Source organism: Paenibacillus maysiensis (assembly GCF_000520815.1).
GTDB lineage: Bacteria > Bacillota > Bacilli > Paenibacillales > Paenibacillaceae > Paenibacillus > Paenibacillus maysiensis.
Genome location: NZ_ASRY01000208.1, coordinates 1 through 56,486, shown reverse-complemented (window position 1 = coordinate 56,486; position 56,486 = coordinate 1). Strand labels below are relative to the sequence as shown.

At 45.6% G+C, this 56,486-nt stretch carries 56 protein-coding genes and 1 pseudogene; 26 read left to right on the top strand and 31 right to left on the bottom strand.

Going from position 1 to position 56,486, the window contains the following annotated elements; all coding sequences use genetic code 11:
* Window positions 1-126 precede the first annotated feature (126 nt).
* Window positions 127-306 carry an aspartyl-phosphate phosphatase Spo0E family protein gene (locus L696_RS0115060; protein WP_025684382.1) on the top strand — a complete coding sequence of 60 codons (180 nt, stop codon included), beginning with the start codon at window positions 127-129 and terminating at the stop codon, window positions 304-306.
* A 64-nt stretch (window positions 307-370) separates the two neighbouring features.
* Here the strand turns inward: L696_RS0115060 and L696_RS0115055 are convergent, their stop codons facing one another.
* The gene (locus L696_RS0115055) at window positions 371-814 is read right to left on the bottom strand and encodes an AbrB/MazE/SpoVT family DNA-binding domain-containing protein (RefSeq protein ID WP_025684381.1); all 444 of its coding nucleotides are present in this window, start codon (window positions 812-814) and stop codon (window positions 371-373) included.
* A 211-nt stretch (window positions 815-1,025) separates the two neighbouring features.
* Here L696_RS0115055 and L696_RS0115050 point away from each other — a divergent pair, with 211 nt between their 5' ends.
* From L696_RS0115050 to L696_RS32750, 7 genes are all read left to right on the top strand, one after another.
* Entirely contained in the window at window positions 1,026-1,295 is a 270-nt protein-coding gene (locus L696_RS0115050) for a hypothetical protein (protein WP_025684380.1), read from the top strand.
* A gap of 13 nt (window positions 1,296-1,308) precedes the next feature.
* Window positions 1,309-1,572: a hypothetical protein gene (locus L696_RS0115045; RefSeq protein ID WP_025684379.1), complete on the top strand. Its 264-nt coding sequence runs from the start codon at window positions 1,309-1,311 to the stop codon at window positions 1,570-1,572.
* A 96-nt stretch (window positions 1,573-1,668) separates the two neighbouring features.
* On the top strand, window positions 1,669-1,953 hold the full coding sequence (locus tag L696_RS0115040; protein ID WP_155985401.1) for a hypothetical protein: 285 nt from the start codon (window positions 1,669-1,671) through the stop codon (window positions 1,951-1,953).
* Between the two features lie 121 nt (window positions 1,954-2,074).
* Window positions 2,075-2,647 carry a hypothetical protein gene (locus L696_RS0115035; protein ID WP_155985400.1) on the top strand — a complete coding sequence of 191 codons (573 nt, stop codon included), beginning with the start codon at window positions 2,075-2,077 and terminating at the stop codon, window positions 2,645-2,647.
* 17 nt (window positions 2,648-2,664) lie between these two features.
* Window positions 2,665-2,943, top strand: a complete 279-nt coding sequence (locus L696_RS0115030; protein WP_025684376.1) for a hypothetical protein — start codon at window positions 2,665-2,667, stop codon at window positions 2,941-2,943.
* Window positions 2,944-3,195: 252 nt separating this feature from the next.
* Window positions 3,196-3,582 (top strand): hypothetical protein, encoded by a 387-nt coding sequence (locus L696_RS0115025; RefSeq protein WP_025684375.1) that lies wholly within the window; start codon window positions 3,196-3,198, stop codon window positions 3,580-3,582.
* 64 nt (window positions 3,583-3,646) lie between these two features.
* Window positions 3,647-3,721, top strand: a complete 75-nt coding sequence (locus L696_RS32750; protein WP_155985402.1) for a sortase B protein-sorting domain-containing protein — start codon at window positions 3,647-3,649, stop codon at window positions 3,719-3,721.
* 44 nt (window positions 3,722-3,765) lie between these two features.
* On the opposite strand, the gene L696_RS0115020 is transcribed toward L696_RS32750, so the two are convergent.
* The 6 genes from L696_RS0115020 to L696_RS0114995 all read right to left on the bottom strand — a co-directional run bounded on the left by L696_RS0115020 (window position 3,766) and on the right by L696_RS0114995 (window position 12,031).
* Window positions 3,766-4,593 carry a carbohydrate ABC transporter permease gene (locus L696_RS0115020; protein ID WP_025684374.1) on the bottom strand — a complete coding sequence of 276 codons (828 nt, stop codon included), beginning with the start codon at window positions 4,591-4,593 and terminating at the stop codon, window positions 3,766-3,768.
* Window positions 4,590-5,474, bottom strand: a complete 885-nt coding sequence (locus L696_RS0115015; RefSeq protein WP_025684373.1) for a carbohydrate ABC transporter permease — start codon at window positions 5,472-5,474, stop codon at window positions 4,590-4,592. The genes L696_RS0115020 and L696_RS0115015 overlap by 4 nt, the downstream gene beginning before the upstream one ends.
* Before the next feature lie 38 nt (window positions 5,475-5,512).
* On the bottom strand, window positions 5,513-6,793 hold the full coding sequence (locus L696_RS0115010) for an ABC transporter substrate-binding protein (RefSeq protein WP_025684372.1): 1,281 nt from the start codon (window positions 6,791-6,793) through the stop codon (window positions 5,513-5,515).
* Between the two features lie 239 nt (window positions 6,794-7,032).
* The gene (locus L696_RS0115005) at window positions 7,033-8,100 is read right to left on the bottom strand and encodes a response regulator (RefSeq protein WP_025684371.1); all 1,068 of its coding nucleotides are present in this window, start codon (window positions 8,098-8,100) and stop codon (window positions 7,033-7,035) included.
* Window positions 8,097-9,893: a sensor histidine kinase gene (locus L696_RS0115000; RefSeq protein ID WP_025684370.1), complete on the bottom strand. Its 1,797-nt coding sequence runs from the start codon at window positions 9,891-9,893 to the stop codon at window positions 8,097-8,099. Before L696_RS0115000 ends, L696_RS0115005 begins: the two co-directional genes overlap by 4 nt.
* Before the next feature lie 131 nt (window positions 9,894-10,024).
* Window positions 10,025-12,031 carry a beta-galactosidase gene (locus L696_RS0114995; RefSeq protein ID WP_025684369.1) on the bottom strand — a complete coding sequence of 669 codons (2,007 nt, stop codon included), beginning with the start codon at window positions 12,029-12,031 and terminating at the stop codon, window positions 10,025-10,027.
* 446 nt (window positions 12,032-12,477) lie between these two features.
* Between L696_RS0114995 and L696_RS0114990 the strand changes: the two genes are divergently transcribed.
* Complete coding sequence (locus tag L696_RS0114990; protein ID WP_025684368.1) at window positions 12,478-13,386, top strand: AraC family transcriptional regulator; 909 nt, start codon at window positions 12,478-12,480, stop codon at window positions 13,384-13,386.
* A 170-nt stretch (window positions 13,387-13,556) separates the two neighbouring features.
* Here the strand turns inward: L696_RS0114990 and L696_RS0114985 are convergent, their stop codons facing one another.
* From L696_RS0114985 to L696_RS0114955, 7 genes are all read right to left on the bottom strand, one after another.
* Complete coding sequence (locus L696_RS0114985; protein WP_025684367.1) at window positions 13,557-14,645, bottom strand: site-2 protease family protein; 1,089 nt, start codon at window positions 14,643-14,645, stop codon at window positions 13,557-13,559.
* Window positions 14,646-14,719: 74 nt separating this feature from the next.
* Window positions 14,720-14,992: a hypothetical protein gene (locus L696_RS0114980; RefSeq protein ID WP_025684366.1), complete on the bottom strand. Its 273-nt coding sequence runs from the start codon at window positions 14,990-14,992 to the stop codon at window positions 14,720-14,722.
* A 63-nt stretch (window positions 14,993-15,055) separates the two neighbouring features.
* Entirely contained in the window at window positions 15,056-16,336 is a 1,281-nt protein-coding gene (locus L696_RS0114975; RefSeq protein WP_025684365.1) for a Tle-like phospholipase domain-containing protein, read from the bottom strand.
* 30 nt (window positions 16,337-16,366) lie between these two features.
* Complete coding sequence (locus L696_RS0114970; protein WP_049827396.1) at window positions 16,367-16,651, bottom strand: hypothetical protein; 285 nt, start codon at window positions 16,649-16,651, stop codon at window positions 16,367-16,369.
* 321 nt (window positions 16,652-16,972) lie between these two features.
* Window positions 16,973-17,269, bottom strand: a complete 297-nt coding sequence (locus L696_RS0114965; RefSeq protein WP_025684363.1) for a hypothetical protein — start codon at window positions 17,267-17,269, stop codon at window positions 16,973-16,975.
* A gap of 152 nt (window positions 17,270-17,421) precedes the next feature.
* On the bottom strand, window positions 17,422-17,700 hold the full coding sequence (locus L696_RS0114960; RefSeq protein WP_025684362.1) for a hypothetical protein: 279 nt from the start codon (window positions 17,698-17,700) through the stop codon (window positions 17,422-17,424).
* 226 nt (window positions 17,701-17,926) lie between these two features.
* Window positions 17,927-18,331 carry a hypothetical protein gene (locus L696_RS0114955; protein WP_025684361.1) on the bottom strand — a complete coding sequence of 135 codons (405 nt, stop codon included), beginning with the start codon at window positions 18,329-18,331 and terminating at the stop codon, window positions 17,927-17,929.
* 248 nt (window positions 18,332-18,579) lie between these two features.
* Here L696_RS0114955 and L696_RS0114950 point away from each other — a divergent pair, with 248 nt between their 5' ends.
* On the top strand, window positions 18,580-21,942 hold the full coding sequence (locus tag L696_RS0114950; protein ID WP_025684360.1) for a DEAD/DEAH box helicase: 3,363 nt from the start codon (window positions 18,580-18,582) through the stop codon (window positions 21,940-21,942).
* A gap of 528 nt (window positions 21,943-22,470) precedes the next feature.
* Window positions 22,471-22,926, top strand: a complete 456-nt coding sequence (locus L696_RS0114945; protein ID WP_025684359.1) for a MarR family winged helix-turn-helix transcriptional regulator — start codon at window positions 22,471-22,473, stop codon at window positions 22,924-22,926.
* Window positions 22,927-23,020: 94 nt separating this feature from the next.
* On the opposite strand, the gene L696_RS0114940 is transcribed toward L696_RS0114945, so the two are convergent.
* From L696_RS0114940 to L696_RS0114930, 3 genes are all read right to left on the bottom strand, one after another.
* The gene (locus L696_RS0114940; protein WP_025684358.1) at window positions 23,021-23,965 is read right to left on the bottom strand and encodes a ring-cleaving dioxygenase; all 945 of its coding nucleotides are present in this window, start codon (window positions 23,963-23,965) and stop codon (window positions 23,021-23,023) included.
* Between the two features lie 39 nt (window positions 23,966-24,004).
* Entirely contained in the window at window positions 24,005-24,631 is a 627-nt protein-coding gene (locus tag L696_RS0114935; protein ID WP_025684357.1) for a nitroreductase family protein, read from the bottom strand.
* Window positions 24,632-24,837: 206 nt separating this feature from the next.
* On the bottom strand, window positions 24,838-25,209 hold the full coding sequence (locus L696_RS0114930; protein WP_025684356.1) for an MmcQ/YjbR family DNA-binding protein: 372 nt from the start codon (window positions 25,207-25,209) through the stop codon (window positions 24,838-24,840).
* 460 nt (window positions 25,210-25,669) lie between these two features.
* On the opposite strand from L696_RS0114930, the gene panB reads away from it, so the two are divergent.
* Both panB and L696_RS0114920 read left to right on the top strand, forming a co-directional pair.
* Window positions 25,670-26,542, top strand: a complete 873-nt coding sequence (gene panB, locus L696_RS0114925; RefSeq protein ID WP_025684355.1) for a 3-methyl-2-oxobutanoate hydroxymethyltransferase — start codon at window positions 25,670-25,672, stop codon at window positions 26,540-26,542.
* The gene (locus L696_RS0114920) at window positions 26,542-27,465 is read left to right on the top strand and encodes a 2-dehydropantoate 2-reductase (RefSeq protein ID WP_025684354.1); all 924 of its coding nucleotides are present in this window, start codon (window positions 26,542-26,544) and stop codon (window positions 27,463-27,465) included. Before panB ends, L696_RS0114920 begins: the two co-directional genes overlap by 1 nt.
* A 92-nt stretch (window positions 27,466-27,557) precedes the next feature.
* Here L696_RS0114920 and L696_RS0114915 read toward each other — a convergent pair whose 3' ends face one another.
* Complete coding sequence (locus tag L696_RS0114915; protein ID WP_025684353.1) at window positions 27,558-28,118, bottom strand: NADPH-dependent FMN reductase; 561 nt, start codon at window positions 28,116-28,118, stop codon at window positions 27,558-27,560.
* A 72-nt stretch (window positions 28,119-28,190) separates the two neighbouring features.
* On the opposite strand from L696_RS0114915, the gene L696_RS29600 reads away from it, so the two are divergent.
* Window positions 28,191-28,337 carry a hypothetical protein gene (locus L696_RS29600; RefSeq protein WP_209440968.1) on the top strand — a complete coding sequence of 49 codons (147 nt, stop codon included), beginning with the start codon at window positions 28,191-28,193 and terminating at the stop codon, window positions 28,335-28,337.
* Window positions 28,338-28,451: 114 nt separating this feature from the next.
* On the opposite strand, the gene L696_RS0114910 is transcribed toward L696_RS29600, so the two are convergent.
* The 6 genes from L696_RS0114910 to L696_RS0114885 form a co-directional block, all read right to left on the bottom strand.
* On the bottom strand, window positions 28,452-29,459 hold the full coding sequence (locus L696_RS0114910) for an AI-2E family transporter (RefSeq protein ID WP_025684352.1): 1,008 nt from the start codon (window positions 29,457-29,459) through the stop codon (window positions 28,452-28,454).
* A gap of 55 nt (window positions 29,460-29,514) precedes the next feature.
* Complete coding sequence (psiE, locus tag L696_RS0114905) at window positions 29,515-29,931, bottom strand: phosphate-starvation-inducible protein PsiE (RefSeq protein ID WP_025684351.1); 417 nt, start codon at window positions 29,929-29,931, stop codon at window positions 29,515-29,517.
* A gap of 86 nt (window positions 29,932-30,017) precedes the next feature.
* A complete protein-coding gene (locus tag L696_RS0114900) occupies window positions 30,018-30,512 on the bottom strand; it encodes a DedA family protein (RefSeq protein ID WP_025684350.1) in 495 nt (164 codons plus the stop codon).
* 21 nt (window positions 30,513-30,533) lie between these two features.
* Complete coding sequence (pssA, locus tag L696_RS0114895; protein WP_025684349.1) at window positions 30,534-31,043, bottom strand: CDP-diacylglycerol--serine O-phosphatidyltransferase; 510 nt, start codon at window positions 31,041-31,043, stop codon at window positions 30,534-30,536.
* A gap of 24 nt (window positions 31,044-31,067) precedes the next feature.
* Complete coding sequence (locus L696_RS0114890; protein ID WP_025684348.1) at window positions 31,068-32,837, bottom strand: sensor histidine kinase; 1,770 nt, start codon at window positions 32,835-32,837, stop codon at window positions 31,068-31,070.
* Entirely contained in the window at window positions 32,834-33,514 is a 681-nt protein-coding gene (locus L696_RS0114885; RefSeq protein ID WP_025684347.1) for a response regulator transcription factor, read from the bottom strand. Before L696_RS0114885 ends, L696_RS0114890 begins: the two co-directional genes overlap by 4 nt.
* Window positions 33,515-33,709: 195 nt before the next feature.
* On the opposite strand from L696_RS0114885, the gene L696_RS0114880 reads away from it, so the two are divergent.
* Both L696_RS0114880 and L696_RS0114875 read left to right on the top strand, forming a co-directional pair.
* On the top strand, window positions 33,710-35,053 hold the full coding sequence (locus L696_RS0114880; RefSeq protein WP_025684346.1) for a glycoside hydrolase family 30 protein: 1,344 nt from the start codon (window positions 33,710-33,712) through the stop codon (window positions 35,051-35,053).
* A gap of 150 nt (window positions 35,054-35,203) precedes the next feature.
* Window positions 35,204-35,590 (top strand): winged helix-turn-helix transcriptional regulator, encoded by a 387-nt coding sequence (locus L696_RS0114875; RefSeq protein WP_025684345.1) that lies wholly within the window; start codon window positions 35,204-35,206, stop codon window positions 35,588-35,590.
* 70 nt (window positions 35,591-35,660) lie between these two features.
* Here L696_RS0114875 and L696_RS0114870 read toward each other — a convergent pair whose 3' ends face one another.
* On the bottom strand, window positions 35,661-36,128 hold the full coding sequence (locus L696_RS0114870; RefSeq protein ID WP_025684344.1) for an Lrp/AsnC family transcriptional regulator: 468 nt from the start codon (window positions 36,126-36,128) through the stop codon (window positions 35,661-35,663).
* A gap of 172 nt (window positions 36,129-36,300) precedes the next feature.
* On the opposite strand from L696_RS0114870, the gene L696_RS0114865 reads away from it, so the two are divergent.
* The 3 genes from L696_RS0114865 to L696_RS0114855 all read left to right on the top strand — a co-directional run bounded on the left by L696_RS0114865 (window position 36,301) and on the right by L696_RS0114855 (window position 38,673).
* Window positions 36,301-36,498, top strand: a complete 198-nt coding sequence (locus L696_RS0114865) for a hypothetical protein (RefSeq protein ID WP_025684343.1) — start codon at window positions 36,301-36,303, stop codon at window positions 36,496-36,498.
* The gene (locus L696_RS0114860) at window positions 36,495-38,003 is read left to right on the top strand and encodes an MFS transporter (protein ID WP_025684342.1); all 1,509 of its coding nucleotides are present in this window, start codon (window positions 36,495-36,497) and stop codon (window positions 38,001-38,003) included. The genes L696_RS0114865 and L696_RS0114860 overlap by 4 nt, the downstream gene beginning before the upstream one ends.
* Before the next feature lie 223 nt (window positions 38,004-38,226).
* The gene (locus tag L696_RS0114855; protein ID WP_025684341.1) at window positions 38,227-38,673 is read left to right on the top strand and encodes a hypothetical protein; all 447 of its coding nucleotides are present in this window, start codon (window positions 38,227-38,229) and stop codon (window positions 38,671-38,673) included.
* Between the two features lie 103 nt (window positions 38,674-38,776).
* On the opposite strand, the gene L696_RS0114850 is transcribed toward L696_RS0114855, so the two are convergent.
* Complete coding sequence (locus L696_RS0114850) at window positions 38,777-39,268, bottom strand: phenolic acid decarboxylase (protein WP_014279672.1); 492 nt, start codon at window positions 39,266-39,268, stop codon at window positions 38,777-38,779.
* A gap of 167 nt (window positions 39,269-39,435) precedes the next feature.
* Between L696_RS0114850 and L696_RS0114845 the strand changes: the two genes are divergently transcribed.
* The 4 genes from L696_RS0114845 (at window position 39,436) to L696_RS0114825 (ending at window position 46,348) form a co-directional block, all read left to right on the top strand.
* Entirely contained in the window at window positions 39,436-39,984 is a 549-nt protein-coding gene (locus tag L696_RS0114845) for a PadR family transcriptional regulator (RefSeq protein ID WP_025684340.1), read from the top strand.
* Window positions 39,985-40,424: 440 nt separating this feature from the next.
* Window positions 40,425-40,766, top strand: a complete 342-nt coding sequence (locus L696_RS0114835; protein WP_025684338.1) for a phage tail protein — start codon at window positions 40,425-40,427, stop codon at window positions 40,764-40,766.
* Window positions 40,767-40,813: 47 nt separating this feature from the next.
* The gene (locus tag L696_RS0114830) at window positions 40,814-44,713 is read left to right on the top strand and encodes an immunoglobulin-like domain-containing protein (protein ID WP_025684337.1); all 3,900 of its coding nucleotides are present in this window, start codon (window positions 40,814-40,816) and stop codon (window positions 44,711-44,713) included.
* 393 nt (window positions 44,714-45,106) lie between these two features.
* A complete protein-coding gene (locus L696_RS0114825; RefSeq protein ID WP_025684336.1) occupies window positions 45,107-46,348 on the top strand; it encodes an exosporium glycoprotein BclB-related protein in 1,242 nt (413 codons plus the stop codon).
* 55 nt (window positions 46,349-46,403) lie between these two features.
* On the opposite strand, the gene nirD is transcribed toward L696_RS0114825, so the two are convergent.
* Window positions 46,404-46,724: a nitrite reductase small subunit NirD gene (gene nirD / locus L696_RS0114820; RefSeq protein ID WP_025684335.1), complete on the bottom strand. Its 321-nt coding sequence runs from the start codon at window positions 46,722-46,724 to the stop codon at window positions 46,404-46,406.
* 41 nt (window positions 46,725-46,765) lie between these two features.
* The gene (gene nirB, locus L696_RS0114815; RefSeq protein ID WP_025684334.1) at window positions 46,766-49,195 is read right to left on the bottom strand and encodes a nitrite reductase large subunit NirB; all 2,430 of its coding nucleotides are present in this window, start codon (window positions 49,193-49,195) and stop codon (window positions 46,766-46,768) included.
* 335 nt (window positions 49,196-49,530) lie between these two features.
* On the opposite strand from nirB, the gene L696_RS0114810 reads away from it, so the two are divergent.
* The 3 genes from L696_RS0114810 to L696_RS0114800 are packed head-to-tail and all read left to right on the top strand — an operon-like array spanning window position 49,531 to window position 53,515.
* On the top strand, window positions 49,531-51,198 hold the full coding sequence (locus L696_RS0114810) for a spore germination protein (protein ID WP_025684333.1): 1,668 nt from the start codon (window positions 49,531-49,533) through the stop codon (window positions 51,196-51,198).
* A 24-nt stretch (window positions 51,199-51,222) separates the two neighbouring features.
* Window positions 51,223-52,326, top strand: a complete 1,104-nt coding sequence (locus tag L696_RS0114805) for a GerAB/ArcD/ProY family transporter (protein WP_025684332.1) — start codon at window positions 51,223-51,225, stop codon at window positions 52,324-52,326.
* Window positions 52,319-53,515 carry a Ger(x)C family spore germination protein gene (locus L696_RS0114800; protein WP_025684331.1) on the top strand — a complete coding sequence of 399 codons (1,197 nt, stop codon included), beginning with the start codon at window positions 52,319-52,321 and terminating at the stop codon, window positions 53,513-53,515. Before L696_RS0114805 ends, L696_RS0114800 begins: the two co-directional genes overlap by 8 nt.
* A gap of 74 nt (window positions 53,516-53,589) precedes the next feature.
* On the opposite strand, the pseudogene L696_RS29595 reads toward L696_RS0114800, so the two are convergent.
* The 3 genes and pseudogenes from L696_RS29595 to L696_RS0114785 form a co-directional block, all read right to left on the bottom strand.
* Window positions 53,590-53,974, bottom strand: a pseudogene (locus L696_RS29595) (serine hydrolase); the annotation flags it as partial.
* Window positions 53,975-54,256: 282 nt separating this feature from the next.
* Window positions 54,257-55,009 carry a trehalose operon repressor gene (gene treR, locus L696_RS0114790; protein ID WP_025684329.1) on the bottom strand — a complete coding sequence of 251 codons (753 nt, stop codon included), beginning with the start codon at window positions 55,007-55,009 and terminating at the stop codon, window positions 54,257-54,259.
* A 75-nt stretch (window positions 55,010-55,084) separates the two neighbouring features.
* Window positions 55,085-56,486: PTS sugar transporter subunit IIABC family protein (locus tag L696_RS0114785; protein WP_025684328.1), on the bottom strand; the 1,402-nt coding region annotated here is incomplete at its 5' end.

Here is a 56,486-nt window from a genome sequence, read left to right as displayed (position 1 = left end):
CAGCAGGTGTCGCACTTCATATTACAATCCGTCATGGTCAATACAAAAAAATATCACAAACTATTATTTTTTGTAATTTTATACATACTTCTCTAAACTGAAAAACATGAAAAGGAGGGATATATTATGATAAGAGACGACATTTTTCCTCAACAATTGGAGGAAGCTCGACAAAAACTCTATGATTTGCAAGCAAAATACGGATTCGATCACGCCAGTGTACTAAGACAATCTATGATCCTGGACGAACTCATCAATCAATATAACCGCCATTTTTATGTAAGAGAAAAAAATCCGATTCCTTAAATATAACCGATTGGGCGAGAAACTTGTGATGAGGTCTCTCGCCCATTTATTGTAACACTTAGTCTTACTTAGGGGGATCTATTTCAGATGCCTTACTTTTAAGGCGTGAGACATAAGTTGGTGAAATCTTCAATAGCTGCGCATAGGTTTTCATGGAAGCACCAGGATATTGTTTCATGAGGCTTAGCAGAAGCTTAACCATTTGTGCATCAGATACATTTTGAATATCTTCTGATGTAGAGGGTAGCTGATTTTCTGGGATTGGGTTACCTTTGAGGCCATTTGCACAGTAGATACATACATAAGATTTTTTGAAGCGAATGAGTTGTTTGTTTTCCCCGCATAGGAGACATGATTCACTTTCTAATCTACGCATAACAATAGCGCTCTCAGTTATGAAAAACTCCATTTCTGTGTTCTTGTTGAGACCCAATCGATTTCTTATTTCCACTGGAATGACAACTCTCCCTAGGCTATCTAAATCTCTTTTCATTATCGCATCATTCAACGTATACACCCCTCCAAGACATATGATCCTTATTTTCATAAAGATAGAAATATATGCCTTTAGTGAGAGAAATTTTATAAACGAAAGGATAAATGTGGTAATATAATGCTTTAGTATCAATTTACATTTTATTCAAAAAAATTATACAAATGATTCCTTATATATGTTACGGTTGTCTAGTAATACAAATAATAGAAAAGAACGTGCTAGGATGAAGAAAATTTTTTCCGTTTTCGCTGTGTTGGTCTTATTGCTTACAATTGCGCCATTCGGTTTAGTGTCAGCGCAAGAAACAACAACACAATCCAGCAGTAGTAGTATTTTACAGTCAAATAACCCTGCCACTGTTACCAGTGAGACTTATGGTAATGGAGAAATAAGTCTGCAAAAAGCAGACACTTATGTTGATCTGACTGTGCAGAAGTACGGAGGACTACTTGCTGAATGGGACTATAAAAAATCCGGGCAAGGTAATTACTAAGGTGGACTTAATAATGACCTTAGAATACAGGGAAGATTTTTTACATTCTTGGAAAACAGTAGACACCGTACGCTATAATTATAGAGGCGGTCTCGGTGCTGGTGAACATAATGAGCGTACATTCTACCCTGACCAAAAAGGAACGTATAGAGTTTACTTGTCTGGAAACATATACCACGCTCAAGGGGGAACTAATATCCAAAAGTGGTCTACCGCCAGAGCGTATGATCCGAAAATTATTATTTCCAATGATCCAGATAAAATTGAATTGAAATAAGTATAAACTTTATAAATCACAATGGTCAGAACATTAGAGATAATGTAATCATCTATGTTCCTGACTATTGTCATTTTATTGAAAGGGGATTTTAAGGTGATAGATATCGAACAAGTGAGAGAGCGCAAAAAATTAAGATTAGATATACTAGCAGAGTTATACCAGCTTTGGTTTGGCGGTGAGAGTTCGTCTTTAGTTGGTACAAAACGAGATATATATCAAGAACGAAATACCGAACGCCACTTAGCTTATCATTATTTAGTATGTTCGGGGTTAATTGATATTACACCAATGGACGGAAAAGGAATGGATGAAGTATTGTCGATAAGTATTACTGCGAAAGGTATAGAGTTTTTAGAGTCTAACTTAAAAAATGAATAAGAAAACTATTTTAATCATTGTCGTAGCCATTTTAGCGATCTTTATTCTCTGTTTCTTTTTAAACCTATGGGTGGTCAATAACCTTCATGTTGTACCTTCCCAATAGCTATAAACAAAAAAATTGGAAAATCGTAGGGTTCTCTCTTCTAACCATTATTTTAGTTATTATTTTCTTAGGTATTGTGGGCTATTATCAATTTGTTTCCAACGTAATGCTATCACGGATATTGAAAAGTTCATAAAACTGGATGGAGATCATTATGTCCTTGATCCTGCCGCAAAATCTGTGGTGAGTGAGAAGGTTTTCACTAACTACTCTAAAGCTGTTGAATCTGTAAATGAGCAACTTAAAAATGGGATTCTGCAAACAAAAAATGGGGAACTTGTCACAAACCCTAACTACAAAGAGATTGGTACGAATATGTATGGTAATTGGTACTGGTGGGGGTATGCATTAACTCTCTCGGATGCTGAGACAAAGCAACAAATAACAGCCATCGAAAACACAAGGGACACCTCTGTATTTGTATTTGCAATTCTTGCGGCAATCCCCGGCTTGCAAGGAACAATCGTACCATCGGTGATACTTAGTAGTGGAGTTTCGTTGGTGCTAAATCGTTTGAAGGCTAACGATTACGGAAGAGGTGTAACTATTAATTTTCACCCCGGATACTTCGAAGTAACAAGTAACTGAGAGCTGAGGCATACTAAATGAATATATATTTACTTGTCCTTTTTATTGCAATCATTGCTGGCAACATACTATTTAATATCTTTAAGAAAAGACAAGGAGAAGGTAGTAAAGCGCCTGATGTAGTAACAATTATAGGATTAGTGATCGGATTGGCGTTAGGCATCACTCCTGTCTTTCTCAGTGGCATACAAGAGTGGACTTGGCACACTACAGTCCTTATGCTTGGTTCTGCTCTTGTTATTGGACGCATCCTGTATGGCTGGAGAAAAGGCAGAGATAATAAAACAAAAAAATAGCTGATACAGTAAACGTCTGATTCTGCCGCAGGTATAACATGGAATCAAAGCTCTGGAACATATAGTTTAGTTATTTTCCTTGAAGGTATTGGGATAGTATACAGCGAAAGTGTGTAGCTGGCTCTCATTATGTAACAATATCGTAAATTAGTTTTTACTGGTGGCTCCTACACATCTTTAAGGGTCACCAGTATTGTTTGTCGACTTTACTTCATATAATAATACATAGCGAATACTTCAAGGAGGTACTTCATGTTTTTATCAATATTGACGTACAGCATACAAACAATTGCAATTTTACTAATTATCTTTAAGTTGTTGAGAAAAAACGAAAAAAAAATAGGTTGGGGAACACTTTCACTACTTTTAGCTCTTCTTGGCATGGCTGTTTCTTTTGAATTTGGCAATTACATATTTGGAGACCAGTTGCTTTCCTTTTTAGGATTGCCCACATGGTCTAATAATGTTGATAATACTCGGTTTCACTACACCATTTTTCTATCCAGTATTTTCTTTATTCCCAGTTTAATCATTGGATATAAAAATCCTAAAGAATTTGGAGCTAAAATCGGAAAACTGATTTCTAGTATATATCTAACTTTGATAATAATTACGCTTTTATTTTTTATCATAAGCTAATTTCTCGAAGTGAGAATTGCAATAATAACAACAGTCCTACTGATCGGAGTCGTGTCAGTGGTGAATCATTGTAGCCTTTGCAATTTTGTTTGTAATTACTGCTATCTTTTTATTGAAACGTTGGCGAGAAAAAAGCTGAATCAGAAAAAAAAGCCTTCCTTGTTTATAGGAAGGCTTCCCACTTTATCCCTTAATCGCTCCCTCCGCGATGCCCTCCATGATAAATTTTTGGAAGAACGAATAGATCAGGATCACCGGGATGGAGGTCAGTACAAGTGCGGCCAGAATGAGCGACCAGTCCTTGTTATACTCCCCGAACAGCATGTTTGTCGAAAGAATCAGGGTGTAATGATTCACATCCGTCAGCATCAACAACGGAAGCAAAAAGTCGTTCCAAATCCACAGGAAATCCAAAATGGCAATGGTGACAGTGATCGGCAGAAGTAAAGGAAATATAATACGGAAGAACGTTTGGAACTCATTACAGCCGTCCATTTGCGCCGATTCCTCCAGCTCACGCGGGATGGATTTAACGAATCCGTGATATAAAAAGATCGCCATATTCACACCCAAACCGATATAGATCAGCGCCAAACCATACGTACTGCCTTGGACGGACAAATTTTTCGCCATCCGTGTAAGCGGTATCATAATGGAGTGAAACGGTACCAGCATGGATGCGACAAACAGGAAGAAGATCGCACTGCTCATTTTCCCTCGTGTACGAGAGAGCTTGTAGCCCGCCAGCGCCGAACAGATCACGATACCGCCAATGCCGATAAAAGAAATAATCGTGGAATTGAGGGCGCTATTCAGCAAATGGGTCTGGTGAAAAGCCTGACTGTAATTTTCAAAATGAAGCTTCGTCGGCAGCGACGTAAAGGATGCGAACATCTCACCCTGCGTTTTAAAGGAATTAATCACCGCCATGTAGATCGGGAAGAAGGACACTACAGCGCCCACGCAGAGGATCAGCGTAATCAGCAAGGAATTAGCTTTTTTCAGACTCATGCCTCCACCTCCCTCTTCTTCATCACACGTAACTGGATCAGCGTGAAGATCAGCACGATGGCGAACAAAATAACGGATTTGGCGCTTGCATAACCATAACGGAAGTTGTTGGAAAACGCCTCCTCATAAATGTTCATCGTAATTACCTGCGTACTGCGCCCCGGCCCTCCGCCAGTCAGTCCATAGACGACCTCGTAGACCTTGAAGGCACCGTTCAGCGTCAGGAAGAAACAGATGGTAATCGCATGAGTAATCATCGGCAGCGTCACACTTCTTAAAGTCTGGAACGCGTTCGCCCCGTCAATAATAGCGGCCTCCTTCAAGCTTTGCGGTACACCCTGAAGCGCAGCCAGATAAATGATCATCATATAGCCGACACCATTCCAGAGCGACACAATAATGATGGAAAGGAAAGATACCTTCGGATCGCCCAGCCACGATTGGCCCAAAAAGGCGATAGCTGTCTTTTCAGCAATCTGCGGCAGCACGGAGGAAAACACGAACGTCCACATAAATGCGCTAATAATGGTACTGATCATATTGGGCATAAAAAATATCGTCCGAAAAAATCCTTTGGTGCGCGTACGTGATTCAATCAGCACTGCCAGCACCAGTGCCAGCACATTTTGCAGTACAATCATGACCAGTACATATTTGAGTGTGAACCAGAGTGAATTTAGAAAATCCGGGTCCTCCTTCAGCGCCTCCACAAAGTTCCCCAAGCCGATAAAGCTGTAATTCGGATTCAAACCGTTCCAGTCTGTAAAGCTGTAGTACATGCCGCCGACCGTCGGAATGAGCAGGAAGATGGCGTAAAAGATCAGCGCCGGGGCGGTAAACGCCAGCAGCATCACGTATTTTTTATAGATTTTAAAGGGCATGGAGTCTCCCCCTCCTGATGTATTTCTATAGGTTTCCGTTACTTGTTTACTTTGTTATACGATTTCCATGCCTTATCCAGCGCCTTAATCACGTCATCCTGCGAGAGCTGGCCTGCATAATAGGATTGCAGCGATTTGCCTGCCTCATCCTTGACCGCTTGCGGGATGGACGGATCTTGATACGACTTGCCTGCCTTCACATACTCAGTAGCGTCATTGACCCAAGGATAGCTTTTGAACGTATGCACTTTAGAGATTGGATTGAATTTCAATGATTCATAGAACGCGCTGGAATCCTTGTCGTCCAACACATAGTTTACAAAATCGAGTGCAACCTCCTTGTTCTTGCTTGTAGAGGATACAGCCAGCGAAGTCGAAGTAGACAGATTGATCAATGTCGCATTCGGATCATCATTGATTGGCAGTGGGGCTACCCCAAAATCCATCTTCGGATCAGATTTTAAAATCGTTTCCGCAAACCACGGCCCTTGAATCCACATCGCTGCTTTCCCCGCAGCAAAGGCCGCCGATCCATCATCCCCGCCAATTTCCAGCGCCTTGTCTGTACCGTTGCTATTCACCAGATCAATAATATCGAACATACTCTTCATTTCGGAAAAAGAGCCCTTATCCTGATTCATCCGGTCGATAAAATCCTTATTCTGTGTGTTCATCATCGCACCTGCTGTCAGCGGCACGAACAGCTGTGGAATCCACGATTCCTTGTAGGAGAGCAGGAACGGCTTCACATTATTCGCTTTCAGCTTCTCAACCACAGTCTTCATTTCGGTTAACGTTCCCGGCGGCTTCAAGTCCAGGTCCTTAAATATCTTTTTATTGTACAAGTACCCCCATGAAATCGTTTCCAAAGGAACTGCCACGACTTTCCCGTCTTTCGTCGTCACCGAAGGCTTCACACTATCCAGCAATTTGCCGACAAACGGCTGACCAGACAAGTCCTCCAAATATCCCGCTTTATAAAACGGAGGAATTTCATTCACTGCATGCAGGGCGAACACATCCGGCGCATCGTTGGATGCAAGTCTTGTCTTCAAAATTTGTGCGGCATTGTCGGAAGGCGGCATCTCCAATTGGACCGTAACGTCGATATTTTTATCTTTCTTTTCCTTCGCTACGAACGCATTAATATATTTATCGTAATGCTCCTTCAAACGGGGCTGTGCGATAAACATTTTGAGATTAACCGTTTTACCGTCTCCACCGGAACCGCTGCTGTCACTACCTGAAGAATTCGCTCCACACCCGGCCAACAACGTGCCAACCAGCATCGTGCTCAATACACCTTTCCATAATTTCATGCAAAATGACCTCCCCTATTTTGAAAATAACTGTGACCCACTGGAAATCCGTTGTTACTCAAAGCAGCTACTGCCGTCTTTACCTCTGATGACGCTTAAAGCTCCATAGAGGCTAAATTCCTTTGTACTACTTGTTTTGTATACGCTTTCATTATAGGATGGGAGGCCACTTCTGCCATTGGACACCATTAGCCTGTTGGGTTGGATTTTTTTAAACTACGGCTGTTAACATCTCTACATCATTGCTCTTTTCTCATTTCACCGGGCGCCATGCCAAAATGCTTTTTAAACACCCGGTAGAAATACGATACATCCTCATATCCCGCCATCTCCGCCACCGCTTTAATCGAAATCTGTTTATCTGCCAGCCACTCCCGCGCCTTTTCCATTCTCCGCTGTACGATGTAGTCCGTTACATTTTGACCATACTCCTGCTTGAATACCTTGCTCATATACTCCTTGCTGACAAAAAAGTTTTTCGCCAGTTGCTCCAGTGTAGTCGGCTCGGCAAAGTGGCTGTCCATATAGCGACGAACTTCCTCCAGATTCAGCTTGTTCTTATACTTCCGCTGTCGAATGAGCTGCTCCAGCTCCTGCACATAACATGTCGACACGAACTCCAGCGCACGATCCGCAGAGGATAGCGTGTCCTGCGAAAGCGGAAATCCAGCCTTGGTGGTGGGCGCATCCAGCCCGTTGGTCACCGCCAGCTCTTTAAGCTGGGAAAGAAGCTCCTGCACCAGCCTGCCCAGCATATGCGGACCGGGTTCCCCGTAGCTCTCCAGCTCCTGCAAGATTTGCTTGCAGGTCATTTGTACGCCTTCCCGGTTCAGCTCATTAAAATAAAGTCGCAGCAGTTGCTTATACCGGGACAGCTTGTGGAAGAACTCATAGTCCAGCTCCGCCGCCTCTTGCTGCTGTTCCGCTGCCTTGGCCTCCAGATCGTCTTTGCATTTAAGCAGTACTGCATTTAGCTCGACGGGATTGACGGGCTTCAGCAAGTAATCGACGGCCTTGTACCGAATGGCATGTTTGGCATACGCGAAGTCGTCATAGCCGCTCACGACAATGATTTTCATATCGGGAAAATGGTTATTCAGCGCTTGCAGCAGCTCCACTCCATCCGCGCCCGGCATGCGCATGTCGGTAATCACAATCTGCGGGGATAATTCCCCGGCCAGCCTGAACGCCTCATCTCCGTCCTCAGCTTCGCCAACCACCGACATTCCAAGTCTTTCCCATGCGCCGAACGTCTTTAGAATATCCCGGTTCCACGGCTCATCGTCGACAATTAATACCCGGATCATCCTTTTTCCTCCCCTGCTGATGTAAATGGAATGCGGATAGTGACACGTGTACCGATTCCCGGCTCACTGTCTATCGTCACCCCGTAATTCACTCCAAAATTCATCCGTATCCGTGAAGCCACATTGCTTAAGCCGATATGGCTACCCTGCGCCCAGATCGGCTCCTCCGATGCATGTTCCAGCCGTGCTTGTACTTCTTCCAGTCTGTAGGGTGCCATGCCGCTACCATTATCGCAGACTGTAATGCATATGTCTTCTTCCATAATCTCCACCCGGATTCCCACCCGCCATGCTCCAGCCTTACGATCCAGACCGTGCTGAAACGCATTTTCCAGCAACGGCTGAAGCGACAGCTTGGGCAGACGAACATCCAGCGCCTGTTCATCCGTCTCCACCTGAAATACCAGTCGTTGCGGAAACCGCCGCTGCTGAATGCGCATATAGTGGCCTACATGGTCAATTTCCGCGCGTAAAGAGGCCATATCCTGCGGCTCCCGAACCACGTAGCGGAACATCTCACTCAGCGACCGAATCACCTCATACGTGTCCTCCGGCTTTTGGGAAAATACCATGCTCCCGATCATTTGCAGCGTATTTTGCAGAAAATGGGGGTGAATCTGCGCTTGGAGCGCTTTTAGCTCAGCCGTCTTTTTTTGCAAATTCATACTGTATTCCGTCTGGATATGCTCACGGATTCGTCCTGCCATGCCATGCAGACTTCTTTCCAGCAACCCAATCTCATCTGGGCGTGTACTGGGTTCTCCAGCAGGTCCCTTGATCATATCCAGCTCCTGCACCGAACGCGCCAAATGGACAATCGGACGTGCAGTACGCCAGGCAATAAAAACAGCAATGCAGATCGAAACCAATATGGAGATCCCGCCGATAATAATACCGTACAGCATGGTCGAAAAAGCGCTGTGGTTAATGGAGGAAGTCGGTACGATTTTGACCAGCCGCAGCCCCACCACATCCAAATCATTATAAAATACATAATTACCGGCAGTCTTGATCATTCCCGGTCCTGGCTGAGCATCCCGAAGTGCTGTCAGTACCTCCGCAGGAGGCGACTGGTGGACCTGCGACGGATACATCACCTTTCCATCTGAATCTGTAATAAAAACCTGATGCTGGTCTCCCCGCCCCAGCAAACCCAGCGTCTGATCGAATTGGGACCACAGCACATCCAGCGAAATAGCTCCCGTCTGCTTCTGATCTTCAAAACGCCGAATACTGCGCGTCAGTGTAAATCGTTCCGGGTCAGCATGGCTTGTGCGAATCGAATAATCCTTATTCGCTTTCCACATCTCGGCATACTGAGGGGGTATACCGTTCACCGTCGTAATGTCATTTTGCATACCATTGAAGGTAAACAGCGTTTGCGGCTGCTTCAAATAGAGCTGAATGCCGATCACATGGCTCCCGGCCGAATAATATACATTCGCCAACGTATTGAGCATTTTTCGCTGCGCATTAAATTGGCTGGAAAGGTTGTCAGGCTCACGCTCATTCAAATAATCGCTCAGATCAGGGCTGATCTGAATACTGTAAATCAGGTGGTTCAGACGATCTAACTGGTCGCTGACATAGATCCCCGTCCATTTCATGTTGGACATATTCGTCTCCACCACTTCGGTTTCCATCGACGCTCTGCTTTTTTCCGCAGCCAGCGCCGTGACGGCAATAACCGGCAGCACAGAAAGGACGATCATCGTCAAAATCAGCTTGAGCTGAATGCTGCGTCGATACGGGGCCGTCAGTGTCCGAAGCCAGCGGACTACTCGGGTTGGCATAGTGGTGCTCTCCTCTGTTCAGCCATATACGAAAACGCCCCGCTATACGCAGGGGCGCTCATTTTCCGGGTATTCCCGGCTGGACACATATATGATTTCATTCATAGTCAATTTCGCTCATTACTCATCATTTACGCTTCTTCGATAATTATAACACTCCAAGGCTCTAATAGAAGCGTTTGTCCTTGAGTAACTGTCTGCTCCCCAATCAGCTCCTTGCCGTCTCCATGCGGATACATAACTGAGCCTGCTTGTTCGGAATAGTTAAAATAATATCGAACCGTCCGTCCCAGCTCATTTGTACCGGATTTAACAATGATCGGATACGACGCTTCTTGGTCCACTCCCCACACTCCCGCCTGCTTCGCGACAGAACGGAATAGTTCACGAATGACCGCCGGGCTTACGACACAGCCGATATAGGTCGCCGTTCCCTGACCATAGCGGTTTTGCGTAATTGCGGCATATTTGCCCCAATGCGGATGGTCGTAATAAGCCAACACCTCGGCAGTTGTCGGTGTAATCAGCTCCATCCACGTATCTACCTGATTGTCCTCCGGTGTCACCTCAAAAGGATTATCTTTAAGCGTTACTTTCTTCGGCTCCACGAACAGGCTGTAATGAATGCCACAGGCTTCACTAATCACACCCGGCTGCCGGGAGGTTCTCACCTGCACATGCTCATCGGTAAACCCACTTCGGAACGTGTATACCACATGACCGCCGTTTTCCACATAACGGTTCAGCTTTTCCAGTAACGCATTCGGTGCAGAGTAGAGAACTGGTACGATCAAGAGATCATAGTCGTCAAACGATTCCGTACCCGGATGAACAATATCCGTACCGATATTCAGCTTATACAGCTCGTCATACAAGCGGCGTACAATGTCATTGTAATTCAGCGGACTGTTCATATTAAATTTGAACCAGTTAATTGATGTCAACGCTTCATTGCTGACCAGAATCGCTGTCTTATTTTTCTTTTTCAGGTTCACCAGATGGGGGGATAATCTTGCAAAATCCTTCCCAATCGTCTGTGCTTCCTCATAAACAGGATTGGGTTCAAAATCATGACTCAGCAGACCCTTCCAGTAGGTCTCTAAGGAATTATGGATGGAATGCCAATGCCAGTAGGCCACCATATTGGCCCCGGAAGCCAGATGACTGAACGCTTGCAGCCGCAATTGCCCCGGATAAGGAACCCAATGAGTAAAAGCCTGTGCTTCCGTTTCCAGCACCAGATAATTATTATTCTTCGTGGAGCGCGCCACATCACCGCCGAAGGAAATTTCAATCCCGGTCAAATCATCCTGTGTCGGATGGTAAATATCCACCCCCGTCACATCAAATGCTTGGGATGCCGCAAAATGATCCACATCCGGCTGAATACCGAAGGAATAGCCTCTCCACTCAAAATCAAAGTTTTGTGTAACAAACTGGTCTTCCCGCTTGTATTCATTCACGAGCGCAACCTGCCAGGCGAGGAAATCCGTGACCAGCTTGCGCTGGAATTGGGAAAATGCTGCGCCCAGGCTTCCATTAATCGTCCCGACCACCGAAGGAAAGTCCTCCCAGCTATTGATCCGATTGCTCCAGTAATCAAGGCCAAATTTGCGGTTCAGCTCTTCCAGCGATTCAAATTGCTCACGCAAATGCTTAACGAATTGCAATTGCACATTCGGCCCGCTTGTGTTGTAATGCTTCGTTTCATTGTCCGTCTGAAAACCGATCACTGCCGGATGCTGACTCACCCGCCCAATCAGCTTGCGTATAATCCGCTCGGCATGGAACAGGTACACCGGGTTCGTAATGTCCATAATCTGACGGGCCCCGTATTTCCCAGGTCCCTGTGGTGTTGTCGCCAATACATCAGGATGCTCCTTGACCAGCCATGTGGGTACGGCATAGGTGGGCGTGCCTACAATGACCTCAATGCCCGCCTTATGCATGGCGTCCAGCACCCGATCCACGGAGGTGAAATCAAATACTCCGTTTTGCGGTTCATGCGTACTCCAGGTGGATTCGGCAATTCGAACCACGTTGATGCCCGCATCCTTCATCATTTGAATATCTTGGTCCAGACGGTCATAAGGCATATATTCATCATAATAAGCAACGCCGTACATCAGCTTTTTCATCAGGTCGTCCTCCAATATGTTCGTAGTAGGGTGTCATGCTATATAAGCTGAAATGGAAATGTACATGATGCGCCACTACGCAGGCGGATGGTGCTTCCCATCGCTGTTGCCCCCAGATTTTCTGATGAATGCATAACAGCACCATACTCCGTTTTCCATGTGACTTTTTCGTGTTCAGCTTATATATCGTTATTTTTAAATGCCGTGGCTGTTGTGCTTCCACTAGCTGACGACAATCCCTTGCAGATTGGTCATGGACAGCATCATAAATGACATCAGTTAGAACAGAAGCTGTTTATTTTGTAATGTTATATTTATATAAGCGCTTTCTTTTATGTAAAAGCTTATATTAGAGCATTTGTAAACGCTCTTTTATTATAGTTGAATGTTAGGTAAAATGGGATTGTCTAAGCGGTGTAAAATTTGCCCTAATCGAAGGTGATCTCATGATATTAAATCCTGAAGTTGATCCAGCTCTATTCGAAAATTGCCATTGGCTTCCTATCATTGACTGGAATGTGAAATTTTTTGGCGCTCATATTCACCGGGTCAAAGCAGACTGGTGTATGCCCGAAGAGTCACATATCGGTTTTGAAATTGTACTGATTTTGGAGGGTCGTCAGGAGACGATCATGGAAAATAACGTGTATTCGGTTGGTGTCGGGGATATTCTGATCATTCCGCCGGGATTCAAGCATGTGAGCCAATGCGCTTCCCCAGACGGGATGTATTATTTCAGCACCCATTTTAATGTGGATGATCCGTTGTTCCGTCAGGAGATGATTAAGAGCAATCAGCTCTTTTTCCCGGCGGGTACTGAAACGAACATGAAGTTGCAAAAGGTCGTGCACAGCTGGATTGGCATGATGCAGGAGAACGGAGAATATACGACAGCGGATCGTTTTCGCATGCAAATTGCCTTGTTTGAGCTGTTCGGAATATTCTCGCAAATGATATCTACCCGGATGGAGCCTACGTTTTCGCCCTCATCCGTTCAGTATGCCAAGGCCATTATGGAGGCCATTCAATCCAGGTTCAAGCCTTATCGGGATGATGAATCTGCCGAGCCGACGTTCCGTATTGAGGATGTGGCAGCCTCCCTCGGGATCAGTCCCGGATACGCACAGGAGGTATTCCGCAAGGTATACGGCTATTCGCCGCGACACTACCTGTCGGAGACGAAGCTGCACGAGGCGAAGGTGCTGATTCAGCAGCCCAATCTGCCGCTGAACAAGATAGCTTCCCTGCTCGGCTACTCCAGCTTGGCCCATTTCAGCAGACAGTTCAAGCGCTGGACTGGCACCAGTCCGCTTAAGTACCGCCAAACGCTGAGTCCAGTTACTGAGCAGGATTAAGGTGGGAATCATTCAAAATCACAAAAATAACAGGTGGTTCCTAATTAAAGGAAAGGTACCCGTAGAAGCCTCTGATTTTAAATAATAAAAATATATATCCCTTCTCCAAAAAACAAAAAAAGGCGCGGTCTGAAAAAATCAGATACCGCGCCTTTTTACACCTCAAGATCTCACAGTCTTACATCCCCTATATGCTGGTGTACCACATACATCATTCCCATCAAAAACAAGGCCAGCCCCAAATAACCGATCCCAAATTTCCAGCGTGATGACGTGGGTACTTCGTAATATTTATCATTTTCAAACGGAATGTAATCCATCTCACACAACAATTTAAGCTGATACGCATCCGGTGTCGGGATATGCTCCACACCATTCAGCCATACATGCTGGACAAGACACTGCTGTGGCAGCAAAAGCGTCTGCTCCACATCAAGACTTTCCATATACACCGTCACATATTGCTGCCCTTCCAGATCCGAGTAGGTATTAAAGGATAGTCTACGAGTATGCTCCGGTCCGGGCAGTGGGTATCCTTGCTCATAAAGATGCTGTACGTTAACCAGCGGCTTTAGCAATAGAGATTGGACCTTGACCTCTCCTTTATTGCGTTTCACATATTTTTTGTACAAATCGTAGGCAAAAAGCGCCCATATCAGGAAAAATAAAAAGGATTTTAAATACACAATAACGACGATTCCACCCAACAAGCCGACCAGCCATAACCACCGCGTTACTGCCGTGGAAATCCGTCCTCCGTCAAGCGGGTGAATCGGCAGCAGATTGATCAAATTCAGGAAAAAACCAACATACGCCAGCGCATACAGTAATGGACTATCTGTTGCATAGGCTCCTGCGTATACCGCCATAGCACCAACCGTGCCCAGTAACGGGCCGCCCATCGCCACATACGCCTCTGTTTGCGCATCCAACGGATGCCGTTTCATCGTAATCAGCGCACCCAGAAAAGGGATGAACAACGGTGCCGACACCGGAAGTCCTTTGCGCTTGGCAGCCCATACATGCCCCAGTTCATGCACAAACAATAGCAACACGAATCCGACCGCAAATCCCCACGGGTAAATGATCGCATATGTGCCAATCGTTATCGCCATAGATACCAGCACACCGCCGAATTTACCGAATTTCAATAGAGCCAACAACGACTTCCCTTTCAAAAGAAGCAGAGCCGCCGCGCTGCCTAGATACCATTTGGATGAGCCGGATTTGGAATTAGCCTTTTTATCTTCTTTTTGCAAAAGCGTCCGCCTCCTTTCTCTACACCTCCATTGTATCCTGCTCTGTACAGCTTGTAAAAACTTCCTTGCTTCAATTAGTGTACAGCATCCGTTCGCTTCATCAATTCAACGTACTGAATTAACTCTGCCTTTTGCTGCTCCAAGATACGAATTCTGTTCGCTAACCCGGCAAAAAAAGCTTCGATCTGGTCCCTGATCACATTAGCCGAATGCCCTCTCCATTCATGCAGACGACCATACAACACCCGCGCCGCTTGTTCATCTGTGCGAAGCTGAGCGAGCAGCCATGTCAGCTCTTTTTCCGCAAGCAATAACTCTTCCAGTTCGACCCGTATTTGTCCGTTCAAATCACTGTCCGCCTCCTATGTATCCTACTGACCATAAAATATATAAACATTATCAGTACCTTGTTACGAGCCGCTGTCAGCTTGAATAAATTGCTCTATCTTGTGCTGAAGGTAATACAGAAATTCATTCGTATGTTGCAAATACCATTGGCTAAATTCTGTCATTGAGGAATCAAGCTGCGTTACAATCGGATGTAATCGGCGGCTCTGACTTGTATGCATGTAGCGGGAAAGTCTTACCCTGACACGCTGAAAATTTGCATCGCATTGTTGCGCGTTCGCCTTCCATTTTTCGGCTACAGCGAGTAAATGCTCCGGCATGACCTGAATCGTACCCACAGAAGCAGATGTAGCTGCCGTTACCAGCGCTGCCTTTTGAAATTGAGTTAAGGTCTGTCCTAATTGATGTATCCAGCCGTCCACCGTATCCATCAGGTTGAAGTCAGATGGAATGCGCGGAGATTCCGTGATACGTTCGCCTGTTACAGGATCGTACAGCGGATTAGAGATATAACCGTTCTCAAAATCATAATGTTCTAGTTTGTGATAGGCAGGTCCGCTTAAAGTGTTGTCAATTTTCTCTTTAACACCCACTCCGTTATTCGCTGTTTCATAATTAGAATCCACATAGTACGTTGATCCAACGTGAAGATCGTATCCTCCAAAGGCACCACTGGCAATGATATCACCCGGATGCAAAAAGTTTGTAATTTGATGGTCAAATTCGCCATTTTCGGCTTTATGCCGATATTCCGTTGTTAGACTGGAAATGACAGAAGGAGCGCTAAACGTAACGGCGGTCAAGCCCGTATAAGCCGATACATACTGGGCATTTCCTCCCCCCAGCGAATGTCCTGTTAACGAGAAATTGTAGTCTTTGTACTTCTTCTGTAAATCCTTAGCATAGTCTTCGGCTTGATAGAATTGATTTGAGCTACCAAACAAAGCCTTATCTACGCTCTTTTCTTTTTCACTAATCCAGTTATTCAGTGCCGTAAATCCTAAGGTATCATCCATTTCTTTCATCTTCTCGTTGTAGGCATCCGAATGAATATCTAAACCATTGTTAATTTTCCGATTGATTTCAGGAAGAGCTAGGGTGGCATCGTTATACAAATCCTGTGGATCATCCGTTTCTGTCCCACGATAAGCAATGACAGCCTGTTTCGTTTCTTCGTTGTAAAATGTAGTGGCCGCTAATCCTGAATCCTTACGGCCGAGCGTGTCTAACACTTTCCAGCCGGGAAGTTTTTCTACTGGCTTTTCACCAGGTTTCCATTTTCCATACGCTTCTTCTGACATTATTTTATAAGTTTCATCATTAACTTGAGATGAGTCACCCATAGTAATTACCTCCAGCTATCTATTACTTATCTAATTTTGAGTATTGGGATAAGTCCCATTTTGGATAAGAACTTTTTCTAACTCAGGATTTATACCAAGACCAGAGGCTTTTTGAGTAGTATAATCTACAGAAATGGAAAACTCTTGTTTTTCATGGCCAATAACATGACCCCTTAGATCAATTTTACTGTTTACATAGGTTGGCATTTTTTTGGCATATGTGATTTCTACGTCAAGCTTGTATTTCTCCTTCAAATATTGGACAGCCGTAGCCTTCGCTTTACTAATGAGTTCAGCATCTTCATCTTTATTCACCTTTTGGCATCCTCCCAATATTAAAATTAGAGCTATTAACACCATTATTCCTTTTAGATATCGGTGGCCGATTCTAATCATCCCTTTCATATGCACAACGTCCTATCTTATATCCACAAAATCCCTTTTATGAATTGTACCTTTTCTCTACGGAAACAAACAATACGCCTTTAGGCTTAAGACATGATTAAGTCCACAGCATCAAAAGGATGTAGAAAATCCACGTTCTTAGCTGAATAGTTTCAGTTCAATAATAAAATTATCCATATTTTTCAATAAAATTCCGGTTATGCCCTTATAATATTCGCCTCCAACTATTAACTACTTGTCTAATGAATTTGTATTCGGATAGGTTCCATTTTCGATAAGGACTTTTTCTAATTCGGGACTTATAGCAAAATCCGAAGTTTCTTGAGTTTCGTAATTCACAGAAATGGTGAAATCCTCTTCCGCACGGCCTATTACATTACCATTTATATCGACCTTACTCTTTACATAAGTTGGAAATCTTTTTTTTGCATATGTGATTTCTACATTTAATTTATACTTATCCTTCAAATACTGGACAGCCGTATCCTTAGCTTTATGAATTAATTCAGCATCTTCATCTGTATTCACTTTTTGACATCCTACTAGTATTAAAATGAGGACTAGACATAACCTCATTCCCCTCAAAAATCCCACTTGTCTAATCTCGATCACCCTCTCTCAGCACGTAGATGTCTTCGTTTATATCCAAAACTCTATTTAGATATAAGAATAAAAATCAGCTACTCCCTTGGTTTATATCCTTTTTCCATAAGAACATTCTTCAATTCAGGGCTGTATAGAAAGCTGGAAGTTTCTTGAGTTTTATAATCAACGGCAATATCAAAGGTCTGTTCTGGATTTCCTTTCACATTACCTTCCAAATCAACTTTACTGGAGACATACGTTGGTAATTTATGTTCATAGGTAATTTCTACATCAAGACCATATTTATCTTTCATATGCTTAATTACCGTAGCCTTGGCTTTACTGATCAGTTCAGCATCTTCATTTTTATTCACCTTTTGGCATCCTACCAGTACTAAAATGAGGGCTATCAATACCAGTATTCCTTTTATAGATTGGTGACTAATCTTCATCATCCTTTCGTGTACATAACAACGATTTAAGCCGAACTCAAAAAATGAGTATAAAAGCGAAGTAGGCAGAATGATGCTGTACAAGTGAAGCTGTGGTGATAGGAAGCACCATCCGGCTACGCAGTGTCACGATAAGAAACTTTTAAGTTCAACTTATATAGCTCAGTTTATGTCCTTTCTTTAACAAGCCCTTTTCCAATTCAGGTTCTATAACAACATTAGAAATTTCCTGATTATTATAATCAATCATTATTCCAAATGTCTGTTCTTTATGGCCAATGACATTCCCCTTGAAAGTGACTACATCGTCCACATACGTTGGTAACTTATGTTCATAGGTAATCTCTACATCAAGACCATATTTATCTTTCATATGCTTAATTGCCGTAGCTTTCGCTTTACTGATCAGTTCAGCATCTTCATCTGTATTCACCTTTTGACATCCTCCGAGTATTAAAATGAGGACTATCCCCAACATCATTCCCTTTACAAATCCGCCACAGCTAATTTTAATCCCTCTTTCCACAACGAAGTCATCTTGATCTATATCCACCAAACTCTTTCTCTTTCCATAAATTGTATCGTTAGTTCCCCTGTTCATTCAATAAGCTTTTAGACATAGAACTCATTTCATCCCTATAGTAATAAAATGGAAAAGTATTTCCACCCGTATAGTCGATTAGTTTCATTTCTCGCATAATATTATCCATATATTTCAATAATCATCCGCATGTGTCCACGATCACGCCTGTTCTGTTATCATGAAAGAAAACGGAATGACTCAGGAAAGGATTGCGAACCATGAGCTTTGAACTTACCCGACGGGTCATTAGACAGCTATGCAGTCAAGCCGCTTATGACGACGGGGACGCCTATTATCGGGCCAAAAGAGTGGCCTTTACGCAAATAGATCATGATGATGGTGTGTATGAGGCCACGGTCAAAGGCAGTCGCTTTTATGCCGTTGCTGCTATGATCCGCCCCAACGGCCGTATCCGCGCGGAATGCACCTGTAACACATTTCAGACCACCGGACAGTATTGTAAGCATATTGCCGCTGTTCTCATTAACGCCCATGAAATGCTGCACGGAAAAAGCCTGTCTGTGCGTTCTTATGCTTCCAGACTCCATTCCGGCACGACCCCGGATTCAGTAGAAGGAACTGAAGCAGACGGAATCTATACCGCTACCGATGCTCAGTATGATTACGCCCAGACCACACGATTCTCTGGCATCACGCAAAGTGACCTCCAACTGACCGACAGTATGCTAAAGCTATTCAGCAGCAAGAAGCCGCTACGCAGCACCCCTACCCTGCTGGATACCCGCGCTGTTCTGGATTTTCAGTTTGTGATCCGTCCCTTTGCCTACGGCTACCAGAAGTACATGTTTGGCATAGAGATGAAAGCCGGACCCAAACGATTGTATATCGTCCAGAAAATCCGTCCGTTTCTCGACAGCATTGATCATGGCGACAGCTACATGTTTACGAGAAACTTTTCATATGAGCCTCAGTTATACCGATTTCGGCTCGAACATGACGCCATTCTCCAGCAGTTGGTTCAGGTTCGCCGCAATGAGCGGATGATTCGGGAAACCTCGGGTACGTATTCGTCCTCTGGCAGCCATATGAGTGGAGAACGGATGCTACTCATTCCACCTGCGGCCTGGGAAAAGCTGCTTCCCTTGCTGGCAGCAGCGCAGGGCGTCCAGTTTGAAATTCACGGAAACACAACCGAAGGTATTCCTCAGTCGGACAACATGCTGCCGCTGCAATTTGAATTCGATAGGGCCGAGGCTGAAACCGAAGGCTACCAGCTAAGCATTCAGGGACTGGCTGATCTCACCATTATGGAGGACTACGGCATCGTCATTGCTGATGGCAAGCTCGTAAAGCAGAAAGACGATCCGCTGCGACGTCTGTCCGAGCTAAAACGGATGGTGGAGGTCCACCACAAGCGAAAAATTCAGATTGCACCGGAACAGATGGAGTCTTTTATGGACAAGGTCGTCCCCGGGTTGACGAAGCTTGGACGTGTCCATATGACACGATCTGTCTCTGAGCGGGTGACACAGCAACCATTGAAGGCGAAGCTATATCTGGATCGGGTAAGAGATAAGCTGCTGGCAGGACTTGAGTTCCAATACGGGGAAATCATCGTGAATCCGCTGGAAAACGACGAGCGGAAGCCTGACAACGAGCGTATTCTGATACGGGACGGGGAGCAGGAACAACAGATTTTGGATCTGATGGAGCATAGCTCCTTCGCCAGGACAGACAGTGGATATGTTATGGAAGATGAGGATGCGGAATATGATTTTCTGTATCATACCCTGCCACAGCTGGAAAAGCTGGTACAGGTATATGCGACAGGTGCCGTTAAATCGAAAATAAACAACACCCTGCCCACCCCAAAGGTACGAGTAGAGCTGGACGAACGGACCGATTGGCTTGAGTTTACATTTGATATCGAGGACATTCCGGAGTTGGAAATCCGCAAGCTGCTGAAATCACTGGAGGAAAAGCAAAAATATCACCGCTTGCCGAATGGCGCTTTGCTCCCGCTGGAAACAGAGGAATACAAGGAACTGATCCGGTTCATGAACGAAACGGGAATTCGCAAAAGCGACCTGGATGCCGCACAAATTCGCATACCCGTTACGCAAGGACTGTATTTAATAGATCCCCACGATCAAGGGAAGAACCTGACGCTGGGCAAAACGTTTCGCCAACTGCTGGAGAATATACGCAATCCCGATCATCTCGACTTTCCAGTACCCGATACACTCGCTCCGATCCTGAGGGATTACCAGGTCTATGGCTTTCAATGGCTCAAGACGTTGGCGCATTACCGTTTCGGGGGCATTTTGGCTGATGATATGGGACTGGGCAAAACGCTGCAAAGTATCGCCTTCCTTGTCTCTGTGCTGCCGGAAATCCGCAATCAGCAGCTTCCAGCCATGATCGTGTCCCCTGCGTCACTGGTGTACAACTGGCGGAATGAGCTGGAGAAGTTTGCACCGCATATCCGCGTCGCTATTGCAGACGGTAACACGGATGAACGCAGTCGGATCATCAGGGACGCAGCCCGGTATGATGTCATCATCACCTCCTATCCTCTGCTGCGTCGGGATACGGACTTGTACGGCAAGCTATCGTTCCACACGCTGATTCTGGACGAGGCGCAGGCATTCAAGAACCATGCCACCCAAACGGCACAGAGTGTGAAGGATGTAAAAGCCCGTTATCGTTTTGCCCTTACTGGAACGCCGGTGGAAAATACACTGGAAGAGCTATGGTCCATCTTCGATGTTGTATTTCCCGAGCTATTTCCCGGTGGCAAAAGAGCATTTCACAATCTCACCCGGGATGTGATCGCCAAGCGGGTACGTCCTTTTCTGCTGCGCCGCCTCAAGAGCGACGTTCTGAAGGAGCTGCCGGAAAAAATCGAATCCGTTCAGGTGTCGCGGCTCCTGCCGGATCAGAAGAAGCTGTATACGGCCTATCTGGCCAAGCTCCAGCATGAGACATTAAAGCATCTGAATGAGGAAGGCTTCCAGAAAAACAGGATCAAGATCCTTGCGGGTCTGACCCGGCTTCGCCAGCTCTGCTGTCATCCGGGCTTATTCATTGAGGGCTACACCGGAAGCTCAGCCAAGTTTGAGCAGTTGCTTGAGATCGTTACGGAATGCCTTAGCTCGGGTAAGCGAATGCTCATTTTTTCACAATTCACGACGATGCTTCAATTGATCGGACGTGAGCTTGCTCAGGAAGGAGTGCCCTACTTTTATCTGGACGGGCAGACTCCCGCTTCAGAACGTGTAGAGCTGTGCAGCCGTTTTAATGAAGGAGAACGCGATCTGTTCCTGATTTCTCTGAAGGCAGGAGGAACCGGCCTGAATCTCACCGGAGCAGATACCGTCATTTTGTATGATCTGTGGTGGAATCCCGCTGTAGAGGAACAGGCTGCCAATCGCGCCCACCGGATGGGCCAGAAAAAAGTCGTGCAGGTGATTCGTCTTGTCGCGCAAGGTACGGTAGAGGACAAGATGTATGAATTACAGCAAAAAAAGAAAAATCTCATCGACCAGGTCATCCAGCCGGGACAAGAAACCCTTTCGGCACTGACTGAGCTGGAGATTCGTGAACTGTTAATGATCTAGGCAGCGTTATTTTTCATAGAAGAGACTTCTGGATCATACGGCCTGGCGCTGAAAGAATTCTATGTTCTCACGTTTCTTTCAAGATTCAAAAATAAACCTGCACATCGCCATGTGGTTCATACGGCCGTGCAGGTTATTTTTTGTGATCAGACAAACCACCCGGCCAGTAATGACCGTCCCTCTTTCTTCACAATCCCTCCAACCTGAAATAACTGGGGATATTTTTCAATGTTCAAACCATAACCAGAGTCCGTGAAATGGTACATTCCACGGACCTTGCATAGTTGAGTATAGTGGATTAATTTGAATGATGCTGTACATTAACAACGTGGGTTCGTAAATGTTCTTGTTGTTGAAGCTCTCCAAAAACCCTTATTTATATAAGAATTTAGATAATCCATAATTACTTGTTCGATGCAACCATATTTATTTGTATTGTACAACTATAAAATTCCATATCAATCATTTATTTAAAATTATAACTATTCCAACATTCTGATGAACCACTACATTAAGGAGGAACTTATAATGAACCATCCTCTTCATGATTCTCACAGGAATAAAGCAGTGGAGCTTATTGAGTATGAGTTAACAACATTTATACGCCGCGCAGTATACATTGATCAGTCTGAGCACAAAATCGGCACTTTGGAGCGCGCCACATATCTGCTATTGAGGCAGCTCATGGAGTATGGCCCCACTCGTGTAAAAACGCTCGCAGATATGTTTCTGCTCGATATTTCTACCGTCAGCAGACAAACGGCCGCATTGGAAACCAAGGGACTGATTCGCCGTCTATCCGACCCTTCGGACGGGCGCGTCAGCCTGTTTGAAATCTCGGAGCTGGGTAAGAAACTGTTGCTGAAAGACAAGAAAATGAGAGTAGCCCGGTATTGCGAAATGCTGGGGAGCTGGACAGATGAGGAACAGGGAAAATTCGGGGAGCTGTTAGTACGGCTGAACAAAACCTACATTGAGGGATAACCCCATACAGATGTCATAAAGCAAGATGTCACTGAAAAAAGTCCAAAACAAAAGGTCCAATTGCGGTAGAAGCACCCCGCAATTGGACCTTTTGTTAATCCTGCTTCAATACTCTAACTTCAATGGGAACCAGATTAGACTCAATCACGGAACGCTGAGGCTCAAACCACTCTGGCAGCATCAGCTTGTGCCCCAATTCGTTCAGCTCCTCATCCACGGTAAAGCCGGGTGGATCGGTCGCAATCTCGAACAAAATACCACCTTGCTCCCGGAAGTATACAGCATTGAAGTATTGCCGATCCACAATGCCGCTTGTCCCAAAGCCATGCTGGCGAACCGTTTCGTCCCACACCTGATGTTCTGCATCATCCTGCGCACGCCAGGCGATATGGTGAACTGTACCCGCGCCGCCGTTACCCCACGGCACATCTTTTACTGGAATGTCGATCAGGTTGCCCAAATCTCCAGTCGCCTGATAACGGATGTAACCCACATCTTCACCAATGGGAGTCATACCCAGAACGTTCTCCAGCACACCTTGCGTATGCTTGGAATTAGCACTGAACAGCACTGCGCCGCCAAAGCCCTTGATCGCTTTATCCGCTGGTACGCCGCCTGCCGTCCACGTGTTGGTCGGGCCTTCTTCCCGCTCCACCAGTTCCAGACGCAAGCCTTCATTATCCTGAAACTGAATAAATGATTCGCCGAAACGAGCTGATTTTGTGAAGGATACCTTCAAGTTGTGCAGGCGATTTTCCCAATAATCCAGGGTACCCGGCGGCACTACATACGTTGTAATTCCTACCTGCCCGCCTCCGAGCTTGCCCTTGCGTGTACCCGGAGCCGGAAAAAAGGTAATGATCGTTCCCGGGCTGCCTCCTTCATTGCCAAAATACAAATGATATACTTCAGGAGCATCAAAATTAATCGTCTTTTTAATCAATCTCAACCCAAGCACGCCTGTGTAAAAATCAACATTGCCCTGCGGGTCTGCTGCAAAGGACGTAATATGGTGAATTCCTGCGGTTTTCAATGACATGTTAATCACTCCTTTGGATAGTCTCACATATTATAAATTTCAAAATGCGTTGTAGCTGACAAATTGGCCCACTGGCTTGCGGTATCCACGCCCACGCTGCCCTGATACATCTTCTTTACCCAAGGTAATCAGCATCACAGGCACGAAATTTTCCGGAATATTCAATACTTCCTGTACCTTCTCCGGGTCAAAACCGATCATCGGGCAAGTGTCCCAGCCTTTGTCCTTGGCAATCAACATGAGCTGCATGGCAGACAGGCTAGCATTGCGGATCGCTTCTTCTCTTTGGAAGACAGGTCCACGCTCGCGATAGAACTGGGTTACCGATTCCACCGTACTGTCATATTCCTGTTTGCTCAGGATACCCAGATTCAGAAAGCCTTCATTATATTCAGCTACTTTTGTATAAGCCTCTGTATCCCCGAGCACCACAATTGCGGCCGAAGATGTTAATATTTTATACTGCTTACTTGCCTCGTCATGCAGTCTTTGTTTCATATCTGTATCCTGTACCACGATATAATGCGCATGCTGTAAATTAAAAGCCGATGGAGCAAACTTCACTAGCTGGAATATTTCTTCCAGTTCTTTTGCATCTATTGTAACATCAGGAATAAATTTAGAAGCTGATCTTCTCTCTTGAATAATATTCACAAGTTCGCTCATGTTCAGTTCCACTCCTTGATATTATTTTCAAATTAACTATCTTTAAATTAAGAATATATCCATTTGTGGTTTCTGTCAAGTAAAACTATAAATATGTTAAGTAAGTATGTCCTTAACTTTGTATTGCGTATGAGAAGGGTTTTAACAATGTTCTAGTACCATTAGCATCATACAAATTCTAATGGAATCATCGTCAAACACACCTTTCACAGATCAGCTGCCCGTATTCTCATCGTAATCGCTTCACGTTGCGCTTTGGTTAAGCTCTTGAAGACCAGCTCATACGAATGGTCCATCATGCTATACAAATCCTCTAATGGGAAGGTAGAATCGACCGTTACCGTGTTCCAATGCTTTTTACTTAAATGATATCCCGGCTTAATCGCCTTGTTTTGCTCACGCAGGTTTTCCGCAATGACCGGATCACATTTCAGAGATACGTGGCTAACGCCGTCCTTTTCGGTCAGGAGAGCAAACATCTTGCCCCCTACTTTCAGCACCAGCGGATCAGCACCAAATGGATAATCCTTAACAGCCTCTTTTTTGCTCAGACCATACGTTACAATTTGCTCGTACATTAGCCTTCTCTCCTCTACTCTAGTCATCGCCCTATGAATCTATTTGTGCCCTATTATATCACCTTCATGCTCTTCAAATACATCACGTCCATGCTACATTAGGGTATCTGTGCCAAAAGGACTCTGTAGTCACCTTGAGCAAAGGCTCCCTGTGGACAGGTCCGTGAGCTCGTGCGGGTCCTAAAGATTTAATGTTATGCAAGAACCCTATATTTTGGTATAATTCCGTGAGAGGCTGTATCGAAAAAATCGAACGGTACTCTGGTTTAGTGTAATTCAATATGTAGATGTGTGAGCCTATGGAGGTGAATTCGTTGGATTTTGCTCTGACCCGCAAGGACCGAGACAAAAGAACGGTCGCAAATTGACTCTTTTTTTGCCTTTCGGACCTTTTCAGCGATGTGCTGAAAGGTTTTTTTTGTGATCTAAAATAAAGGTAGGAAAGGATTTGAATGCAACCATGGCAACCTCGAAAGCACTTAATATTTTGCAATTGAAGAAAATGAAACAAGCAGGTTTACCTATAAGTATGATCACGGCGTATGACTATCCATCTGCTCGTTTGGCTGAGGAAGCCGGGATCGATATCATCCTTGTTGGTGATTCCGTAGGTAATGTGCTATCTAATTATAATTCGACACTGCCTGTCACTATGGACGATATGGTCTATCATACACGGTCGGTCGTGCGCGGAGCAGAACATACCTTTATTGTCGCGGATATGCCATTTATGACGTACCACGGGAGTAGTGAGGAAGCCCTTACTAATGTACGCAGACTCATGCAAGAGGGACATGCCCATGCCGTGAAACTAGAAGGGGGAATGGAGATTTGCGACACCGTGAAGCGAATTGTTCAATCCGGCGTTCCGCTCCTGGGGCATATTGGACTTACACCACAGTCTGTGCATCAAATCGGCGGCTACTTCATTCAAGGTAAAAACTCACATGGCGCTGAGCGCCTTCTAAATGATGCCCGGGCACTGGAGCGAGCGGGGGCTTTTGCCATCGTGCTGGAACTAGTGACAGAGGAAGTAGCGGAGACCATTACCAAGGAGATATCTATTCCGGTTATTGGTATCGGTGCCGGAAGATACTGTGATGGCCAGGTTTTAGTCTACCATGACATGCTGCAATACTCCTCTCCTTATCGTGAGAAAAAGTTCGTAAAAACGTATTCGGATATAGGTACTCTGATCCGCAACAGCATCGGGCAATATGTCGAGGAAGTGAAGGATCGTTCTTTTCCGGGCGAAGAGCATGTTTTCAAGGCAGATGAGAACGTCGTAGAGCAGTTGTACGGGAATACAAAGGTAAAGGCAGGGATCATATGATGCGATTTTTGATTGTAGGTGCAGGGGCCATTGGAGGCTACTTCGGGGGACGTCTTGTTCAAAAAGGAGAAGACGTGACCTTCTTCGTACGTCCTTCCAAAAAATCTCAGTTGAAAGAGAACGGTCTGATTGTTAAAAGTGTTCATGGGGATTTCCAGACGCCAATCCACGCTATTACATATGGTGAAGCTGCCGGTCCGTTCGACTGTATTATCATTTCAGTCAAAGCGTATCATCTGCCCCAATTGCAATTCGATCTTGAGCCCTATATCGGTGATCATACCATGATTCTTCCGTTACTTAACGGTTATGAACATTTTGACTCTTTACGCAAGCAATTCGGTCCGGAAAAAGTGCTGGGCGGATTATGTTATATCGAAACTACGCTAGATCATGATGGCTCTGTCGTTCAGACAAGTCCATTCCACCGTATCGTCTTCGGTGAGTGGAACGGAGTGCAATCAGAGCGTACACAAATACTGCTTAATCATCTCGATCATGCAGGCTTCACAGTGACACGAAGTCAGGATATCCAGCGTGAAGTTTGGCAGAAATATATACTTATTGCCAGCTTGAGTGGAATTACAACACTGATGGATGCCTCGGTTGGGACTATACTTGCCACGGCAGAGTCACGTGCTATATACGAAAAGTTGCTGCATGAGATTGTCACACTTGCTCGCAACGCAGGAATGCCGATTGATTCAGAGATGGAAGCTCATACACTGAAAACGATGGAGTCCTTTCAACCAGAGATGATGTCATCCATGCAACGTGATATGTATAAAAAGCTTCCGATTGAAGCCAGTCACCTGCATGGTTCACTTCTTGCATTGGCTTCTGCCAGTAATGCCGTCTATCCCGTACTTGAAACGGTATATGCCCGATTAAAGGTATATGAGAGCTTATTGGACACCTTCTAAAATTCGAACTTTAAAGTCAGTTAAAAGGGCAGCAGCAGCTACGGAGATGAAAATAAAATCTCCGACTGCCGCTGCTTTTCTTTTAACAGCTTTTACACCTGTCTCGAACAGGCTTGCTCAAGCCCTTGAAGCGATGCTAACAGTTCCTGCCTCGTTTCAAGGTTTGTAATTTCACCTTCCTGATTTAGCTTCAATGTGATATGCGGAATAATGACCTTTCCTTTTTCCACAATCTCTGCATTGATCATTTGCAATGTGAGCAACAAAGAGGCATGTGCCAGATTCCCACCCATAGGAGAGGGCGACGCGCTAATAACTGCTGTAGGTTTATTTACAAATTCGCCCGAAGAAACGATCCAATCCAATGCATTTTTCAAAGTACCTGGAACACCATTCCCATATTCTGGCGTACAGATCAATACCCCATCCGCTTCTTTCAGTTGTTCCCGTAGCTCCTTTACGGAAGCTGGCCCGTCATCTACATCCAGGTCAGGATTAAAATGAGGAAGCTCACCCAATCCGTTATAGATCGTGAACATCATATTCTCCGGCGCTAACCCGATGGTAGCCTTCAATAATGCTGTATTGGAGGACTTTTGACGAAGGCTCCCCGATATAGCCAATACCTTGATTTTCTGGTCCACCAATATCATCCCATTTCTTTTCAACTTGATCATATCTTTTATACTCAGTGTACTACAGATAACCAAGAAATTAAAAAATGTGTGAGGGCCAGCATTGAGGCAGGGGCACGTAACCAGTTTGTGTACGGAAGATCGCCCTGGGGAACCATCATCGAGTTGATTAGCTACCCTGACGGTATTCGCTATCCGCAGGATAGCAAAGCGTCCCGTTGGACACCTCCTGATTGATGATGAGCGCAACCCTTCCTGTAAATAAAGGGAAATAAAAAAATGCCTGCGGCTTCGCAGGCATTCGTTATTTATGGATCGTAACTATACAAGGTTAGAATCTGTGGCGCTGAGTTAGGTATCCTTCTCTGCCTTGCGTTTTACCCCAATCAGATCGAGGAAGAAAACAAACAGCGGAATACCTACAATCAAGCCCCAAATTCCAATCAGATGTTCAGAGAAAATCAATACGACAAAGGTAAAGAATATCGGTAAATTGGTTTTGGAAGACATCAGCTTCGGATTCAGGAAATAGGCTTCAATCGCATGTATAACTACAATCAGAATAACCAAGTAAATGACATATTGAATGCCGCCGACACTGAAAGCAATCAGACCGAGCGGCGCCAGCGAGATAAACACACCTGCCACTGGGACCAATCCCAGCACGAATATGATGAGCGCAAGACCCAGCAGATTAGGAAAGCCCATAATCCAGAGCGCAATCGTAGTCAATATACAGTTAATCAGTGAAATCAGCAGTTGAGCCTCCAGCACCTTCCCGAACGTGTCCAGGAACATACGACCAAAATGGCCCACTTCCTTGAAAAACCAGCCCAGCTTGCTATCTACAAACGTTGCTGTAAAGCGTGTAATATAGGATTTTTCCATCAGGAAGAATAAGCTCAAAATAATCGAAACCAGCAGTTGTGTTCCCAATTGACTGACCTTCATCACTGCATTCAAGCCCGGCTCAAACAGCCGCTGAACATTCAGCGTGTCCATAAATTCGATAATCGTTTCGTTCCATTGATTACGATCAGGATACATATACGCTTGCTGAATCATGAGATACACCTGCTTGACCTGTACAATGATTAGCGGCACCATTCGGTAAACGCCCCACACCATAATCAGGATTAGCAGCCCATACACCAGAAGCAGCACGATCATTGACGGCACATTGGCGAACCGCTTGACCAGCTTATTCACTCCGTTATATATACTCCCAATCAGGATCGTAAGCAGCAGTGTTAACAACATAATATTCATCATGCTTCTTAACATAAACAACAGCAAAACGATTATCGCAAGGACGGCTATCCGCCTGACGCCCGCATGATTCATCCAGTTTCTTACCATTCGTCTTTATTCCCTCTCTCCCACTTGTCTGTCAACCTTGCAATCTTCCCCAGCATCAACTTTCTCTTTTTAACAATTTACTGTTAGCGATCAATAGAGAACCTACCATGACTAGGATAGCAATAGACCACCAGAATGTATTTTTAGCATCATCATGATCTACAATAATGAGCCTGATGACGGCCGTGATCCCAATATAGATGAAATAACGTAATGGAAAATGAAAATTGGTTTTAAAGTACTTAACTATTAATGCAATGAATTCAAAATACAAGAAGAACACAAGCAACTCTTCCGTGAATTCATAGTAATTTTTGTCGGCCTCTGTATACAAAAAAACATAGGAAAAGATGGACCATGTTTCTTTCAGCAGCAAGAAGCTTAAAATCAGTCCGACCAGAAACAACGAGATATTCAAGATCATTTGCAGAAAACCAGGTAATTTTTCAATATGCTTCATAAAAGCGTTCACTACAGATCCCCTCACTGGTTGTACAGTTTCTTTATTATATTATCGGCGGAATTCATGAAAAATGCTACATTACTTTTGGTGTAACCTTATTGAAAGTGTATATTTGCTCCGGTAACATAACCAATCGAAGTAAAAATAAGGGTCCATACGAGAGAGCCTGCGCTTGCCACCAGCATATATTTTCGAACAGGCATTGCGCTAATCCCGGACAAATAGCTTGTCGCATGCCTGACGCCCGGAATGAAATAACCGACCAGAATGGTCCACAGCCCGAAGCGTGCAAACCACCCCTTCACCCTTGCAAACCGCTTCGGTGTCAGCCCGACCCACTTGCCGTGCTTATCCACTAACGGCTGTCCCAGCTTTTTGCCGAGCGTGTAGCTGATCATCATACCTGTCATCGCCCCGATAAAGCTGACCAGCACAGACATTGAATAATTCAGTACCATGATGGAGGACAGATAGCCGACAAAGATCATAATAATTTCATCTGGAACCGGAAGGCCGATAATCCCGAGAGCAAGAAGTGCAAAAATAGCAATGTACCCGTAATGTGTAATCATGCTCATGGCCCATTCCATAGGGTGCCACCTCCTGATCGGTTATTTTTTGAAGGACGGGAACGGAATACGACTAACCATCAGGAAAGACAGCACTACCATGAGCCCAAGCAATAATTCGGGTCGCAAATGCTCACTCCATAAAAACATAAAGGACAAAATCACACCCGCAGCCGTAATGGGCATGCCTACGAAGCCTTTACTAAAAGCCAACAGATTGAATCTTGCCAACCTTACCGCACCGCATATCACAAACAAAACAGCCACAAGCGGCCCCATCCAATGTGTACCTCCCAGTTGGTAGAACAAGGTCAAGAAAGCAGGGGCAACGCCAAATGAGACTACATCCGCCAGCGAATCGAGCTGCTTGCCAAATTCACTGGAGCAATGCAGCAGCCTTGCCAGCAAACCGTCCAGCACATCCCACAAGGCAGCCACTATAATCAGAATAAAAGCGGTCGTATATTGTTCATGAATCGTGTAAAACAGGGATAGTACCCCTGCCCCCAGATTTGCAATCGTGCATAGTGAGGGCAACCAATTCCATTTCATACTGCTTGACTCCTTTGCCATAGCTTAACCTTCGAATATGACGACAAAACGAACGCCATCCTTGGTATTCTCCGCCATATAGCGGAAATCGTGCAAATCTAAAATCCGTTTGACGATCGACAGTCCCAGTCCAGTTCCCCCTGTCTGACGGCTGCGTGAAAGCTCGGCCCGGTAAAAGCGTTCCCAAATTTGCTCCAGCTGATCGTCGGGAATCGTTTCCCCTTTATTTTCAATGGAAAAGGTATTGATTTCCCCGGAGCCTTCGATACAGATCGTAATCGAACTTCCTTCCTCGGCATGCCGGATGGCATTCATGACGAAGTTGAAAATCACTTGCTCCAGCCATCCGGCATCGGCGTGAATCGGCAGCTCATTAGCAGGGATAATGACCACTTCCAGATGCTTTTCCTTTAACAGATGGAACAGCTTGTCCACGACTTCCTCCACCAGCTCGCTCAGTATAAAGGTCGTTTTGCGAAGCTTGAGGGTACCGGATTCCAGCTTGGCGAGGTCCAGCATATCCTTGACCAGTCGCTCCATTTTGTCCGCTTCCTCCACAATCACCTTGATATAGTGGTCCTGCTTCCCGGCACTAACGCCATCCTGCAGCCCTTCTGCGAAGCCTTTAACAATACTAAGCGGGGTCTTCAGCTCATGAGAGGCGTTGGCAAAAAAGTCCTGCTGCACAGCCTCCATCCTCTGTTTCTGCTCCATGTCCTCAACCAGTTGCTGGTTAGCCTCCTGAAGCTCGCGCAAAGCGGTGTCCAGGTTCTGGGACAGGGTATACATGCTGTAGGACAGGCTGCCCAGTTCATCATTTTGCCGAATCGGTGTATGGGCTGTAAAATCAAGCTTAGCCATCCGTTTGGCAGTATTGTTCAAGGCAATGAGCGGACGGGTCACCATTCGGGAATAGAACAAGGACAAAATAAGAATCAGGGCAAAACCCCCGATGCCCAGGTACAGATAGAACCAGCGCAGAGCTTCATTCGTCTCGCTGATTTCCTGCAACGATGTCACTGTGAACAGCAGGTCGATCTCTCCGGTGCTTTGTCGCACAGGATAGACAATGACCGCATTACGCACACCCGTCCAAGGCTCCGTCCACTCTTCCTCCAGCACTTCAAAATTCTTGAGCTTCTCCAAATGGGTCTGCGACAAAGGAAACCATTCCTCCAGCGCACTAAACAGCAGTCCTTGCCGCTGGCTCCAGGTTTTCAGATCCGGCAGCACAATTTCTGTCACCGTACCAGACAACCTTACACTGCCCTCTGTGCTCATCTCTTCCGATGTCGTTCCTATATGTTTGGAGCCTGGCTTTTGAATGCCCGACGGATAAATGAAATTGACGGAAGAGATACCGTCGGATTCCAACACTTCACCTTCAACGGTTAACGTGTCACCCGGCTGAATCCGGGCCGCTCTCAGCTCATCTCCGAACTGGTTCATAAACAGAGATAACGATATTTTAACGATCTGTCCGTCTGCTTTTCTGAGATTGATATGGAACGGGTCATCCAGCTTGACTTTGCCGTCCGGCGTTACAATCGCCAGCTGGTTCTTATTCTGAAGCATAAAGCGAGCTGCCTCTCGCGAAACCCTGCCCGATCCCCAAGCCTCATTGACATAGCTTTGACCGAAGCTTTGCAAACGGCTTTCTACACGACCAATCTTCTGTTGCTGATAAAATTTTTCAAAAAACAGAAATTGACTTAAAATCACCATCCCGTAAAAACAAAGAAAAAATACAACGGTCATAATGAACAACTTAAAGGTAACTCCCCGTTTGTTCATTCTTCCTCCTCAAACCTGTAGCCTGTACCAAAAACGGTCCGGATATGGCGTGATTCACGGCCCAGCTTGCTTCTCAGCTTTTTGATATGCGTATCCACGACCCGCGTGTCTCCTTCAAAGTCGATCCCCCACACCCGGCTAAGTATCGCATCCCGTGAAATGACCATACCTTTGTTATGTATAAGCAACCGTAGCAGCTCATACTCCTTGGGCGTCAGCTCGACTTCCGCCTGATCCACCTCAAGCCGATGAGCCATCGTATTGAGAATGGCCGTGCCGAACCGCAGGACATGCGACTCAGGCAGCACATGGCCCTCCACCCGTTTCATCAGCGCGTTCGCGCGGGCGATCAGCACCTTGGGGCTAAAAGGCTTGGTAACGTAGTCATCTGCTCCCAGCTCAAAGCCCAATATTTTATCATCTTCACCGGATTTGGCGGTCAGCAAAATGATCGGCACCCCGGAACGGCTGCGAACCTGACGGCATACCTCCCAACCATCCAGCTCTGGCATCATAATATCGAGTATGATCAGGTCGGGCTGCACCGAATCAAACCAGATTAGCGCATCTTTTCCATTGCCTGCTTCATAGACTTCCCAATTATTCTGCTTAAAATAATCCGCAATGACTTCACGGATACGTATTTCATCCTCCACGAGAAGAACCCTTTTATTCAATCGACTTCCCTCTTTCGGTCATTCTAGGACAACAGCATACCAAAGACATGTGTTCTTTATGTGTTCTTGGCACCTCTTATCAGCAGAATCTACCTTGGATTAGGGCAAATTTGTCTTGGCTCAGACCATCTCATCTCCTATGATCCTACCCTATAATAAGAAGAGATACAAAAAGCGTTAACAGGAGGGTAATATATGAGCAATCAGACCATTCAGTGGTTTTCCACTTCCAAAGCTAAAGCTTGGCAATCCCGATCTCATCATCCTAGCAAAACCCAAGAGCCTGCCAACCTGACCATTACGGGGGAAGCGTATCAGCTCGTCGAAGGCTTTGGCGGCTGTTTTAATGAACTGGGCTATGTAGCCTTAAACCATTTGGAGAGCGACGAACGGGAGCAGGTGCTTCATTCTCTCTTCCATCCGGAGGGCGAGCACAAATTCACGATTTGCCGACTCCCTATTGGAGCCAGTGACTACGCGCTGGAATGGTACAGTCATAATGAAATGGATGGCGACGTGGAGATGAGGCATTTTTCCATCGAGCGTGATCAGCAGTATCTCATTCCTTTCATTCGGGAAGCGTTACAACTTAACCCGGACTTGAAGCTGTTCGCTTCACCCTGGAGCCCGCCGACATGGATGAAATCGCCCAAGGCTTACAATTACGGCACATTGCGCTGGGAAAAGGATATTTTGAAAGCGTATGCATTATACTTCGTCAAATTTGTGCAGGCTTACCGTGAGGCAGGCATTACGATTCATCAGGTCCATGTTCAAAATGAAGTCATTGCCGATCAAAAATTTCCTTCCTGTGTATGGACTGGTGAACAGCTTCGCGAATTTATTCGCGACTATTTAGGCCCTGCCTTCGAGGAACACGGACTAGATACGGAAATTTGGCTGGGTACCATTAACGCCCCCGATCCGTGGGAAGAATTAATGAAGAAGACTTCGACCGGTTTCGATGAATATGCCCATACCGTGCTGAGTGACCCGGAGGCCTACAAATATATTAAAGGCGTGGGCTATCAGTGGGCAGGCAAAAACGCCATCCAGCGCACCATAGCCAGCTATCCCGAGCTTCGTTACATGCAGACAGAAAATGAGTGCGGGAACGGAGAAAATTCCTGGGACTACGCCAAATATGTATATAACCTGTACCAGCACTACTTCACCAATGGCGTGAATGCTTATATTTACTGGAACATGGTTTTGGAGCCGAAAGGCAAGAGCACATGGGGATGGGAGCAAAATTCGATGATCACCGTTGACCCGGCAGATCGTAAGCGTATCCTGAACCCGGAATATTACGTGATGAAGCACTTTTCTCATTTTGTATTGCCGGGTGCGAGACGCATTGGACTCCGTGGATCATGGACGGGAAATGCCGTCGCTTTCCGCAATGCTGACGGACAAACGATAGTGGTCATTGCCAATCCATTCCACGAATCGCGTGTGCTGAATCTGTCCGCTGGAGAGGCTACGCATCATTTCGAGCTGGAGCCGGAATCATTTAACACCATCGTCATTCCTTCTTAACCGTCGTAGCTTTCCAAACACATAACTTTACGCGCCGCTGACCAGCCCATCCGTATCCAAAAGTATGGTTAGTTTCCAAAATGGATGTATCCCCTTTTGCGTATAGTAGTCATAAACAGTATACTTGGAGTAACTACGGACAGGAGGTTGATGAACATCACTACTGTAAAAGACCGGATTGATTTGAAGCTGATTAATTGTGATAAGGAATTGACCCTCGCCGTCATCGGCGGAAAATGGAAGCTGATTATTTTATGGCATCTCGGCTTGGAAGGCACCAAACGGTTCGGTGAACTGAAAAAGCTGATCCCCCACATTACACAAAAAATGCTGACTAACCAGCTGCGCGAGCTGGAGGAGGATAAGCTCATTCTTCGTAAGGTCTACCCTGTCGTCCCTCCGCATGTGGAATACTCACTGACTGAGCATGGCGAAAGCCTGATTCCGGTACTGAGAGCGATGTACAATTGGGGATCAAACTATCGCGAGAACGTGATTTGGAAAGATGAAGCGATTCAGGACGTAACGCCCGTTTAATCAGCTTAACTATATATTTTTAAGATAAAGACACACCCGGGGATACTCGGTGGTGTCTTTTTTTTCATTCTTAATCTTTTTCTGAATGAGCAGCTCCACTTGCTTCTTCCAGAGAATGAATGAGAAGTCTATGATCAATCGGTGACGACATGACAATCAGGCTCGTGTAGGTTCCATACTTATCACACTGATTGCTAAACTCTTCGAGGGTGCGCGTCGAGCCGGTCACTACTTTTAATAAATAACTGTGTTCTCCGCTTATACGGTGGCACTCGGCAACATGTGGAGATGTATGGACAAAATCAAGAAATGCATGGCAATCTCTAGTTCGAAACAATATATAGGCTGCCGTATCCTTTCCTATTTTTTCAGGAGAGATGATAGTGCGATACTCCTTGATAACCCCTTTTTCTTCCATTCGTTTAACTCGTTCTGTTACAGCAGGTTGGGACAAACCCACGCATTTCCCTAGCTCCGTCATTGAAATTCTTGCCTGACTTTGAAGATAAAAGAGGATTTGTTTGTCTATATGATCCACTTTGAATGCTCTCCTTTAAATTTAACGTTTTTATGATAAATTCATTTAATTACTTTGTATAATCATCATAATGGATTGATTGCGTTATGTAAAATGAGTGATTTAGATTATATAATTAAAATCACATCGATAAGGTGAACCAAACATGAAAAGATAGAGAGGATGGCTGCTCTTGAGCAAATACGTTTTGAATAAGGTAGGAACAGTAGCAGATTTAGAAGTACATATTGAAGAGGCTATTAATCGTACAATTGACGAAAAAAGGCTGGTTGGTGCTGGTGTACGAGTTGCGCTTAATGAGGCGCAATATTATAGTTGCGCTGCCGGATGTCCAGACCGTGAACAAAAGTCTGGAGGGACCTCTCAGTGAGCCTCTCCTTCTCCCGCAAAAATATAATTGCATTGGCTGCTATATGTTTGTCCGCATTGATGTTCGGCCTCGAAATTTCCAGTGTGCCAGTGATACTGCCAACTCTGGAAAAAGTATTGCATGGCGATCTTAAGGATATGCAATGGATTATGAACGCTTACACCATTGCATGTGCCACAGTTCTGATGGCTGTTGGAACGCTGGCTGACCGGTATGGAAGGAGGCGTATTTTTATTATCAGCCTCGTCTTGTTCGGTATTACATCCTTGATTTGTGGCTTGGCGCAAAACACATCGGTTCTGATCATCAGTCGGTTTCTTCAAGGGGTGGGTGCTGGTGCGATGCAGATTTGCCAGGTAGCAATTCTTTCACATCGGTTTCAGGAAGGACAAGAACGTAGCAAGGCCTTTGGCATATGGGGGATCGTGTTCGGTATCGGCCTCGGTTTTGGACCTATCATCGGCGGCATGATCGTGGCCGTGTTGAACTGGCATTGGGTTTTCCTGGTCCACGTTCCGTTGACCATCCTCACTTTGATTCTTGTTTTCGGTGGCATAGAGGAGTCCAGAGATCCGCAGGTGAAAAAGCTGGACATTATCGGCATCATCACGCTTTCGTTGACAGTTTTTGGCCTTGCATACTTTATCACGCAAGGGCCGGAACTCGGCCTTACCAGCAGAGCATCCATCAGCATCCTTGTTGCAGTAGCAATAAGTTTCATTGTTTTTCTATTTGCGGAAAAGCTCAGCGCCCATCCGATGTTTGACTTTTCCGTATTCAAGATACGTAATTTCTCCGGCGCTCTCCTTGGCTCCATCGGCATGAACTTCAGTTTCTGGCCGTTCATGATCTATCTGCCGATCTATTTCCAGAGTGGCCTAGGTTACGGCATCGTAGCCGCCGGGCTGTCTCTCTTGGCTTATGCGCTGCCCACCTTGTTAATTCCGCCTCTGGCAGAGCGTTTTTCGCTCCGCTATCAGCCGCGTATAGTCATTCCATCAGGTCTGTTCATCCTCGGTATGGGCTTCATTTTGATGAAATATGGCAGCGGCAGCGATCACGCCAGTTGGTTAACCATGCTCCCTGGCTCCTTGTTGGCTGGTATTGGGCTTGGCTTAACCAACACGCCTGTGACCAACACGACCACCGGCTCTGTTCCGAGTGCCCGTGCAGGCATGGCTTCCGGTATAGAAACGAGTGCCAGATTTATCAGTCTAGCCATCAACATCGCTGTGATGGGATTCATCTTGCAGGAAGGTATTCTATCTTATTTGAAGGGTGCCCTTTCCGGGACTCTCAATGCAGTGCAATTGCGGTCTGTGGCCGAAAAAATAGCCGCCGGAAATACTGAGAGTTTGCCAGAACTCTCCTCTCTGGATGCGTCTGGAGCCGTCGTCCATGCAGCGCTTGTGCACGGCTTTGGCTTGATAATGCTCTACGGCGGTATTGGTGTCTGGGTTCTAGCCGCGATCAGTTTTATGATTTTTGGACCTAAGAGAGCATAATGACAATCCCGGGGAAATCCGGGGTTGTCTTTTTTTCAATATAAAGGACTATCGGCAAGATAATAAAAGAAACGGATGCAAGTATCCGTTTTCATGAGTATTAAAAGTCGGTTTTCGTTACTTATCCTTATTTTGAGCCCCTGTGCGTGATTTACATTACATCCGCTGTGACGTATGATTCTCCCATCCCTATTTACGGTGAATCGAAGGAGGCCATTCTAGCATGAGCATGACGCTTGCCCAGCCCAAAACGTCCAAAGCAACCCAATTACGCATTGGTTCCATGGCAATCATTCAGTACGACTATCGTCAATTTCCAGACTCTAAACATGATCAACACCCCTGCTGTGGCTTGCTCACCATGTCGTGTAACGATGCTCAAGGCCGGGCAGAATATGAGCTGCCTGAAATCAAAGGAAGCTTCGACCTCGTCCGATGGGCTTCCGTGTTCACCTTGCTCAAGGGTCTATCCTTTACCGAGGCTCACCAATATATTCAGCACCACGCTGACAACTGGGGAACTGTCAAAGCAGAGCTGGCTCTGTCCGCCTTATCCGATCTGACCACCCACGTGAACCTGCAAAGTCTCTCCCCTGCAACGCCCATCGTCAAACCTCGGATTAGCCGTTCTTATCTGATCGAGCATGGTCTGGTCTACTATTCATTCTAAATCCCGCTCACAGATTAATCCCTACCCTCTCTCCAATCAGCACAAAAAAGCCTGAGACTGCTTATCACAGACCCAGGCTTTACACCCATCAGCAAATGTTTGATTATGCTTGCAGCTTACCTGCACGAATATCGTCTGTCATACCTGCGTATGGCGCTTGAGAAATCAATTTTTCGTTGTTTACACCCGCATTTTCAATGAATGTAATATCTGCAAATTCAGGGACAACATATTTAGGATAGGTTTCGTATTTTTCACGCGATTCTTCCATCAGCGGAATAAAATCGTTTTGATAGCGTACAGTGATTTCGGGATGCTCATGAACCCATTTAGGGAAGAAAATAATGCCGTGCATCCGTTTTTCCTCTGGCATAAAGTTCAGGGAAACGTCCGTACCTGTCGGTTCAGTCCACGATACCTTGTACACATTCTCCACCAGCTTCACTAGGTTGACCTTCTGGTCACGAACCCAACGTCCGCCTACCATGCCGCTATGAATGCGATAGTCGATGGTATCTTCATTTTTAATATATATTTCGTATTCCCAACCATTCTCGTAGGTGTAGATCATATGACTGCCGATAAACTTGTCCATCTTGCATCCTTCTTTCTGTATTATGAGTTTTCATGAATTTGAACATCATGCCAAAAATAATAAACATTGAATCTTAAACATGTAAATTTAAACATGTTTTTAATTACATATAAATTGTAGCACTATGGTATACTAGTGTCAAATACCGTTTTACGAGGAGAGCTACGTTGAAACGTACATTAAAATATGCCATTCTGGGCCTAATTCACAAAGAGGAAATGAGCGGCTACGATATTACGAGCCAATTCAAGAAGGAAATCGGGCAATTTTGGAGCGCCAAGCACAGTCAGATTTATCCTGAGCTCAAAAGGCTGACCGAAGAGGGGTTAATCGAATATCGCACCTCCATTACAGGAGCCAAGCTCGAAAAGAAGCTATACTGCATCACGCCCAAGGGAACCCAGGAGCTGACCGAATGGCTACTGAGTCCCAAAGATTTACCAGAAACAGAAAAGGATGAGTTTATGCTTATGCTGTATTTTTCAGCAGCCATCTCCAAGGAAGAGAACAAGCGATTGTTCGAGGATCAGATTGCCAAACGTAAAGAAAAGCTGGAGTATTTATACGAAAGTAAGACCGCACTCCGACTGCTGGACGAAAACCTTCAATCCCCCGGCTCTGAACAATTCGGACATTATCTGGTGCTGAGTCGTGCTATCAATCGGGAGGAAAGCTATATTATCTGGTTGGAAGAAACGCTGCCGTTGTTTGATTAGGCTCCAATATGAAAAAGTGATATGAAATATAAAAAACCTTTAACACCACAAAATTGATGATGTTAAAGGTTTTTTGGTAACACATCAAAATGATATCCAGTGCAATACCCGTCTCCAGATTCAGATCTTCCACCGGTCTACTGCTCCAGCAGCCCGTCAGCAGACAACCTATCAGTAGAACAGCTGTTACGATAGCTTTCCACAGGTCCTTTCCCCCTTCACCTGCACATTCGAGACATAACAAGGAATATTCCCTTCAAGGAATACTTACTTGGTGGGATAAAATTCTCATCTAATAAAAGGAATAAAATGGTTGATTTGATAGATGCCTAGCGATGTAAAAAGCCTAAATCCATGATAATATCTATTCATTCTATGACTAATGTCGCAATTTCACTGAATTTATTGTCCATTATTCGAATTTAAAAGGAGCTGTAGGTATGAAGAATCATTTTTGGAAGAAAGCCGCTGTGTTGAGTTTGTTAGCGGTCATTTTGGTTGGAGGGACCGCGGTAAGTCCCAAGCAGGCACAAGCCGCGGATATGCCTTATCTTGGAGAAATTACGATGTATCCTTACACTTTCGCTCCTAGTGGATGGCTAAAATGCGAAGGCCAAGTCTTATCTATTTCACAGAATCAGCCGTTATTCTCTCTGCTAGGCAGTAATTTCGGTGGCAATGGAACAACCACCTTTGCTTTACCTGACCTGCGTGGAGCCTCCCCGATGCCGAATGTGGATTACTACATTTCAACTCAAGGTACATTCCCACCTCGTGACTAATGAGTGTTCAAAGCGCTATGCTATTTTTCTAAAGAAGAGGTGATCGCGTGCTCGAAGGCAATAACTTCACACGCAACAAAATAAAACCCTATCATTTGCTGATTCCACTGCTGCCTATCCTCGGCGGTGCGGTTCTACTCATAGGGACGAATGAAGCTCATGCTGCTGGCTCGGAAAATGTAGTACTCAACAAACCCGTAACATCAAGCGGCTATAGCCAACCCTATGACCCCGCCAAAGCAGTGGACGGCTCTTATGAGCCCACCAGTCGCTGGTATCAAGCCAGCAATGGTGAAAAATGGCTTCAGGTAAATCTGGGAGACTGGTATATCGTGGATCGTTACGGTGTAGCAGGTATGGGGATCATTAATGGATGGCAGGATCAGCGTGATCCTTACAGTTTCCGACTGCAAACGAGCAGTGATGGAACGAATTGGGTTACCTCCGATACTGTTCAAAATAACGCTGACGCTCATTTTAGCCGAAGCATTTCCCCGGTGACTGCACGATACTTGCGTCTGTATATTGATCAAGGAAATGCGAGAAACAACCAATGGGCTTCTGTTATGGAATTTGAAGCTTATGGGGAAAGATTGCCCGTTCCACAGGCTCCAGGTCATTTTACAGGAACCCAAAAAGGAAATACGGCGGAATTGAGCTGGGATGCCGTTCCTTATGCGACTTCATACAAGGTCATCCGAAATGGTGTCACCTTGTATACAGGACCCTTAACCCAATTCACAGATTCTTCGCCATTACCTCCCGGTGCAGCTCTTTACAGCCTTCAGGCTGTGAATGTAAAGGGCGAAAGTGCTCCCGTAGAGGTCACGGTGAATATTCTGACCGATGCTGAATATGTTGCACAGGCCAAAGCTGCACTGGCTCCAGGCTTTGCATCAGGAGATTCAGCTGCTGCGGTATCACAACGGCTGACACTGCCGCTGACCGGATTGAACGATACAACGGTAAGCTGGAGTTCGGATACCCCGGATGTCATCAGCAATGAGGGCGCTGTCACACGCCCGCGCTACGATTCGGGTGATCGGAAAGTAAAGCTGACCGCGACGATTACAAAGGGAACCGCTTCGGATACCCAAACTTTTGAGGTTACCGTATTGAAGGTAGCTGCACAAGATACACTGGATCAGGCAGCAGATAGCCTGTCACTGGGCGATTTGTCTGCGGTGAAAGAAAATTTGTCTCTTCCTCTGTCCGGCTATGGTGGTACCCAGATCGAATGGTCCTCTGCCAATCCACTTGTTATTGCACCAGATGGAACACTCAGCAGACCCTCCTACATTAATGGAAATACAGATGTTACCCTGATGGCTGTCCTGCATCTCGAAGGCTTAACGAAAACTAAGAACTTCACTGCACATGTGCTCAGTCTGCCGATGAACGATATTGAAGCTGTAAACGCAGCTTACGTGGCACTTGATGTGCCCTTAACCCCCGTAACCGGAGACGTATATTTGCCGAAAGAAGGCCTAAACGGCGTTGAGGTATCGTGGACTTCGAATCACCCCGAGTTTCTGGATCACAACGGTCATGTCACGTTCCCGAGCTATGTGCAGGGCGATCAAACTATTACGCTGGAAGCTGTTCTGACAAGAGGCGGAGTTGAACTTCGAAAAACATTCAGCCTGCTCGTGCCCGCACTGCCCGTAAGTGCAGATGAAGCAGTGAATTTGGCAGCAAATACCCTGAAACTGGATTACCCACAGGGGATTAAGGATTCCATCACTTTGCCCAATACAGGAGCATTCGACACACGTATTGATTGGTCTTCGGATCAACCGGATGTTCTCAGCAGTACGGGTCAAGTAAATCGGCCGAAGTTTATAGACGGTGATGTAAATGTACAATTAATAGCAACTATATCCAAAGGCCCAACCTCTGTACAAAGAACATTCATAATCACAGTATTGAAGGCGTTACCGAATACACCCTATGTACGTTTGAACGGCAACAACCCGATCATACTGGAAGCTGGCAGCAGCTTCACCGATCCGGGAGCCAGCGTGCTGGACAGCGTGTACGGTAATATTCTGGTACCTGAACTAACAGGTATCGGCAACGTGGATACGAATACGCCCGGTGTATACGTATTGAACTATGCTTATAACGATAATTCAGGTTGGTCGGCTGAGCCAGCCGAACGCCACATAAACGTGCTGCCCCGTGCTATTGAAGCCGCAGCAGGCAATGACGCTACCGCCTCGGTGACCGTTACAGGCGCTTGGCCGGGCGCACGGCTTGAGCTGTACAGTGCCCAGCAGGAGCTGATTGCGCAAGGAACCGCTTCTGGAGAAGGGAAATATGTATTTACACCTGTTCCTGAAGGAGTCAGCTACTATGTGCTACAGATCGTGAATGGTTTGGAAAGTGCTCCCTCCAAATTAGTGTATGCACAGGGATTAACCGCCCAACGTGTAGCCGATTCCATCACAAGCCTGGCAGCACCTACTGCGAGTGATACCCTGCTCAAGCTGCCTGCTGTACCCGAAGGCTTCCGCCTGGTCATCAGCAGCACTAGCCAGCCGGATATAATTCGCACAGATGGGGCTATCTTCCCGGCAGGAACCCAAACGGCGGTTACTGTGATACTGGAGGTCACCAAGGTAAGCGATGGTTCTCATGCCCTGACACAGCCAATTGAAGTAACCGTTCCCGCAAAGGTCATTGTGGACACTGGCAATTCTAATAAAAAAGACGAGGACCATAACAACGCTGTTATCCAACAGCAGCCTGGATTTTCTGAACAAGGAAAAGCAGTCGTCCTCCATATTCCTTCTACTGCATTTCTGGATGGACAAATCAATCAGGCCCGTTTGGAAGGCAAGGCTTACGCGGATATTCATCTGGAGCAGGAAAAGAATATTAGTCAGGTTATTCTTCCCCTTTCTTCGCTGAATAAATGGGATACCATCGGAGCCTCGGTCATATCCCAATATGGAACACTGATGCTATCCAGTCATACCTTAACCGACATGGCCTCAGGTCAGCAGGACGTTACGTTGTCATTCCAGCAGGCAGATGCACAACATGCACAGCAAATACGCGATTGGGCCGGACAACAATCCAATCTGAAGCTGATCGGTGCGTCTGCGGAAATCAAGGCTAACGTTACAGGTACATCGCATATCGTTCTGCCACTGGATGCCGAATCCATCCGTGAATTGCAGGGCAAGGAACCCCAGTTTTCTATTCTCGTTATTCATGACAATGGAGAGCATGAGATTCTGAAAGGTACGGCAGTGAGGGATTCCAAAGGAAATCTGTCGGCTGTGGGTTTCGATACGACCCGGTTTAGTACCTTTGCGATTGCTGTTTCTACTGATACCAAATCTCCGTCCGATAATACAAACGTGCAGGACGGCACAGCAAATTCAGCAAGTTCGCAAGGCACAGCTCCGGTATGGCCGGATGTCCAAGGCCATTGGGCGGCGAAATCCCTGCAATCGCTGGCAGTCAAAGGCTGGATGCAAGGCTACAAAGATGGCAACATGCGTCCAGAGCGTGCGGTAAGCCGCGCAGAATTTGTATCCATACTGACCAGAGCGTTGGGAACCACTGGAGATGAGAGTGTGCCTACCTCATTTACAGATATGAAAGGGCACTGGGCTGCACCAGCCGTGGATGCCGCTCATCGTCAGGGATGGATTGAAGGGTTAAATGCTCAGACATTCGGCCCCGATGAACGTCTTACCCGTGAACAGGCAATGGTGATCCTGTCACATGCGATAGAGGATAAGGCATCTGCTTCAGGCACGGCCAAATTGCAATCCTATAAGGATGAACAGCAGATTGCTACATGGGCTTCCTCAGCCTTCGAAAAGGCTGTTTCCTCCGGTTGGGTCAGTGGATATCCTGATGGAACGCTCAAACCAAAGGCAGCCATTAGCAGAGGTGAGCTGGCTGAACTGCTGGTACGTATTTTCAAGTAAGACTGACTAAGTAGCCCTAGATTTAGATATATTATTGGATTATTCCCAAAAACAGCGCGGTTTCCGAGTTATTCGGAGACCGCGCTTTGTTTATGAATGATATGGACTAAGCTTGCGTGTCATGCTGCTGGAATCAGAAAATCGGAAGCACGCCTTAAGTGGTTTACTGCGTTTGGGCACTATGCCTGCGGAAATGGCAACACTGGTCAACGCCCGGTTTGGAAATACAGAAAATCGATATTAAAGCTTATGTACAAGCCTCCAATAATAATTCTTGTGTGGTGATTCACCCTTTTAGCTTCAGTAAATATATTGTTAATATCTGCAAAACGGGGCGATGATCCACTTGTCACCTCTACAGTAGGGAGAAATGTGAGGAGGAGATATTTGAACATGAAACACAGAAAACCGTTCAGGTTCAGTGGTGCTTCAAAAAAAGAAGAGGATTGCAAACCACCTAAAGTTAGCAGAGAAATGGAAGAACTTCTCAAGCTGATTCAGGAATTAATCGCGATCATCCCGCTCGTTTTCGCTAATCCCTCTGCGGCTAATGTATCTTCATTGCAACAGATTTTACGCCGGTTATTAGCTCTGGCGAATATCTTAAAACTTAGAGGTCCCGTTAAAGCAGATTTACTGGCGGCGTTGGAACTGGCTATCGTAGCGTCGGAAGCCACCCCTTTCTCTCCGATCGGCGTTGGAACCACATTGCAACAACTACTCGATATCTTGTTGTCTATCATTTTGCAGGAACCCATTGACCCTGCCCTTAAAGACAGTTTGATCAGTGCTATAAGAAGTGCCGGGACGGCTATCAGTATTGCATTGGGAGGCACGTCAGGCACACCCGGGCCACATGGGCCTGCCGGACCTGTTGGGCCGGGCGGTGCGCCAGGTCCTGTCGGTGGACCAGGACCAGTGGGTGCGGCAGGACCACAAGGTCCAGTTGGACCTGCTGGGCCTGTCGGAGCTGCTGGGCCTGCCGGGGCCGCCGGGCCTATCGGAGCCGCTGGCCCTATCGGAGCCGCTGGGCCAGTAGGCGCCGCCGGGGCTGCTGGAGCCACTGGGGCTACAGGTGTAACGGGTATTACAGGCGTTACTGGAGCCACCGGTTCGGGAGCGATCATTCCGTTTGCTTCTGGCGGACCTGCGATTTTGACAACCATTGCTGGCGGGTTAGTAGGAACAACGAGTTTGATCGGCTTCGGAAGCTCAGCCACAGGGGTCAGTGTTTTAGGAGGCGTCATTGATCTGACGGGTACAGTTGTCGGACCGCTGATCAACTTTGCTTTCTCCGTTCCACGGGATGGCGTAATTACATCCATTGCCGGATATTTTAGTACAACAGCTGCGCTTGCTCTAGTAGGTTCATCCTCAACGATTACTGCCCAGTTGTTTAGTTCCACAACACCTAATAACACCTTTACAGCGGTTCCCGGAGCTATAGTTACACTAGCTCCACCACTGACAGGCATCGTTCCCCTGGGTACAATTTCCAGTGGTATCACCACCGGATTGACTATACCGGTAACCGCGCAGACCCGTCTGCTTCTGGTCTTCTCCGCGACAGCTACAGGAATTTCCCTTGTGAACACTGTTGTGGGTTATGCGAGCGCAGGTATTACCATTACCTGATCCAAGAAGAAAAAAGCTCAGCAGGACTTGTTCCTGCCGAGCCTTTTTTATTGCATTAAAGTGATATTTTCACTTTTTCTCCGTCTTCCCGAATGTCGAATGTTTTGACTTGTCCAGTATCAGGCTCTTGAACCATCCCCGTCTCCAAATCAATCTTCCAATCACATAGCGGGTCATAAATGTAATGACCGGATACCATCGCTTCGGTAAGCGGCCCTCCTTTAGGATGCGGGCTGGAATTTTCAACAGCATAAAGCTTGTTCTCCGAAGTGCGGAAAACTGCGATTTCCTTATCATCCAACTGAATCGTCCGCCCAATTCTAGTTGGGAAATCCTTACTGTGACCGACGATAAGCCACTCGGCATGCTTGATCATTCGCTTGATTGCTCCCTTCTCTAGGCATGATTTAAATACATTCACACAACAGACGGTGTAACTACTTCAAATAAATTTTTGCGCGAATCAGCATCGTTGATGATCTTTTTCCATGGGTCTTCAACCTGTTGCAGCGCAAATTCAATCCGTTCTATTAAAGCCTTGCGATTATCTATATCGTGAACGACAGCCTTCCGAATCTCTTCAAGTCCGATCCGTTCAACCCATTCCGAAGTACGTTCCAGATATTGGCCTGTTTCCCGGTACAGCTGCATCACGCTTCCCACAATATCAATCAATTCAGCGTCCGTCTTCACTTTGCAAAACGAATCAGCCAACCGCGCTTTTATACCGCCATTTCCACCGATAAAGATCTCCCAGCCTCCATCATTGCCTACGATTCCGATATCTTTCGTACACGATTCTGCACAGTTGCGTGGACACCCATTAACCCCTAATTTGAATTTTGCTGGAAAATCCAGTCTTTCGAATTTCCGTTCCAGAACTTCTCCCATTCCCATCGAGTCCTGTGTGCCAAAACGGCAGAATTGCGATCCAACACAGGTTTTAACTGTACGCAGTGATTTCGCGTAGGCATATCCCGACGGCATATCGAGTTCTTCCCATACTTTAGGCAAATCCTCTTTACGGACACCAATCAGGTCTAGGCGCTGCCCTCCTGTTACTTTAACGACTTTAACGTTGTATTTAAGAGAAACATCAGCTATTTTCTTCAAATCTTCTGGGGTCGTTACACCGCCGTACATTCTTGGAACAACTGTAAACGTTCCATCCTTTTGAATGTTCGCGTGCAATCGCTCATTCACAAAACGGGAATCTTCCTCGTTTTCATAGCTATCCGGGTTAATCATCCCCAAATAATAATTCAGCGCCGGACGGCACTTGGAGCATCCTTCATCATTATGCCAACCAAGTACATTCATAACTTCACGCGTTGTTGTAAGCCCTTTGGTTCGGATAGCTTCAACAATCTCGTCCCGGTTTAATGTTGTGCAGCCACATATTCCTTGTTTGGCTGTCGTCTTGAAGCTGTCTCCAAGAACATACTGAAGAATTTGTTCAACAACCGGCTTACACCCTCCACAGGAACGTGTGGCTCCGGTGCATGCTTTAATTTCATCGACTGTGGTCAGTCCGTTTTCATTAATCGCATCGACAATTGCCTTTTTGGTCACACCGTTGCAGCCGCAGACAATTTCATCATCAGCCATAGTTTCAGCGGATGACGTTTTAGCACCGCCTTTACCACACCCAGTACCCATGATCTGTCCATAAATTTCATCCGTCATCAACGTTTGCTGCCGCACATATTTCTGGAGGCTAGCAGATTCGGTCACATCTCCGAACAGTACAGCTCCAACAATCTGGTTATCACGAAGCAGCACTTTTTTGTATGTGCGCTTCCACTCATCCTTTGCTACAATCACCGAATGTTCAGGCTGGGTCATGAAATCGCCAGCCGAGAAAACGTCCACCCCTGAAATTTTGAGCTTGGTGGAAACCACTGATCCCATATAGCCTTCAGTGTCTGCACCTGCCAAATGCTTGGCAATGATACTTCCCTGTTCAAACAACGGAGCAACCAGGCCGTAACAAATCCCGCGGTGTTCAGCACACTCCCCTACAGCATATACATCCGGCATAGAGGTCCTCATCAAGTCATCGACTACAATTCCACGTTTCGTTTCTATACCACTTTGCACAGCCACCTGAATATTTGGTTTGATCCCAACGGCCATAACGACTAAATCCGCTTCCAGTTTGCTTCCGTCCGAAAACCGCAGTCCCTGTACCCGATCCTGACCGTACACCTCTGCAGTTTGCATTTGCATGGCAAACTTGATTCCCTGACGTTCCAATTCTGCTTTCAGCATCGCAGAGGCTTCACGGTCAAGCTGACGCTCCATCAAATCCTCCATCAAATGAACGACCGTTACGTCCATACCGAGGTTGACCAAGCCTTTAGCCGCTTCCAGTCCCAACAGCCCTCCACCAATGACCGCTGCCTTTTTATAGGTTTTCGCCGCCTCAAGCATTGCCGAGCAATCGGCGATATCTCGAAAACCGATGACTCCCGGCAATTCCTTTCCCGGAATAGGCAAAATAAACGACTGGGAGCCAGTAGCCACCAAAGCTACATCGTAATTAATTTCAAGTCCGTCTTCGGTGTAAATCCTCTTTCTTTCACCATCGATGCTCCGCACCATTTTCCCAGTATATAAAGTAATACCTTGGTCCTCGTACCATTGCAAATCGTTCAATATGATATCCTCAATGGTTTTGCTGCCCTCCAGAACATAAGAGAGCATGATCCTGTTATAGTTCGGATGTGGCTCATTTCCAAGGACCGTAATTTCATATTTATCCGTTAATTTTAAAATTTGCTCGACCGTATTGATACCAGCCATTCCGTTCCCTATAACCACAAGCTTCTGTTTACTGTTTATCATATACCGGTTCCTCCATTCATTCGACGACATTTCCTACCGACGACCTCTCCTACGTTCCTATAAATATTGCTTATGCTTCTATTTTAATATAGCGGTTTGGGTTATATGTGATTTCGATCACGATATAGTTAAAATCATTAATATCGAGGGATTTCCCTATTCAAATTCAAGGGATTACCAGTGATCCCTTTTTCAATTTATGAACTCCCTATAAATCAGCAACACAGCCGCATTTCACATTTGATGTGTAAATTAATTCATTACAAGGAATACTTTATACACACCCTGTTATTCTACGGGAAATGAATGGAATCGTTTGGGGGGAGGGCATCATCATGTGGTCTAAAATAATACCTTTTATTCCTAGCTGGGTTACATTATTTCAGGCAAGCCTCGCGTTGATTGTTCCATTAGGGATTTATTATATAAACACCTCGATTTACTCACTTGTGGGTAGCAAAGGGGCGCACTCCAAGCATTCTCCTGACGGTCGGTCTGGGAATCAAGATCACAAAGCTCACACTGAGCAGCAGGAAACAGGCCCCAAAATGACAGGGGATTATGATGCCGACTTGAAATCGATCCAAGAGGCTATAGGCGAGAATAGTGATGTGCATTTTCGTGAGTTTATGGTGAAGAAATTTCATGCACGGTCCGTGTTAATCTTCATAGAAGGTATGCAGGATGAAGAGCTTATGAACAAGCAGGTATTGCAGGTCTTGATGTTTGAGGGCCAACAGGAACAGCAGGAAGGTATAAGTAACTCTTTTATAAAAGATAGCTTGATGCCACTTACGCAAGTTAGTGAAGTTGCTGATATGGAGGACCTGCAGGAGTCTATACTTTTAGGCCATACCGCGCTATTGATTGAAGGAATGAAGGAAGCACTGCTGGTCGGGTCTCCTAACGGCGCCGTACGATCAGTGAATGAACCCACCTCAGAAGCATTACTTCGGGGCCCCCGAATCGGTTTTACGGAGGTATTAAGTGAAAATACTTCAATGCTTCGACGCCAAGGCTTAAACAAAAGTCTGGAAATGAAGAAATTCCAAGTGGGAAGTCGAATCAAAAAAGATCTGGTTGTCGCGTATATAAAGGATATTGTGAATCTGGATCTCCTTGAAGAAGTAACCCGCAGAATTTCAAAAATAGACATGGATTTTTTGGCTGAATCCGGTTATGTGGAACAACTTATTGAAGACAATTATTTAAGTCCATTCCAGCAGGCTCACAACACAGAGCGCCCCGACCGTGTTATTAACGCTTTGTTGGAAGGAAGAATAGCCATTTTGCTGGATGGAACTCCCTTTGCACTTATTGTTCCGGTGACCTTCAGTATGCTGCTTCAATCACCCGAGGACTATTATGAGCGCTGGATTCCAGGAACACTTTTACGTCTGCTGCGATTTAGCGGAGCGTTTATAGCGCTTATGGGGCCTGCTTTATATATCTCTTTTATATCGTTTCATCCCGGTTTGATTCCAACCAAGCTGGTCATTAGCATCATCGAAACACGCCAAGGCGTCCCTTTCCCCTCTGTCATAGAGGTCATGATTCTGGAAATCTCTATCGAAATCCTACGGGAAGCCGGCATTCGCTTGCCCAAACCCATTGGTCCTGCGATGGGTATTGTGGGAGGCTTGGTCATCGGAGACGCTGCTGTAAATGCGGGTATCGTTAGCCCTTTCCTGGTAATTGTGGTTTCGGTTACTGCGATTTCTTCGTTTTCGATACCGACATATAGTGCGGGCATTACCTTGCGAATTTTGCGTTTTGCCGGCATGCTATTTGCAGCCATCCTGGGCATGTTCGGAACCATATTGTTCTTTCTGTTAATTTGTATCCATCTGACGAAATTGAAGAGCTTTGGTGTGCCGTACGTAACCCCCTTTTCCCCCATGCGTCTAAGCGACTGGAAGGATGTGTACATTCGGGCTCCTATATCTATGATGAAACGAAGACCTGTTATGATGAAAACTCAGCAAAAAAAACGCAGACCATGATGCCAAGATGAAGGAGGAGCTAATGTGTTTACACGCTCTGATGATAAGATCACAACTAAGCAGGCCGCTGTATTCCTGACCAATACCGTATTGGGGGCGGGGATTTTGATACTGCCGAGAAATGTAACTGAAAAGGTACAGACTCCTGATGCATGGCTTTCTGTCCTCGTCGGTGGATGTATTGTCATGTTAGTCGTCTGGCTCATGGTGAAATTAAGTCAACAGTTTCCCGGAAAGACCGTATATCAATATTCCAGAAGAATTGTGGGCACGATTCCGGGAGGATTTTTAAGTGTATTATTGATTATATATTTTGTAATCATCGCTGGCCTTGAGATTCGGGTTTTAGCTGAAGTGACGATGTTTTTTCTGCTTGAAGGCACACCTATTTGGGCGATTGTGATTCCATTTATCTGGGTAGGGAGTTACCTGGTTTTTGGAGGTATTAATCCCATCGCTCGGCTATACCAGATTGTACTTCCGATCAGTCTCTTCTTTCTGCTGCTCTGTTTTGTATTTAGCCTAAGAATTTTTGAAATTGATCATCTTCGTCCCGTATTGAGTGAGGGGATTTTACCTGTCATCAAGGGACTAAAATCGACTGTTCTTGTTTTCACTGGATGCGAAGTCGTCATGACACTGGTCGCTTTTTTGCAGCACCCTGAAAAAGCATTTAAGGCTATGGTAGTGGGGATCAGTATCCCTTGGGTTTTGTACTTTCTGACCGTAGTTATGGTGATCGGTGGGTTATCGATGGACTCCACTGTGACAAGTACTTGGCCCACCATTAATTTAATGCGCAGTTTTGAAATCCCCGGATTTCTTTTTGAACGGCTTGAGTTTCCGCTGCTGGTGATCTGGATGATGCAAATGTTTTGTAATTTTTGTAGTTTTTTCTTCAATGCATCCTTAGGGGTCTCACAGGTATTCGGTCTTAAATATCGTTATGCGATTTTTGGCTTAATTCCGATTATCTTTATCTCCACAATGACTCCTATTAGTATGATGGACGTGTTTAGCCTGAGCGGTGCGGTCGAATACATGGCAATCATTTTGTTTTTTCTGATTCCGGTACTTCTCTCCATCATTTTCATGATCAGGAAGAAGGGAATGAAGCAAAATGTGTAGACGACCTGTCCTATCATTGCTGCTTGCCTTCATTCTTCTGGTGACTCAAGTCGGCTGTTGGAGCAGCAAAGAAGTAGAGGAACTAAGCATATATACAGGACTGGCTCTGGATAAGGGGGAGCCCACTCCATTGGAGCAGGATCTGGAGAAGAAAGGCGACCGTTACTTCAAGAAAAATAAAATTACCGCCAACGTACAAATCGTCCCCAAAAAATCATCCGGAAGCACAGAGCAACAAGGCGGCGGTGGACAAGGGCGAAACTATATCAATATAGCTGGCACCGGGGATTCTTTGTTTGAAATCTTCCGGCAACTCTCTCTCCGTTTGGATCGCCCGGTTATTGGTCACCATCTAAAGGTCATGGTGGTTTCCACCGATTTGGCGAAAGAACAGACGATGCAGCAATTAATGGATTTTGTGCTACGTGATAATGATATTCGCCCGAGTTGTTTGGTCTTCTTAAGCAAGGAACGAGCAGCTAACACTTTAGTTACCAAATATGAGGACGAGATCCCATCCATTCATATTCTGTATATGCTTCGTAACCATTTCAGAACCAGTAAGGTAATGAAGGGAGTCAATTTGTCTGAATTAAATGGGTTGATGCATTCCAAAAAAAGCTATATATTACAAAGCATTACTGAATCAGATGGAGAATTAGAATTTTCAGGGGCCGGCATTATTAAAGGAGAAACGGGGCACTGGATCGGTAGTTTGGGACAACAAGATGTGGAGAGTATTGGATGGATTAAAGGGGATGTTGAGGGGGGAGCTGTCAAAACGTATGACAAGCGGAATAAAGCCATAACTTACGAAATCAAATCGGTGAAAAGCAAAATAACAACTAAGGTGACCGAGGGCAACGATATCTCGTTTCACGTAAAAATTGAATCCAAAGGACGCTTCATCGAAAACTGGGATGAGAAAGTGGACCCAACTGAGACACGAAACATGAAAGAGGCTGAGAAAGAGTTTGAAAAAGAAGTGACTCGCAGGATTAAGTCTGTTATGCACAAATTACAGTCAGAATATAAAGTCGATGTTGCCGGTTTTGGCGAACACTTATATATTGAACAACCTCGAGTATGGAAAAAAGTAAAGGACGATTGGGATTATAAATTCAGTAAAGTACCAGTAACCTTCGATATTAAGTTATCCATTACGGATTTAGGCTCATCTGCTGAATAAAGTTCTCCCTCGGTTAAAGCTTAGCAAATTACTAAGGGAGAACATCTGGCAAATTTTCAGAAGCGGCTACACGCTTAATTCAAATTGATTTTAAATACATTCCCTGCATCGCCACCCAAAACGATCAAGCCACCCTTGGGCAGTACAACCGAATTGTGATTGCTGGCAGTTGAAAAATGTACAACTACTCCGTTTTTATCATAGACAGCGAACCCTCCGCTTTTTGGAAAATCAACGGTCATCGTCTTATTGGCTGAGCTTTTGTCTATTTTGAACCATGTTGGCTTGGCCATTCGATGGTATGGTGTTCACTGATTTCCCTCCAAGGATAGGTTGAACAGCATCTTCACTGATGTAGGACTGTCCATCTATGGTTAAATACTCCGAGCCATCCTTGGAATAAAAATTTAAATCAAATGCATCTCTTCCACTCATAACAGGAATCTCAACGGCATTCATCAAGGTGACGCAGCATATTTTTAACAAGCTCTCTTTGCTTGTGCTCATCATCGCAGATAGCCACTCTATACATAAATAACATACACCTCATTCCCATGGTATGTAGCATGAAATTATAGTTCAAACAGTATACATTATTCTAATATTCCATACATAGCTTTTGGATAAAACGCAAATTCAAATCCCTCAAATGCTAGAATACAAGCTGCTCAACCGTTGCATCCAAGTGAAAAAAAGAAACCCTTGTCTCCAGAAGACAGGGTTTCTTGACTATGGATGGAGCTATTCCTGAAAAAAATCTGCCCTCTTGTCTTCACCGTGGGAACGTCGGGCAAAGTCGACAAATTGGAATTTGTCCAGGCGGTGCCGCGACTCGGTATACTGGAACAACGTGGTGTCTTCCAGATAAACATAATTACGTACTACGACCACGTGGGTATAGCTTTGGAGGTCCATCAGCCTACGATCTTCTTCGGCTGCCTCTTCTACGGAAACGACTTTTTTGGCATAGCTGATTTGAAGCTTAAGCTCTCCCTCCAGATATTCGTAGATGGAACCACTGCTAATTTCCCGGGTTAGCACCGGTACAATGTCTGATCGAAAGTAATCTTTGTCCAGTATAACGCATTCACCCTCAATCTCACGTGCGCGAATGACCTTCCAGACAAGACACCGGTGTATGTCAATCTCAAGATGGCTGGCAATGTCCTTCGGAACTGGGATCAGTTGATTTTCATGCACAATCGTACGTGATTTACGCCCAATTCGCTCAGACATCTCTTTAAAACTGACCAGTCCCCCTATTGGAAAATCCATTCGCCCAATATCCAGTACAAAAGATCCCTTGGCTTTTATTTTATGGATGTACCCATTTTGTGCAAGCAAGTGAAGTGCCTTGCGAACGGTCTCGCGCGAAGTATTATACTCGCGAGCCAGTTCGTTTTCAGAAGGCATTTTCGTGCCCGGGGCCAACTCGCCTGTCTGAATCCGTTCAGAATACTCCTGATAAATTTGCAAAAATATATTCTTTGTCAATTTTCATCACCAAGTATATTGTAGCATTCTTTCACGAGCCTGGTTACTAAAATAGACTGGGGGGATCACTTGGAATTAATCCGTATGGTCTGACAACGAATTCAAATGAATTTTCATTAAGGTATACTGCAAATCGTCCGCCTCACCCGGCAGCTCCTCAACCGATTTGACCATACTCTGACCATCCGGCACAATTATCGGTGTGATGATTGGATATCCAGATTCCCGAATGAGATCACGGTCAAATTCCATCAACAGCTGCCCTTGCTCTACGGTTTGCCCCGTCTCCACATGTATGGTGAATCCTTCGCCCTTCATTGATACCGTGTTGACCCCTACATGCACCAGAATCTGTACACCTGTCGAATGCTCCAAAATCAAGGCATGCTTGCTTTTCATCATGATGTGAATGACTTTTCCGCTGAAAGGAGCAACAATTTGACCCGCTTCCGGCTTCACTGCAATCCCTTGCCCCATCTGCCGTCCGGCAAAAGCCGGATCAGGAACCTGCTCCAATGACACTACATGCCCCAATACTGGAGTCTTGACTTCAAGCACATCGAGCGCAGCATTCTGGTGGCTCGCGTTATTGTGTATGGGACCGTTAGCGGGTGTAGCTGAATCCTGACGGCGTTTATTTAGTATTCTTCCGTACATCACAGTTAAGGTGAACGGTACAATCAGTACAATCGCCATTCCGATGAAGAATACGCCCCAATCGCTTGGGAAAATAGACAAGAAGCCTGGAATTCCTCCCACACCAATGGAAGAAGCCATCACATGATTTACAGTGAGCAGTATACCTGCCATACCAGAACCTATCATTCCGAAAACAAACGGATATTTATATCGGATATTCACCCCGAATATGGCAGGCTCGGTTATCCCCAGAAAAGCAGACACGGAAGAGGTAAAGGCCAACCCTTTCCCCTTTTGCTCTTTTAAAACCAGCATCATTGCCAGTGCTCCGGCACCTTGAGCGATATTGGACAGCGCCAGCATGGGCCACAGGAACGTCCCGCCTTGTGTACCGATTAATTGCACGTCCACCGCCAGAAAAGTATGGTGCATTCCTGTTATAACAAGCAAAGCGTAAAATCCTCCATAAATCAGTCCTCCCAAAGCAGGGGCCAAATTGAAAACGTATACAATACCCGATGTAATCGCATTGCCAATCATAAAAGTAAGCGGTCCGATCACCGTGAATGCAAGAAATCCGGTAACTAATAATGTGATCGGTGCAACGAGTAGCAGCTTAAATGAATCGGCTATTTTTTTATTGAGGAATTTTTCAATTTGTGCGAGAACGTAAGCGGATACTAAAACCGGTAACACCTGGCCTTGGTAACCGATCTTGTTCACATCCCAGCCAAACAGATTCCAGACCGGAACGGTTCCCTTTGTCACCGCATCCGCATAACTGTATGCACTTAGTAGATCCGGATGAACGAGAATCAGACCCAGCACAATCCCGAGT

Excerpts from the sequence above, each read along its gene's own strand:
- nirB (WP_025684334.1), bottom strand. The coding sequence starts at position 49,195 with ATGATAAACAGTAAACAGAAGCTTGTGGTTATAGGGAACGGAATGGCT.
- L696_RS0114945 (WP_025684359.1), top strand. The coding sequence starts at position 22,471 with ATGAACCATCCTCTTCATGATTCTCACAGGAATAAAGCAGTGGAGCTT.
- L696_RS0114950 (WP_025684360.1), top strand. The coding sequence starts at position 18,580 with ATGAGCTTTGAACTTACCCGACGGGTCATTAGACAGCTATGCAGTCAA.
- pssA (WP_025684349.1), bottom strand. The coding sequence starts at position 31,043 with ATGAAATGGAATTGGTTGCCCTCACTATGCACGATTGCAAATCTGGGG.
- nirD (WP_025684335.1), bottom strand. The coding sequence starts at position 46,724 with ATGATCAAGCATGCCGAGTGGCTTATCGTCGGTCACAGTAAGGATTTC.
- L696_RS0114920 (WP_025684354.1), top strand. The coding sequence starts at position 26,542 with ATGCGATTTTTGATTGTAGGTGCAGGGGCCATTGGAGGCTACTTCGGG.
- L696_RS0115020 (WP_025684374.1), bottom strand. The coding sequence starts at position 4,593 with ATGAGTCTGAAAAAAGCTAATTCCTTGCTGATTACGCTGATCCTCTGC.
- L696_RS0114975 (WP_025684365.1), bottom strand. The coding sequence starts at position 16,336 with ATGGGTGACTCATCTCAAGTTAATGATGAAACTTATAAAATAATGTCA.
- L696_RS0114875 (WP_025684345.1), top strand. The coding sequence starts at position 35,204 with ATGAACATCACTACTGTAAAAGACCGGATTGATTTGAAGCTGATTAAT.
- L696_RS0114940 (WP_025684358.1), bottom strand. The coding sequence starts at position 23,965 with ATGTCATTGAAAACCGCAGGAATTCACCATATTACGTCCTTTGCAGCA.
- L696_RS0115045 (WP_025684379.1), top strand. The coding sequence starts at position 1,309 with ATGACCTTAGAATACAGGGAAGATTTTTTACATTCTTGGAAAACAGTA.
- L696_RS0114930 (WP_025684356.1), bottom strand. The coding sequence starts at position 25,209 with ATGTACGAGCAAATTGTAACGTATGGTCTGAGCAAAAAAGAGGCTGTT.
- L696_RS0114910 (WP_025684352.1), bottom strand. The coding sequence starts at position 29,459 with ATGGTAAGAAACTGGATGAATCATGCGGGCGTCAGGCGGATAGCCGTC.
- L696_RS0114990 (WP_025684368.1), top strand. The coding sequence starts at position 12,478 with ATGATATTAAATCCTGAAGTTGATCCAGCTCTATTCGAAAATTGCCAT.
- L696_RS0114935 (WP_025684357.1), bottom strand. The coding sequence starts at position 24,631 with ATGAGCGAACTTGTGAATATTATTCAAGAGAGAAGATCAGCTTCTAAA.
- L696_RS0115015 (WP_025684373.1), bottom strand. The coding sequence starts at position 5,474 with ATGCCCTTTAAAATCTATAAAAAATACGTGATGCTGCTGGCGTTTACC.
- L696_RS0115060 (WP_025684382.1), top strand. The coding sequence starts at position 127 with ATGATAAGAGACGACATTTTTCCTCAACAATTGGAGGAAGCTCGACAA.
- L696_RS0115030 (WP_025684376.1), top strand. The coding sequence starts at position 2,665 with ATGAATATATATTTACTTGTCCTTTTTATTGCAATCATTGCTGGCAAC.
- L696_RS0115050 (WP_025684380.1), top strand. The coding sequence starts at position 1,026 with ATGAAGAAAATTTTTTCCGTTTTCGCTGTGTTGGTCTTATTGCTTACA.
- L696_RS0115005 (WP_025684371.1), bottom strand. The coding sequence starts at position 8,100 with ATGATCCGGGTATTAATTGTCGACGATGAGCCGTGGAACCGGGATATT.
- L696_RS0114835 (WP_025684338.1), top strand. The coding sequence starts at position 40,425 with ATGAAGAATCATTTTTGGAAGAAAGCCGCTGTGTTGAGTTTGTTAGCG.
- L696_RS0114915 (WP_025684353.1), bottom strand. The coding sequence starts at position 28,118 with ATGATATTGGTGGACCAGAAAATCAAGGTATTGGCTATATCGGGGAGC.
- L696_RS0114890 (WP_025684348.1), bottom strand. The coding sequence starts at position 32,837 with ATGAACAAACGGGGAGTTACCTTTAAGTTGTTCATTATGACCGTTGTA.
- L696_RS0114810 (WP_025684333.1), top strand. The coding sequence starts at position 49,531 with ATGTGGTCTAAAATAATACCTTTTATTCCTAGCTGGGTTACATTATTT.
- L696_RS0114800 (WP_025684331.1), top strand. The coding sequence starts at position 52,319 with ATGTGTAGACGACCTGTCCTATCATTGCTGCTTGCCTTCATTCTTCTG.
- L696_RS0115000 (WP_025684370.1), bottom strand. The coding sequence starts at position 9,893 with ATGCCAACCCGAGTAGTCCGCTGGCTTCGGACACTGACGGCCCCGTAT.
- L696_RS0115010 (WP_025684372.1), bottom strand. The coding sequence starts at position 6,793 with ATGAAATTATGGAAAGGTGTATTGAGCACGATGCTGGTTGGCACGTTG.
- L696_RS0114995 (WP_025684369.1), bottom strand. The coding sequence starts at position 12,031 with ATGAAAAAGCTGATGTACGGCGTTGCTTATTATGATGAATATATGCCT.
- L696_RS0114850 (WP_014279672.1), bottom strand. The coding sequence starts at position 39,268 with ATGGACAAGTTTATCGGCAGTCATATGATCTACACCTACGAGAATGGT.
- L696_RS0115025 (WP_025684375.1), top strand. The coding sequence starts at position 3,196 with ATGTTTTTATCAATATTGACGTACAGCATACAAACAATTGCAATTTTA.
- L696_RS0114900 (WP_025684350.1), bottom strand. The coding sequence starts at position 30,512 with ATGGAATGGGCCATGAGCATGATTACACATTACGGGTACATTGCTATT.
- L696_RS0114880 (WP_025684346.1), top strand. The coding sequence starts at position 33,710 with ATGAGCAATCAGACCATTCAGTGGTTTTCCACTTCCAAAGCTAAAGCT.
- L696_RS0114825 (WP_025684336.1), top strand. The coding sequence starts at position 45,107 with ATGAAACACAGAAAACCGTTCAGGTTCAGTGGTGCTTCAAAAAAAGAA.
- panB (WP_025684355.1), top strand. The coding sequence starts at position 25,670 with ATGGCAACCTCGAAAGCACTTAATATTTTGCAATTGAAGAAAATGAAA.
- L696_RS0114855 (WP_025684341.1), top strand. The coding sequence starts at position 38,227 with ATGAGCATGACGCTTGCCCAGCCCAAAACGTCCAAAGCAACCCAATTA.